47 protein-coding genes and 1 pseudogene (2 of these 48 cut by a window edge) are annotated in these 57,671 nt (G+C 65.4%); 23 read left to right on the top strand and 25 right to left on the bottom strand.

Annotation, left to right across the window (positions count from 1 at the left end; genetic code table 11):
• From NCR39_RS28170 to NCR39_RS28150, 5 genes are all read left to right on the top strand, one after another.
• Positions 1–689, top strand: the 3' portion of a protein-coding gene (locus NCR39_RS28170) for an alpha/beta hydrolase (RefSeq protein WP_250456235.1). It extends 178 nt beyond the left edge of the window; 689 of the gene's 867 nt are visible here — the last part of the coding sequence; the start codon falls outside the window, past its left edge; it ends in the stop codon at positions 687–689.
• The gene (locus tag NCR39_RS28165) at positions 686–1,462 is read left to right on the top strand and encodes a MipA/OmpV family protein (RefSeq protein WP_250456076.1); all 777 of its coding nucleotides are present in this window, start codon (positions 686–688) and stop codon (positions 1,460–1,462) included. Before NCR39_RS28170 ends, NCR39_RS28165 begins: the two co-directional genes overlap by 4 nt.
• 30 nt (positions 1,463–1,492) lie before the next feature.
• A complete protein-coding gene (locus tag NCR39_RS28160) occupies positions 1,493–2,920 on the top strand; it encodes a coniferyl aldehyde dehydrogenase (protein ID WP_250456075.1) in 1,428 nt (475 codons plus the stop codon).
• Positions 2,921–3,095: 175 nt separating this feature from the next.
• Positions 3,096–3,935, top strand: coding sequence for a universal stress protein (locus tag NCR39_RS28155; protein ID WP_250456074.1), 840 nt, complete (start codon positions 3,096–3,098; stop codon positions 3,933–3,935).
• A 28-nt stretch (positions 3,936–3,963) separates the two neighbouring features.
• Complete coding sequence (locus tag NCR39_RS28150) at positions 3,964–4,791, top strand: universal stress protein (protein ID WP_250456073.1); 828 nt, start codon at positions 3,964–3,966, stop codon at positions 4,789–4,791.
• A gap of 24 nt (positions 4,792–4,815) precedes the next feature.
• Here NCR39_RS28150 and NCR39_RS28145 read toward each other — a convergent pair whose 3' ends face one another.
• Both NCR39_RS28145 and NCR39_RS28140 read right to left on the bottom strand, forming a co-directional pair.
• Positions 4,816–5,931 (bottom strand): acyltransferase family protein, encoded by a 1,116-nt coding sequence (locus NCR39_RS28145; RefSeq protein WP_250456072.1) that lies wholly within the window; start codon positions 5,929–5,931, stop codon positions 4,816–4,818.
• Between the two features lie 207 nt (positions 5,932–6,138).
• Positions 6,139–6,486, bottom strand: a complete 348-nt coding sequence (locus tag NCR39_RS28140; RefSeq protein WP_250456071.1) for a hypothetical protein — start codon at positions 6,484–6,486, stop codon at positions 6,139–6,141.
• 102 nt (positions 6,487–6,588) lie between these two features.
• Between NCR39_RS28140 and NCR39_RS28135 the strand changes: the two genes are divergently transcribed.
• Positions 6,589–7,959 carry a 3-deoxy-D-arabino-heptulosonate 7-phosphate synthase gene (locus NCR39_RS28135; protein WP_250456070.1) on the top strand — a complete coding sequence of 457 codons (1,371 nt, stop codon included), beginning with the start codon at positions 6,589–6,591 and terminating at the stop codon, positions 7,957–7,959.
• A gap of 3 nt (positions 7,960–7,962) precedes the next feature.
• Here the strand turns inward: NCR39_RS28135 and NCR39_RS28130 are convergent, their stop codons facing one another.
• Positions 7,963–8,316, bottom strand: a complete 354-nt coding sequence (locus NCR39_RS28130; RefSeq protein ID WP_250456069.1) for a response regulator — start codon at positions 8,314–8,316, stop codon at positions 7,963–7,965.
• Between the two features lie 87 nt (positions 8,317–8,403).
• Positions 8,404–9,660 (bottom strand): PAS domain-containing protein, encoded by a 1,257-nt coding sequence (locus tag NCR39_RS28125; protein WP_250456068.1) that lies wholly within the window; start codon positions 9,658–9,660, stop codon positions 8,404–8,406.
• Between the two features lie 314 nt (positions 9,661–9,974).
• On the opposite strand from NCR39_RS28125, the gene NCR39_RS28120 reads away from it, so the two are divergent.
• Both NCR39_RS28120 and NCR39_RS28115 read left to right on the top strand, forming a co-directional pair.
• Positions 9,975–11,549 (top strand): methyl-accepting chemotaxis protein, encoded by a 1,575-nt coding sequence (locus NCR39_RS28120; RefSeq protein ID WP_250456067.1) that lies wholly within the window; start codon positions 9,975–9,977, stop codon positions 11,547–11,549.
• A gap of 425 nt (positions 11,550–11,974) precedes the next feature.
• Positions 11,975–14,266 carry a two-partner secretion domain-containing protein gene (locus tag NCR39_RS28115; protein WP_250456066.1) on the top strand — a complete coding sequence of 764 codons (2,292 nt, stop codon included), beginning with the start codon at positions 11,975–11,977 and terminating at the stop codon, positions 14,264–14,266.
• A 57-nt stretch (positions 14,267–14,323) separates the two neighbouring features.
• On the opposite strand, the gene NCR39_RS28110 is transcribed toward NCR39_RS28115, so the two are convergent.
• Positions 14,324–15,895, bottom strand: a complete 1,572-nt coding sequence (locus NCR39_RS28110) for an FAD-dependent oxidoreductase (protein ID WP_250456065.1) — start codon at positions 15,893–15,895, stop codon at positions 14,324–14,326.
• Between the two features lie 165 nt (positions 15,896–16,060).
• Between NCR39_RS28110 and NCR39_RS28105 the strand changes: the two genes are divergently transcribed.
• From NCR39_RS28105 to NCR39_RS28095, 3 genes are all read left to right on the top strand, one after another.
• Positions 16,061–17,167, top strand: coding sequence for an acyl-CoA dehydrogenase family protein (locus NCR39_RS28105; protein WP_250456234.1), 1,107 nt, complete (start codon positions 16,061–16,063; stop codon positions 17,165–17,167).
• Between the two features lie 79 nt (positions 17,168–17,246).
• Positions 17,247–17,849 (top strand): SAM-dependent methyltransferase, encoded by a 603-nt coding sequence (locus NCR39_RS28100; protein WP_250456064.1) that lies wholly within the window; start codon positions 17,247–17,249, stop codon positions 17,847–17,849.
• Positions 17,846–18,559, top strand: coding sequence for a glycosyltransferase family 2 protein (locus NCR39_RS28095; protein ID WP_250456062.1), 714 nt, complete (start codon positions 17,846–17,848; stop codon positions 18,557–18,559). The genes NCR39_RS28100 and NCR39_RS28095 overlap by 4 nt, the downstream gene beginning before the upstream one ends.
• Positions 18,560–18,594: 35 nt before the next feature.
• Here NCR39_RS28095 and NCR39_RS28090 read toward each other — a convergent pair whose 3' ends face one another.
• From NCR39_RS28090 to bcsB, 12 genes are all read right to left on the bottom strand, one after another.
• Positions 18,595–20,151, bottom strand: coding sequence for an efflux transporter outer membrane subunit (locus NCR39_RS28090; RefSeq protein WP_250456060.1), 1,557 nt, complete (start codon positions 20,149–20,151; stop codon positions 18,595–18,597).
• A gap of 1 nt (position 20,152) precedes the next feature.
• Positions 20,153–21,739, bottom strand: coding sequence for a DHA2 family efflux MFS transporter permease subunit (locus NCR39_RS28085; RefSeq protein WP_250456058.1), 1,587 nt, complete (start codon positions 21,737–21,739; stop codon positions 20,153–20,155).
• A 4-nt stretch (positions 21,740–21,743) separates the two neighbouring features.
• The gene (locus tag NCR39_RS28080) at positions 21,744–22,919 is read right to left on the bottom strand and encodes an HlyD family secretion protein (protein WP_250456056.1); all 1,176 of its coding nucleotides are present in this window, start codon (positions 22,917–22,919) and stop codon (positions 21,744–21,746) included.
• Between the two features lie 238 nt (positions 22,920–23,157).
• On the bottom strand, positions 23,158–23,394 hold the full coding sequence (gene bcsR / locus NCR39_RS28075; protein ID WP_250456054.1) for a BcsR/BcsP family cellulose biosynthesis protein: 237 nt from the start codon (positions 23,392–23,394) through the stop codon (positions 23,158–23,160).
• Positions 23,391–24,953 (bottom strand): cellulose biosynthesis protein BcsG, encoded by a 1,563-nt coding sequence (gene bcsG, locus NCR39_RS28070; protein WP_250456052.1) that lies wholly within the window; start codon positions 24,951–24,953, stop codon positions 23,391–23,393. The genes bcsR and bcsG overlap by 4 nt, the downstream gene beginning before the upstream one ends.
• Before the next feature lie 56 nt (positions 24,954–25,009).
• Complete coding sequence (gene bcsA, locus NCR39_RS28065; RefSeq protein WP_250456050.1) at positions 25,010–27,529, bottom strand: UDP-forming cellulose synthase catalytic subunit; 2,520 nt, start codon at positions 27,527–27,529, stop codon at positions 25,010–25,012.
• Positions 27,526–28,293 (bottom strand): cellulose biosynthesis protein BcsQ, encoded by a 768-nt coding sequence (bcsQ, locus tag NCR39_RS28060; RefSeq protein WP_250456048.1) that lies wholly within the window; start codon positions 28,291–28,293, stop codon positions 27,526–27,528. Before bcsQ ends, bcsA begins: the two co-directional genes overlap by 4 nt.
• The gene (locus NCR39_RS28055; protein ID WP_250456046.1) at positions 28,290–28,496 is read right to left on the bottom strand and encodes a hypothetical protein; all 207 of its coding nucleotides are present in this window, start codon (positions 28,494–28,496) and stop codon (positions 28,290–28,292) included. The genes bcsQ and NCR39_RS28055 overlap by 4 nt, the downstream gene beginning before the upstream one ends.
• Before the next feature lie 2 nt (positions 28,497–28,498).
• Positions 28,499–30,388, bottom strand: a complete 1,890-nt coding sequence (gene bcsE / locus NCR39_RS28050) for a cellulose biosynthesis protein BcsE (protein WP_250456044.1) — start codon at positions 30,386–30,388, stop codon at positions 28,499–28,501.
• Between the two features lie 18 nt (positions 30,389–30,406).
• A complete protein-coding gene (locus NCR39_RS28045; protein WP_250456041.1) occupies positions 30,407–34,411 on the bottom strand; it encodes a cellulose synthase subunit BcsC-related outer membrane protein in 4,005 nt (1,334 codons plus the stop codon).
• Positions 34,408–35,547, bottom strand: a complete 1,140-nt coding sequence (gene bcsZ, locus NCR39_RS28040; RefSeq protein WP_502800293.1) for a cellulose synthase complex periplasmic endoglucanase BcsZ — start codon at positions 35,545–35,547, stop codon at positions 34,408–34,410. Before bcsZ ends, NCR39_RS28045 begins: the two co-directional genes overlap by 4 nt.
• A gap of 42 nt (positions 35,548–35,589) precedes the next feature.
• Positions 35,590–37,845, bottom strand: a complete 2,256-nt coding sequence (gene bcsB / locus NCR39_RS28035; RefSeq protein ID WP_250456037.1) for a cellulose biosynthesis cyclic di-GMP-binding regulatory protein BcsB — start codon at positions 37,843–37,845, stop codon at positions 35,590–35,592.
• Positions 37,846–38,025: 180 nt separating this feature from the next.
• On the opposite strand from bcsB, the gene NCR39_RS28030 reads away from it, so the two are divergent.
• Both NCR39_RS28030 and NCR39_RS28025 read left to right on the top strand, forming a co-directional pair.
• Complete coding sequence (locus NCR39_RS28030; protein ID WP_250456035.1) at positions 38,026–38,466, top strand: diacylglycerol kinase; 441 nt, start codon at positions 38,026–38,028, stop codon at positions 38,464–38,466.
• A 383-nt stretch (positions 38,467–38,849) separates the two neighbouring features.
• On the top strand, positions 38,850–39,080 hold the full coding sequence (locus NCR39_RS28025; RefSeq protein ID WP_350029704.1) for a SymE family type I addiction module toxin: 231 nt from the start codon (positions 38,850–38,852) through the stop codon (positions 39,078–39,080).
• A gap of 615 nt (positions 39,081–39,695) precedes the next feature.
• Here NCR39_RS28025 and NCR39_RS29945 read toward each other — a convergent pair.
• Positions 39,696–39,815, bottom strand: a pseudogene (locus tag NCR39_RS29945) (RHS repeat-associated core domain-containing protein); the annotation flags it as partial.
• On the opposite strand from NCR39_RS29945, the gene NCR39_RS28015 reads away from it, so the two are divergent.
• A complete protein-coding gene (locus NCR39_RS28015) occupies positions 39,795–39,992 on the top strand; it encodes a hypothetical protein (RefSeq protein WP_250456245.1) in 198 nt (65 codons plus the stop codon). The pseudogene NCR39_RS29945 and the gene NCR39_RS28015 sit on opposite strands and share 21 nt — an antisense overlap.
• An 80-nt stretch (positions 39,993–40,072) precedes the next feature.
• Positions 40,073–40,315: a SymE family type I addiction module toxin gene (locus NCR39_RS28010; protein ID WP_250456032.1), complete on the top strand. Its 243-nt coding sequence runs from the start codon at positions 40,073–40,075 to the stop codon at positions 40,313–40,315.
• Positions 40,316–40,354: 39 nt separating this feature from the next.
• On the opposite strand, the gene NCR39_RS28005 is transcribed toward NCR39_RS28010, so the two are convergent.
• The 3 genes from NCR39_RS28005 to NCR39_RS27995 are packed head-to-tail and all read right to left on the bottom strand — an operon-like array spanning position 40,355 to position 43,268.
• Positions 40,355–40,537, bottom strand: coding sequence for a hypothetical protein (locus NCR39_RS28005; protein ID WP_250456030.1), 183 nt, complete (start codon positions 40,535–40,537; stop codon positions 40,355–40,357).
• A 2-nt stretch (positions 40,538–40,539) separates the two neighbouring features.
• Positions 40,540–42,414: an RHS repeat-associated core domain-containing protein gene (locus NCR39_RS28000; protein WP_350029703.1), complete on the bottom strand. Its 1,875-nt coding sequence runs from the start codon at positions 42,412–42,414 to the stop codon at positions 40,540–40,542.
• The gene (locus tag NCR39_RS27995; RefSeq protein WP_250456027.1) at positions 42,351–43,268 is read right to left on the bottom strand and encodes a phage late control D family protein; all 918 of its coding nucleotides are present in this window, start codon (positions 43,266–43,268) and stop codon (positions 42,351–42,353) included. The genes NCR39_RS28000 and NCR39_RS27995 overlap by 64 nt, the downstream gene beginning before the upstream one ends.
• Positions 43,269–43,876: 608 nt before the next feature.
• On the opposite strand from NCR39_RS27995, the gene NCR39_RS27990 reads away from it, so the two are divergent.
• A complete protein-coding gene (locus tag NCR39_RS27990) occupies positions 43,877–44,053 on the top strand; it encodes a hypothetical protein (protein ID WP_250456025.1) in 177 nt (58 codons plus the stop codon).
• Between the two features lie 25 nt (positions 44,054–44,078).
• Here NCR39_RS27990 and NCR39_RS27985 read toward each other — a convergent pair whose 3' ends face one another.
• From NCR39_RS27985 to NCR39_RS27975, 3 genes are all read right to left on the bottom strand, one after another.
• Positions 44,079–45,053: a Dyp-type peroxidase gene (locus NCR39_RS27985; protein WP_350029702.1), complete on the bottom strand. Its 975-nt coding sequence runs from the start codon at positions 45,051–45,053 to the stop codon at positions 44,079–44,081.
• Positions 45,054–45,253: 200 nt separating this feature from the next.
• Positions 45,254–47,605 (bottom strand): type VI secretion system Vgr family protein, encoded by a 2,352-nt coding sequence (locus NCR39_RS27980; RefSeq protein WP_250456022.1) that lies wholly within the window; start codon positions 47,603–47,605, stop codon positions 45,254–45,256.
• 13 nt (positions 47,606–47,618) lie between these two features.
• Positions 47,619–48,101, bottom strand: coding sequence for an Hcp family type VI secretion system effector (locus NCR39_RS27975; protein ID WP_250456020.1), 483 nt, complete (start codon positions 48,099–48,101; stop codon positions 47,619–47,621).
• 135 nt (positions 48,102–48,236) lie between these two features.
• Between NCR39_RS27975 and NCR39_RS27970 the strand changes: the two genes are divergently transcribed.
• From NCR39_RS27970 to NCR39_RS27940, 7 genes are all read left to right on the top strand, one after another.
• A complete protein-coding gene (locus NCR39_RS27970; RefSeq protein WP_250456019.1) occupies positions 48,237–48,839 on the top strand; it encodes a type VI secretion system tube protein Hcp in 603 nt (200 codons plus the stop codon).
• A gap of 14 nt (positions 48,840–48,853) precedes the next feature.
• On the top strand, positions 48,854–49,330 hold the full coding sequence (gene tssE / locus NCR39_RS27965) for a type VI secretion system baseplate subunit TssE (protein WP_250456016.1): 477 nt from the start codon (positions 48,854–48,856) through the stop codon (positions 49,328–49,330).
• Position 49,331: 1 nt separating this feature from the next.
• Positions 49,332–51,215 carry a type VI secretion system baseplate subunit TssF gene (gene tssF, locus NCR39_RS27960; RefSeq protein ID WP_250456014.1) on the top strand — a complete coding sequence of 628 codons (1,884 nt, stop codon included), beginning with the start codon at positions 49,332–49,334 and terminating at the stop codon, positions 51,213–51,215.
• Positions 51,191–52,261: a type VI secretion system baseplate subunit TssG gene (tssG, locus tag NCR39_RS27955; protein ID WP_250456012.1), complete on the top strand. Its 1,071-nt coding sequence runs from the start codon at positions 51,191–51,193 to the stop codon at positions 52,259–52,261. The genes tssF and tssG overlap by 25 nt, the downstream gene beginning before the upstream one ends.
• A gap of 73 nt (positions 52,262–52,334) precedes the next feature.
• Entirely contained in the window at positions 52,335–54,983 is a 2,649-nt protein-coding gene (tssH, locus tag NCR39_RS27950; protein ID WP_250456010.1) for a type VI secretion system ATPase TssH, read from the top strand.
• 12 nt (positions 54,984–54,995) lie between these two features.
• The gene (tagH, locus tag NCR39_RS27945; RefSeq protein WP_250456009.1) at positions 54,996–56,324 is read left to right on the top strand and encodes a type VI secretion system-associated FHA domain protein TagH; all 1,329 of its coding nucleotides are present in this window, start codon (positions 54,996–54,998) and stop codon (positions 56,322–56,324) included.
• Between the two features lie 13 nt (positions 56,325–56,337).
• Positions 56,338–57,123: a PP2C family protein-serine/threonine phosphatase gene (locus NCR39_RS27940; protein ID WP_250456006.1), complete on the top strand. Its 786-nt coding sequence runs from the start codon at positions 56,338–56,340 to the stop codon at positions 57,121–57,123.
• A gap of 40 nt (positions 57,124–57,163) precedes the next feature.
• Here the strand turns inward: NCR39_RS27940 and tssC are convergent, their stop codons facing one another.
• Positions 57,164–57,671, bottom strand: the final stretch of a protein-coding gene (gene tssC, locus NCR39_RS27935) for a type VI secretion system contractile sheath large subunit (protein ID WP_250456003.1). The gene runs 1,010 nt beyond the window's last position; the window shows 508 of its 1,518 coding nt (coding positions 1,011–1,518); its start codon lies off the right edge, out of view; it ends in the stop codon at positions 57,164–57,166.

The raw sequence follows: 57,671 nt of genomic DNA, 5'->3' as shown, positions 1-57,671 counted from the left end.
ACGCGGCCGTCGCCGAATTCGACGCGCTCGCCGCACGATACCGCCACGTGTCCGTATGCGGCCTTTCGATGGGCGCGACCCTCGCCGCCGCAGTGGCGCACGAGCGGCCCGCCGCGCGCGCGATGCTGCTGCTGTCGATCACGCTCAACTACGACGGCTGGGCCATCCCCTGGTACCGCTTCTTGCTCGACTACGCGTACTACACGCCGTTGCGCTCGCGTTACCGGTATCGGGAGCGCGAACCCTTTGGCCTGCGCAATGAAGCATTGCGCCTGAAGATCGCGCGCGCCATGCAAAAGAATCAGATCAGCGAAGTCGGGCCCGCATCCATCTCGCTGCCCGCGCTGCACGAAGCCAGCCGCCTCACGCGCTCCGTGCGCAAGAAGCTCAAGAACATCGGCGCGGACTGCCTTCTCATTCACGCCATCGACGACGAAACGTCGAGCCCGCATAACGCGCGCTTCGTCGCGGCGAATGTCGGTGCGTCGTTCATGCGCACGATCTGGCTCGACGATTCATATCACATGATCACATCCGACAACGAACGCGAAGCCGTTGCGCGGGAATGTGCGCTCTTTCTGCGCGAAAGCGCGGCGGCATCGGACTCGAGCAACCATCCGACGCCGGTGGTGTCGCGCGCGCTTGCGCGTCGCTTGAGGCAACTCGCGACCGTGGCGGAGAAGGCATGAAGCGCAAGCTCATATCGGCAGCCGTCATGGTCTTTGCGATGTCCGGCCTCGTGGGCGCCGCGCATGCAGATGAAGCGCAAGCCCCGAGCGACTGGAAGGTATCGATCGGACCGGGCCTGTATGTGTTTCCGAAGTTCCCCGGTTCATCGCAGCTTCAGCTTCTGCCGTTTCCTGCGCAGGACATCTCGTGGAAGGACCGCGTGTTCTCGCAAGGTCCGGACGTGCTCGGCGTGAATGCGCTGCGCGGCGAGAATTACCACGTGGGTGCGTCGCTGAGTTTCGACTTCCAGTCGCGACGCGCATCCGACGATGCACGTCTGAAGGGTCTTCCCGATGTCCACTACGGACCGAAGCTGCGGCTCTTTGCCGATTACACCTGGTGGGCCTTCACCGGCGCGGCGGCCGTCTATCAGGACATCGCCGGCACTGGACAAGGTCTGACCGCAACGGTCGATGCATTCGCGTCGGCACCGCTCGGCAAGCTGCTCATTTCCGTGGGGCCGGGCGTAACTTGGGCGAACGCGACCTATACGAGGACTTTCTTCGGCGTGAACTCGCAGGAAAGCGCGGCGTCGGGTCTGCCTCAATATGCAACGAGTTCCGGCTTGCGCGATGTTCACATGAACGTGAACGCCACTTATCAATTCGACTCGCACTGGTCAGCAAACGTCACGGCGGTGATCGGACGCCTCGAACATTCGGCAGCGAACAGCCCTATTACGGAGCGCCGTCTCGATCTCAACGGCATGGCGTCTGTGCTGTATCGGTTCTAGGCCCGCGCGATAAAAGCGGCATCCTCTTACATGATCTCGTCCGAATCCATTGACGCACTACTCGCGCGCCGACTGCAAACGCAACGTGAAGCGTTTCTGCGCGATGGCCCTCCTTCCGCGAATCGACGACGCAACGACCTGACAAAGCTCAAGCGTGCGCTCATCGCTCGCAGGAGCGACATCGAGCGCGCGATACAAGCGGACTTCGGTCATCGCGCGACGCACGAGACCGCGATCATGGAGTTGCTCACGCTCGTGAATGGAATCGACTATTTGCGGCGGCGTCTACACCGCTGGATGCGTCCGGAGCGGCGACCTACGCCATGGCAACTGCAGCCCGCTCGCAGCTACGTGCTGTATCAGCCCGTCGGAGTCGTCGGCATTGTGGCGCCGTGGAACTATCCGTTGTCGTTGGCGCTGATGCCTTTGGCCACTGCGCTGGCAGCCGGCAATCGCGCGATGATCAAGCCATCCGAATCGACGCCTGCCACGAGCGCGCTGCTCGAAGCCATCTTGAGCGAGCTATTCGACAAGGAACAGGTCGCTGTGGTCACTGGCGATGCGATCGTGGGCGCCGCGTTTTCCGCGCTGCCATTCGATCATCTGTTATTCACCGGCAGTACCGAAGTCGGCCGCAAGGTCATGCAAGCGGCCGCGGCCAATCTCGTTCCTGTGACGCTGGAACTGGGCGGCAAGTCGCCCGTGGTCATCGAACCGGGCCACGGCGAAGCGGCGGCCGAGAGCATCGCTTATGGCAAGCTCGCCAACGCGGGACAAACGTGCATCGCACCGGACTATGTGCTGTTGCCCCAGCAAGAGATGGATACGTTCGTCGATGCCTACGATCGCGCCGTCAGGCGGCTGTACCCCGAAGGGCCGGATAGCGTGGATTACACATCGATCATCGACGAGCGGCATCATCGGCGTCTCTTGACGCTCCTGGACGATGCGCGGAAGAAGGGTGCGCGAATCATCGAAGTCGGCAATCGGCAACGCAATGCACGCAATGCACGCGATGCCATGCGCAAATTAGCGCCTGTGCTCGTTACCGGCGCGACCGATGACATGCTCATCATGCAGCAGGAAATCTTCGGGCCGCTGCTGCCCGTGCTCACATATGAAGATATCGACGAAGCGATCGATTTCATCAACGCGCGTCCGCGTCCGCTTGCGCTCTATTCTTTCGGCGCGCAAGGCGCGAGCCGCGAGAAACTGCTGACGCGGACCACCGCCGGCAATGTCACCATCAACAACACGTTGATGCACTACGCACAAGATGCTCTGCCCTTCGGCGGAATCGGCCTTAGCGGAATGGGCGCTTACCACGGCGTAGAAGGCTTTCGTGCGTTGAGTCACGCCAAGGGCATTCTGGTGCAGTCGCGCTGGCAGCTCGGCAAATTACTTCGTCCACCTTACGGTTTCATCGCGAATGCCATCATCAAGGCGATGCTCCGTTAGCGCAACGCATCGGTGTTTCAATTGATCTGAATCAAGAGCCGATTCCGACGCCGCGCCGGAACGGATGAATCGCTCGCGCCGTCGCCCTGCCATTGACCTGAATCAACGCGATCCACGATCGGCGTCTCTAGACTGATGCCAACGTGAATCACGATCCGACTCAAGGAGCCACGCGATGAGCTACAAGACTGTTCTCGTGCACCTCGACACCAGCGCGCGCGCTCACCCGAGGCTCGAAAGCGCGTTGCAACTGGCGAAGCGTTTCGACGCACATGTTATCGGGCTCTTTGCCGTGTACGAACCGGAAACGCGCGCGTTCGCCATCATGGCCGGCACGGCCTCGTATTACGAGCAGCACGCGGCCACGCGGCTCGAGCAGCGCGGCGCGATCGAACGCCTCTTTCACGCCGAAGTGAAGCGTGCGGGCGTGACGGGCGAATGGATCGAAGCCCACGAACCGGCGACCCATGCGGCACCGCATTTCGCGCGATGCGCCGATCTCGTCGTCGCCAGTCAGGACGATCCGGACGATCCCGAGTCGTATGTCGGCGATCACTTTCAGGAGACGCTCGTCCTGTCATCCGGGCGCCCGGTCCTGCTGCTGCCTTACACGGGCTTCTTCCCTTCCATGGCCAATCATCCGATGATCGCGTGGGACGGCAGCCGCGAGGCAACGCGAGCCGTCCACGATGCACTTCCTTTGCTCAAGACGGCCGAGCGCGTGAGCATCGTCACCATCGACACGACGCAAGGCGAAGCGCGCGACGAACGCATTGCGGGCGCGGATATCGCCGCGTGCATCGCGCGGCACGGCGTGAAGGCCGAAGTGTCGTCGAGCGCAATCGCGGATGAAACATCGGTCGGCGAATTGCTGCTCTCGCGCGCCACGGATCTCGGCGCCGATCTCGTCGTCATGGGCGGCTATGGACACGCACGCTGGCAGGAACTCGTGCTCGGCGGCGCCACGCGAACCTTCCTCGCATCGATGACGGTTCCCGTGCTCATGTCTCATTGAGGCGATGCGCTCATCAAGGAGGCCGATCATGAACTGGAAGACCATCCTCGTTCACTTGGACAACAGCCGGCGCTGCGATGCGCGCACGCAGCTTGCGTTCGATCTCGCGCGTCGCTTCGACGCTCATGTCATCGGGCTGTATCTCGTCTGTCAGGACCTGGCTCATCATCTGTTCGGTCCGGCGCAACGTGTCGAACGAAGCAACTATGAGAGGCAACAGCGCGCGGCGCTCGATCACGCGCACGAGGCGTTCGAGCATGCGGCGCAACTGGCCGGCGTCACCGCTGAATGGCGCGCGCCGACGGGCTCCGTCATCGACGCAGCGGTGCTGCATGGCCGTCATGCGGACGTGATCGTGCTCGGTCAGGACGATCCGCAAGACCCGGCTGCGTTCATTGCGCGCCACTTCGTCGAAGATACGGTGATGAGCGCGGGACGGCCCGTGCTGATCGTTCCACGCGCGGGCGACATCGAGACCATCGGCGAGAACGTGGTCCTCGCCTGGGACGACAGCCGTGAAGCCGCACGCGCCGTGGCCGATGCGCTACCCATCCTGCGACGCGCGCGCGTGGTCGAGGTGGTGACGGTGGAACGGCACAAGAACGAGAATGCGCCCGCGGGCATCGACATCGCAGCGTGGCTGGACAGGCAAGGCGTGCGCGCAGGCTTCTCTTCCACGCCGCGCATTCGCGGAGGCGGCACGGGATTCACGCTCCTCGACAGGGCAAGCAGCGTGCATGCGGACATGCTCGTCGCCGGCGCTTATGCGCACTCGCGCGGACTCGAACGCGTGCTTGGCGGCGTGTCGCGGACCCTGCTCGAAGGGTCCGCGCTGCCCGTGCTGCTTTCGCACTGAGTCGCGGCGTATCGGCGCGAAAGATCAGGCCGGCACCGAACCGAGCGCGCGCGAACGACGCTGACAGTGAACGAGCCGCAGCATCGGCTTCTCGATTGCAACATACGTCAGCGACGATGCCGCCACGGTAGCGATCGTGCCGGCGATGCATAACACGTCCGCATTGACGCTGTGCCCCAAGCCGCGCTTGAGTGCGCTGCCTGCGAGCATCGAGAGGAAGCCGTGCGTCAGGTAGATCGAATACGACGCGTTGCCGACGAACAAGAGCACCTTCGATGCAACGGGACGCACCATGTCATAGACCACCACGCCGAGAATGATCGCGAAGGCCGGCACGCCATAGATCAGCACGCGGTACTTGTCGAGCCTCACTTCGTAGTAGGCGGAAGTCACCATCGCCACGAACGCGATGAAGGCAACGCCGATAGCCGCATAAGCGATCCGCGACTTGAAGATCGACCGCGCCAATGCCTTCGCAATCTGCGCTGCAATCATGCCGAAGATGAATTCGCAGATCAGCGGCGAGCCGGTCAGATGCAGCACCGACGGCTCATGCGAAAACGCACGCGCCAACAGATAGAGCGCCGCATACACCGCGCACAGAAACGGCGCCATGACGCGATTCGGCACGCGCGCCAGTATGGCCACGGCAAAAAACACGTAGAAATAGGCTTCGAAAGACAGCGTCCAACCTTGCGAGAGAATCGGCTGATACGGTTCGATCACGTTCTTCATCGGCCATAGCAGAAGCGATCCGATGATCGTCGTCGAATCGGGAAACGCCACGGATTTGTGGACGAACCCGAAGTACCAGAGTGCGATGAAGATCGCCGTCCAGAACCAGTAAAGCGGCATCACGCGCTGGAAGCGATGCTTCAAAAAGGTCGTCGCCCCTTTGAAACCATTGGCGCTGTCCTTGCGCGTATAGAACATGATGAAGCCGCTGATGACGAAGAAGATATCGACGCCCGCCTGCCCGACCTGGTAAGTCGATAAGAACAACGACGTTGCGCCGCCGCCGTGATACGTGAAAACCGCCGTGGCAATGTGGAAATAAACGACGAGGGCTACTGCGAATGCACGAAGTGCCTGTAACCCGCCCAGCTTGGTCCCGTTCGATCGTTGAGGCGATGGCGGCATCGTTTCCCCTTTCGATAAGATTGACGTGGCCTATACGGTAGGACACCTGTGCAATTCGCTTATGTGGGGTTCCGCACGTTGAAGCGGCACTCAACGATTATTTATCGCTATCCGATCAAAAGATCCGAACGTGCAGGCCGAAACTCGCCGTTCGCGTGCGCTTCTTCATATGAAAGGAGTGCATATCTTCTGAAGAAGCGATATGCGTTACTTGCCCGCACCGGTCGACGGCACACATGTCAGCACGAGAATGCCTTCGTTGTTCACAGCGGCGCTGACTTCGGCACGATGAAATTCGCCGCGTCCGCAAGACCATTCGGCGACGAAATCGGCCCGGCACGCACGTGGCTTGTGAAAGTCCGCGGGCAAGGCAACGGGATAGCGGCATGTTTCCACTGAGTCGCATCGCTGTGCCAGTTCATGCGTCGCGTTGCCTTGATACGCGCCGCAGTTCGCACCGTAGGTTCCCGATTCGATGTGGATGGCATCGGCTGACGCGTCACTCGCCGTGCAGCAGAGAATGAGCGCAAGCAACGTCGAAGTCGTTCGCAACATGATCGGCTCCCATGCGAAAGTCAACGCGCTGCATGAAGTTACTATAGGCCCGATTCAGCGCATTCGGCTATGCTGCGTGGATGCATGCACTTCCTTCATTCAATGCCAGCATCCTCTTCTCTTCTTGATCGAACATTGAGCGCTATCGCGCGACGTTATCGCCTGCCGCGATACGAACTCGACGCATCGCGAACGCACGAACTCAGTCCCGAAACGGCGCTTGCGCTCATCATCGAACAGGCGCGCATCGCGAAGACGTGCGACACCACAACGATCGCCGCGCTACAACAGCGCTTCATCGATTCGCTCGCACGCCTGATCGCTTCCGCGATGCATCCGCAAACCGGCGACGCCGTCTTTCAGGCCACGCTGCTTCGATACCGCGAACCGACGGTCAGCGAATACGCATCGCTTTCATCGCAGGCGGAACGCGATCGGCGCTCGATTCACGCTGCCGTCAACGCAATGGCGCATCCGGCGAGGCATCAGCGTATGCCGCCCGGGGCGCAACGCGATTGGCTGGGCCGGTTGTACGAGGCGGCAGCGGTATCGTCGTGGTCGCGAGCCGAAGAGAGCGCGCAACGTCTGCTCGATCTCGCTGACACCGATATCGAAGCGTCCGTGAAGCGCCGCGCGCAACTGCTGCTCGACAGCGGAGCGCTTGCGCGTCTTCAACGTCTGCAAGCATTGGACGACGATGAACTCGTACGGCGGTATCGATCGTTATGGGACCGGCATGGCCCTCGCTCGGGAAGCGCAGCCGCCGCTGCGCAAGGTGTCGCGTCGAAGCGGCGCGGCGCTGAAGTCGAAGCGCTGGCCACGCGTGCGCTCGAAGCATTCGCGGAGCGTCTCGACAAGGAAGAGGCTCACGCGTCCTATCGCGTGGTCACGTCCATGCGCGTGCCTGCATCCATTCCTTCGAGCCACGAGCACGCCAAGACCGAATGGGACGTCGTGCTGTTGCGGCATGCCGGAACATCCGGCGACACCGTCGTGTGGGACATCAGCCTGCTGATCGAAGCGAAGGCTTCCGTCGATGCCGCATCGACCGACTTGCCGAGACTCTTGCGCGGCTTGCGTCTGCTCGCGCACGCGGATGCGAACGCGCACTATGCGTTCGAAACGCAACAGGGCGTGGTTCATGTGCGCGGTGCATCGCTGACGTCGCTGCCAACGGAAGGCGATCGTCTTGCGAACACGGTGCTCTATTGCTGCGACGCTCCCGCCGATGCTTCCCCGCGTCTGCTGAACGCAGCAAGCAGAATGCAGCTCTTAAGCGCGCCGGAGAGCCTCGCCTATGCAGGCATGTTGACTGAGCACCAACACGCCGACGCCCGCACGCTAGAACCCGTATGGCACGCGCTGCTCGAATCGCCGCGATGGCGCGTGGTGCTGGATCAATACGCGATACTGCGCCAGGCACGCGACCTGATGGTTCATACCGACGACCTGCTCGCCGCAATGCGAAGCTGAAAATCAGGACTCGACTTTCAGCATGTCCGCGAGGCTCTCGCGAAGTTTGTCGAGCGCGACGGGCTTGCGCATCACGGTGGTATGCACATTCGTCAGGTCCTCGGCCCCCGCCCATCCGGTAATGACGATGGTAGGAATATCGCGCCGGCGCGCGGCGAGCTGCTCGATCAATTCCCTGCCGCTCATGCGCGGCATGGTCAAGTCGGTCACGACGGCATCGGCCGGGTCTTGTTCGTCGACCTCCAGCGCTTCCATGCCGTCGTGCGCCACGCTGACCCGAAAGCCCTCCCACTCCAGGAACAGTTTCATGACCTGGGTGATGGAGCTTTCGTCATCGACAACAAGAATGTGCTTCATCGGTATTCGTTTCGAAGCGGTCCGGGACGCATCCCATGACGTCCAGGACGAGCGGGTTGATCATGTTGGTACTCGTTGAACGGTCAGTCAGCCCGCAGCCAGAGGAAAGATCATCTTGACGATACTGCCCTTGCCAACGACGCTCTCTATCTCAAGCCGGCCATTCGACTGCTGCACGAATCCGTGGACCATCGCAAGGCCCAGGCCCGTGCCCGGTCCCTTCGTCGTGAAGAACGGCTCGGCCGCGCGCCGCATGGTATCGGCATCCATGCCCACGCCTTCGTCGTGAACGCACAGAATCACATACTGACCGGGCGAGAGATGTCTTTCGGGCGCGCCCGTCGCGAGGTTCAGTATCGACGTCGCAACGGTCGCCCTGCCGCCGTGGGGCATCGCGTCGCGTGCGTTGATCAGTATGTTCAGCAGCGCCATCTCCAGATGCTCCGCATCGAGCATGCATGACGGCAGGCCGGGCTTCAGGTCCAGACGAAGGTCGATGTGCTTGCCCAGCGTGCTCGCGAGCATGTCGCTGAATTCGAGCACGAGCTGGTTCAGGCTCACGTTCCTCGGCGTGAGCTGCTGCTTGCGGGCGAAGGTCAGAAGCTGTTGCGTCAGCCTGCCGCCGCGTTCGGCCGCGCCCTTTGCGTTGTCGATGAGCGTATCGAGCAGCGCATCGCCGTATGCGGCTGTTTTTCTCTTGGCAAGTTCGAGGTTGCCCGTCACGACCTGAAGCAGGTTGTTGAAGTCGTGCGCGAGCCCGGCGGTCAGTTGCCCGATCGACTCCATCTTCTGGGCCTGCCTGAACGCCTGTTCCGATACGCGCCTGCGCGTGATGTCCATTTGCGACGCGAAGAAATTGACGAGATTATTGTCCTTGTCGAATATCGGCCCGAGAAAGAGCGCATTCCAGAAAGGCGTGCCGTCTGCTTTGTAGTTCAGTATCTCGACGGCCACCGCGCGCTTCTCGCTGATTCCGGCGCGCACTTCCGCGATCGTCTCGGGATCGGTCTCCGGACCTTGCAGGATGCGGCAGTTGCGGCCGATGACATCGTCCTCAGCGTATTGCGTGAGGTCCAGAAACGCGCCGTTGACGAACACGATCGGATTGTCCGGCAGCCGGGGATCGGTGACGACCATCGGCATGCGCGTCATTTCAACCGCTGCGAAGAAGACGCTGCTGCGATCGTCGAGGCCGGGGCGCGATATATAGCCCGCCTGCCAGTGCCGCCGGTCCGATGTGCCTGTCGGCGTGAACGAATGGTTGTCGAGTTCGCCGGCAGCGGGAATGCCCACGCTTTGTCCGCCGCCTCGTATATCGAGTGTTTTTTCTTCTCTTCCTGACATGGGGACCTGATGTTCCTTGCGATCTTCGCCTGCATGACGGGCACGCGAAGATGAGCGATGTCTTGCGGTTCTGAGGTTGTCACCCTGAGAGCAATCACGGTGCCACGTCCCCATCACGAAGCGTCGCGCGAAAATATTCGCGGCGTTGAACGTTTGCGTTTCATCGTCCACATTCTGTTCATCTTCAGCCTTCCGAACAGATGTCGCTATACATCGGTCGCCGCTCAAAGGCGGCTGCATCGACGTACATCGAAAGCGCAGCGCATAAGCGAAACCTAAGCGAACCCGTAGCGAACCATCGGAGAAGAACAAGAATGAAAAGCAGGCGCATGTCGGTCAGAACGAAGTTGGCCATCGGCTTTGGATTACTCACTGGCGCGGTGTTGCTCGTCGCCGCGCTGTCCATCGAAGCGCTCAGCGATGCGAATCGGCGCTTCACGACCTTCGTGTCGGAGATCAACGCGCGCGCGAACCTCGCGGAACAGGTGCGCACGGCGGTGGACCGGCGCGCGATCGCGGCGCGCAATCTCGTGCTCGTCACGAAACAGTCCGACCTGGACCTCGAGAAAGCCGCCGTCACGAAGGCGCATGAAGACGTGCTGCGCAGCCTCACCAGGCTCAGGCAGATGACCGACGCCGCCACGGATCTCGACGTCACCGCGCGCGCCGATGTCGATGAAATCGCCCGCGTCGAATCGCTTTATGGGCCGGTTGCGCTCGGTATCGTCGATCTGGCGTTGAAGGGCCAGCACGAAGCGGCGATTGCGAAGATGAACGACGAATGCCGTCCGCTGCTTGCCGCGCTCGTGCAGGCGACGCAGCGCTACGCCGATGTCACCGATGCCCAAGGCGCGCGTCTCGTGGCGGAATCCGCGCAGCGATACGCGAGCTGGCGCGCGTGGCTCATCGGCCTGTGCGCGCTGGCGGTCGTCGCGGCGGCGTCGGCGGGACTCGTCATCACGCGCGGCATTCTGCGTGCGCTCGGCGCGGAACCGGACGAACTCAGCGACGTAGCCGGGCGCGTGGCGAGCGGCGATCTCGCGTTCGTCGCGCATATCGACGATGCACGCCACGGCAGCGTGCTCGCCTCCATGAACGCGATGCAGGCGAACCTCGTCAGGCTGATCGGCAACGTGCGCACGTGCGCGGACAGCATCGCGACGGGATCGAGCCAGATCGCGGTCGGCAACGTGGATCTGTCGACGCGCACCGAGCAGCAGGCGGCATCGCTCGAAGAAACAGCATCGAGCGTCGAGGAACTGACCGCGACCGTCAGGCAGAACGCCGATCACGCGCAACAGGCCAACACGCTTTCGGCGGATGCGTCCACGGTGGCGCAACAGGGCAACGCAGTCATCACGCGCATGGTCCAAACGATGTCCGACATCAGCGCGCGCTCGACGAAGATCGCGGACATCACCGGCATCATCGAAGGCATTGCGTTCCAGACCAATATCCTCGCGCTGAACGCGGCCGTCGAAGCGGCGCGCGCCGGCGAAGAAGGACGCGGCTTCGCGGTGGTCGCAGCGGAAGTGCGCAATCTCGCGCAGCGCTCGTCGAGCGCGGCGAAGGAAATCAAGGAGCTGATCGGCGCGTCGGTCGAGCGCGTGGCGCAAGGCTCGTCGCTCGCGCTGGAAGCCGGCGAGACGATGGCCGGCGTGCTCGGCGCGGTCTCGAAGGTGAGCGGGATCATGAGCGAGATCGCGGCGGCATCGGACGAACAGAGCCGCGGCATCGAGCAACTGAGTCGGGCGATCGCGCAGATGGATCAGGTGACGCAGCAGAACGCGGCGCTCGTCGAGGAAGCGGCGGCGGCTTCGCAATCGCTCGATGAACAAGGGCGGCATCTGACGCAGGCTGTATCGTTCTTCCGGCTCGCGGCTGTATAAGCGATAAGCGGCGATGCGGCGATGAGCGGTGATGCGGCGATGAGCGGCGATGCGGCGCCGCCACGCGCGACGAATGATGGACACGCCGTTTCGAGCATCAGCTTTGCGTTTCCGGGAAGCTGCGGAAAACCCTAGCAAGCCCTTCATCCCGCACGCTTAGCGTGCTCTGCTAACGAATCAAGCACACAAATAAGACTCGCGCAACATACGCATGTTGCCTCGCTCGGGAATACATCGCCCCTTTCTTTAGCGCTGCTACACTGCCCTGCCACTAGAGCGCTCAAAGCAAAAAAACACGGGGAATGTCACAGCCCAAAGGGGGGCATATGCGTCATTCAGTGAATCTTCTCGCGAGCGCCTTCCAGACCGGTCACCATGCCGGCACCGCAAGCACTTTTCCAAACACGTACGCGCCCGGCTTCAGGATGCGCGCCCTCTCCGTGCTCGTCGCCATTGCTTCGGGTTCGTTCGCACTCACGGCAATGGCCGCTCCGCCGTTGCCGCAAGGCGGGCACTTCGTCGCGGGCAGCGGAAGCATCGCGCAGAGCGGTGCGAACTTGAACATCACGCAGTCGGGCTCGCGCGGCATCATCGACTGGAACAGCTTTTCCATTGGCTCGGGCCACACCGTGTCGATTAACAACGGTACCGGCGCAACGCTCAACCGCGTCACCGGTAACGATGTCTCCGCCATCTTCGGAACGCTGCGCGGCACCGGTACGGTCTACCTGATCAATCCGCATGGCGTGGTGATCGGACCGCAGGGCGTGGTCTCGACGGGCGGCCACTTCGTCGCCTCGACGCTCGATATCAACAACGACGATTTCGCCGCCAGTTACCAGACCACGTTCACGGGCAACTCGAATGCGGACGTGATCAACCTGGGCAAGATCAGTTCGACGGGCGGCAACGTGTTCCTCATCGGCGCGAACAAGGTGGTGAACGCGGGACGCATCGACGCGCCGCAGGGTTCCGCCGGGCTCGTCGCGGGCCGCTCGGTTTCTCTCGTGGATACCGGCTACGACCAGCAGATCGGCGTGGCGGTGGGAAGCCACGGCACGGCGGCGAACGCGGGCCAGATTCAGGCGGCGGTCATCAGCCTGCAGGCGGCGGACGGCAATATCTTCGCGCTGGCGGGCCACACGGCGGCGTTGCGCGCAACCGGCACCGCGACGCGCGACGGTCACGTCTGGCTCGTCGCGGAGAGCGGCACCGTCGATGCGCGCGGCGCGGAGATCAGCGCGCGCAATGTCGACGGCAGTGCGGCCAGCGTCGACATGAACGGCAAGGACGTGAAGATCAGCGGCGCGACCATCAGTGCGGACAAGCTCAATATCACCACGGGCGAATTCACCGCCGATGCCGCGACCGCCAACACGCTCGCATCGAACCTGAATCGCGGCACGTCGATCACCGTGAACGCGGACGGCACCGACGGCACGTCCGGCGCGAACGGCAAGGGCGACATCGCGGTGCAATCGAACGTGCGCTGGAACGGCGCTTCGTCGCTGACGCTCAATGCCGCGCACTCCGTCACCATCGCGCCGCAAGTGACCATCGCGAACGCGGGATCGGGATCGCTCAAGCTGTACGCCGACGCGCACGCGTTCGACAACGGCGGCAGCGTGACCAATCGCGGCACGATCGACTGGTCGCGCAGCACGGGCGCGGTGGCGGTGCTTTTCGACATGAACGGATCGAACACGCCGGGGACCGTGCGCGTCAATCCGTCGTGGAGCGCCGCGCCGTACAGCGGGCTCGTCACGCAGTACACGGCGTATCGGCTCGTCAACTCGGTCGCGGACCTGCGCGCGGTCAAGAGCGATCTCGCGGGCACCTATGCGCTCGGTTCGAGCTTCGCGCTCGACGGCGCCACGGACGTGGGCGACATCGGCACGGCGGCGAAGCCGTTCACCGGCCAGTTCGACGGCATGGGCCACGTGCCCGTCGGCCTCGACCTGACGGGCAACGCGTCCGGTTTGTTCGGCGCGGTCGGCGCGGGCGGCGTGCTGCGCAACTTCGTGCTGGCGGACACCACGGCGACGTCGTCGAGCGCGGCGGTCGGCCTGCTCGTCGGCGTCAACTCGGGCTATCTCGTGAACGTCGGCGCAACGGGCGTCGTCCGGTCGACGGGCAACGCGACATCCGTGGCCGGCGGGCTGGTCGGGGAAAACCACGGGCGCATCGAGCAATCGTGGGCCGGCGCGAACATCAGCGGCGCGAACGAGACCGGCGGACTCGTCGGCCGTAACGATGGCCGCATCACCACGTCGTACGCGCTCGGCTCCGCGACGGGCGGCGCGCAAGGCGCGGTCGGCGGGCTCGTCGGCGTGAACAACGGCGCGATCGTGCAGTCGTATGCGCAGGCGTGGCTGAGCGGCGGCGCGGCGATGGGCGGCCTCGTCGGCAGCAACACGGGCGGCATCGGCCAGTCTTATGCGAACTCGACGCTCTCGGTCGGCGCGGGAAAGGCGGGCGGAATCGCGGGATCGAACCGGGGCAGCATCGACACGAACGTGTTCTGGAACAAGCAGTCGTCCGGCGCGCTGGCGGCGGTCGGCGCGGGCACGGCGGTCGCGCCGTCGACCGGGCTCACCGATGCGCAAATGGGCAATCCCGCGAGCTACGGCCCGACGTGGGACTTCAGCACGCGGGGCGCGTGGTCGATGCCGGATGGATCGTTGACGCCCGCGTTGCGGTGGGCGTCGGGGTCTTGAGGGTTTTGCATGAAAGGCCCGCCAGAAATGGCGGGCTTTTTCATGCGCCTTCGCCGCTCACTGCGCCTCCACAATCTCCTTCGCCTCGTCCACCGACAACGTGCGCCGCATCGCTTCGGCGAGCGCGCTCATCTGCGTGCTCCGCTCGCATGCCACGGCCGCGACGAGCTTGCCCTTCTCGCCGAACAGCGCGACGAACTCCAACTTCTCCGGCGATCCCGTGATCACGGTCTGATCCCACGAACGCGCATGCCCGAGATACTCGAAGTTCTTGCCGAAGTGATACGTCCAGAAGAACGGCACGAACGGCTCTTTCGGCGATGACCCGAGCATCGCGTGCGCCGCGATGCGCGCGTGCTGCTGCGCGAGCCGCCAGTGCTCGACGCGTATGCGCCCGCCCGGCTCGATCGGCAAATCGAAGCGCGCGATGTCGCCCGCCGCGAAGAGACCATCGGCGACGCGCATCGATGCATCGACGTTCAGGCTGCCGTCGTCGTTGCGATCCACGCCCGCGATAAAGTCCGTCGCCAGCCGAATGCCCAGCCCCGCGACGATGAAATCGCATTCCACGATCGCGCCGTCGTCGAGCGTCACGCGCAAGCGCCGTTCGCCGCCGGCCTCGTTGCGCGCGACCGCCACCGCATGCCGCCCCATGCGGAACGTGACGCCGTGCGATTCATGCAGCCCTTGCACGAGCCGCGCGACTTCCGGCCCGAACTGCTTTTCGAACGGCACGTTGCCGGGCGATACCACCGTCACCGCGACATCGCGATTGCGCAGCGCAGCGGCCACTTCCAGTCCGATGAAGCTCGCGCCCAGCACGAGCGCGTGACTTCGCTCGACGGCGCTTTCGACGAGACGCCGCGCATCGTCGCGCCCGCGCAGCAAGCGGATGTGCTCCGCGACGCCCTGCGCATCGCCGCCCTGCAACGATGGCCGCTTCGGCACGCCGCCCGTCGCGACGAGCGCGGCATCGTAATGAATCGACGGCGCGCTGCCGATATCGATGCGTTTCGCCCGCGCATCGAGCGTCTGGACCTCGGCCTGAATCACGTCGATGGACTCGCTCGCGAAGAAATCGTCCGGCAGCAGCGCGGGCACGTCGTCCGGCGACATCTCGCCCGATGGCACGAATTTGCTCAACGCGGTGCGATCGTACGGCGTGCGCGGCTCGCGATCGATCACCACGATGCGCCCCGCGAAGCCGCCCTGACGCAGCGCCGAGCACGCGGCAGCGCCCGCCGCGCCCAGCCCGACGACAGCGAAGGTCCGAGCGTCGCCGGGCTTCGATTCGGCCGGTTCTTCCATCGGCACGGCGCTCGCGAGAATGTCGTCGCCCTCCACGCGCACCGGATAGCGCTTGAGCGGCAGCAACGGCGGCGGTTCGACGAGCGCGCCGCTTTCGATATCGAACGTGCCTTTGTGCCACGGACAAATCAGCCGGCCGCTGCATAGCGCGCCCTCTTCCAGCGGTGCGCCCGCGTGCGGGCAATCCGCCTCGTAGCCGAGCACGCGCTCGCCCGAACGAATCAGAAGAATGGGCGTCTCGCCGATTTCCACGCGCTTCATCGCGCGCGCGTCGAGGTCGGAGAAAACCGCGACTTTCTGCATGGGGGAATCGTGGGTCATGGTCGTGCTCGTCGCTCGCTTCGATGCCCGCACTCATGCAACGCACATGCCAAGCGCGGCATCGAGTCGTGCAAAACACGGGCACGCTCCTTGCCCCATTGCTCATGAACGACGTACTGCACGAGCGCGAGCGCCGCGCCATCCACGGAGAAATGCGTGAACGATATGACCCAAGGGCTGCGAAAACGCGCGATCCCCGACTGGTGGCGCGTGGAAGAACGCGACGCGCACAACGCACGTGCCGCACGCGACGACCATCGCATCGCCCTCCTCGACGATCACCTCGCGGCGATCCATTTCACCGACGAAACCTGCGCGAGCCGCGCGGAAGTTCTCCGTCAACTGATCGGCACGGAAGGACTGCTCACGGCCGATTTGCCGCTGCCAGGCCGGGGAAATACTGCAACGCGCTGGCGCGCGCTGGGCGCGGTCGCCGCTTGCGATCTCTCGCTTGCGAAGCTCTACGAAAGTCATGCCGATGCGCTCGCCATCCTCGCCGAACTGCATCGCGCAGAACTGGGACAGCGCGGCACATGGGCCGTGTGGGCCGCCGAGCCGCCGAACGCGCGGCTCGCGGCGAGCGCGGGCGATGGACAAACGCTCGTCCTCGAAGGCACGAAAGCATGGTGCTCGGGCGCGCGCCATATCACGCATGCGCTCGTCACCGCTTGGCGCGACGACGTTCCCGTGCTGGCGGCCGTCGAGTTGTCGCAGGCGTGCATCGGGATCGACGAAAGCGGCTGGCAGGCCGTCGGCATGCGCGCGACGGGCACGGCGAGCGTGCGTTTCGACGGCGCGCACGCGGTTCAGATCGGCGATGCCGGCGCGTACGTGAATCGTCCCGGCTTCTGGCAAGGCGGCGCGGGCATTGCCGCGTGCTGGCTCGGCAGCGCGGCGGCCATCGCGACGACGCTCCTCGACAGCAGCGCGCGCCGCGCCGAACCGCACGCGCGCGCGCATCTCGGCGCGGCCGATGCGGCGCTCGCCTCCGCCGCCGCGTTGCTGCGCGAATCGGCGGCATGGATCGACGCGCATCCCGACGCCAACGCGCAGCAATGGGCGTTGCGCGCGCGGCTCACCGTGGATCGCGTGGCGAGCGACGTCATGCAGCACGTGTCCCGCGCCATGGGCCCCGCGCCCTTCTGCACCGACGCGTGGTTCGCGCGCGCGCTCGCGGATCTTCCCGTCTTCCTGCGACAAAGCCACGCGGAACGCGATGAAGCCGCGCTCGCGCAAGCGATATTGGACGACCACGCGGGAGGCGCGCGATGACCGGCGGCGGCGTCGTTGGATAAGAGCCGCGCGACAGCGGCAACGAAGAGCCAATAACGAGGCAACAACAAGGATGCCCATGTCCACACCGCGACGGTATTTCGACGATCTTTATCGCCACGACGACGATCCCTGGCGTTATCGCACGAGCTGGTACGAGCGTCGCAAGCGCGATCTCGTGCTCGCGAGCCTTTCGCGCGAGCGCTACGAATCCGCCTTCGAGCCGGCATGCTCGAACGGCGAACTCTCCGCGATGATCGCCCGCCGATGCACGCGCCTGCGCGCCTGCGACGTGAGCGAAGCCGCCGTGCGCGGCGCGCGCGAACGCCTCGGTGACGCGCCCAACGTCACGCTCGAACAGCGCGCCGTGCCCGACGAATGGCCGGACGATGCGCGCTTCGATCTCATCGTCGTCAGCGAGCTTGCGTACTATCTGTCGCCGGAAGCCACGGCCAGGCTCGCGCAACGCGCATGGCACTCGCTTGCGGACGACGGCGAATTCGTCGCGTGCCACTGGCGTCATCCGTTCGAAGGCAAATTGCAGCGCGCGGAAGACATCCACGCCGCATTCGACGCCGCGTTCGACGGCACGCGTACCGTCCAGCACGCGGAAGCCGATTTTCTCCTCGATGTGTGGTCGAAAGATGGCCGCTCGATTGCACGGCGCGAGGGGATCGCATGATAGGCATCGTGATTCCGGCGCATAACGAAGAAGCCTTCCTCGCCGATTGCCTCGAGGCCGCGCGGCTCGCCGCGACGCATCCCGCGCTGCTCGGGGAAGCGGTCGAAATCGTCGTCGTGCTCGACAGTTGCACCGACGATTCCCTGTCTATCGCGCAGTGTTTCGGCGTGCATCTGCTGACGCTCGATGCGCGCAACGTGGGCCGGGCGCGCGCGGCCGGCGCGGACTTCATGCTGGAACGCGGCGCGCGATGGCTCGCATTCACGGATGCGGACAGCCGCGTCGCGCCCGACTGGATCGTCGAGCAGCTCGGGCTGGAGGCGGACGCGGTGTGCGGCTGCGTGACCGTCGACGACTGGAGCATGCACGCGTCCGCGACGCGCGAGGCGTTTTATCGCAAGTACACGCACGCGGACGCGCATCGGCATGTGCATGGCGCGAACCTCGGCGTGTCGGCGAGTGCGTATCGTCGCGCGGGCGGATTCATGCCGCTCGCGTGCAGCGAGGACGTCGCGCTTACCGTGCAACTGGCCGAGAGCGGCGCGCGCATCGCGTGGAGCGCGGCGCCGTGCGTGGTGACGAGCGCGCGGACCGCATCGAAGGCGCGGGGCGGTTTCGGCGATACCCTCGCCGCGATCGCCGAACGCGAAGCGCGTGAAGCGCTCGCGGACGCGGCGGCGCTGCCCGATGCGCAACGCGAGGAAGCGTAGCGGGTCGCTTCGTCGTGCAAGGCGGCGCGCCATGACTACCGTTGCGCGGCCGCCTGCTCGTCGTCCTCCCATCCGCCGCCGAGCGCCTTGTACACGGCGATGAGATTCGTCGTCACGTTCACCGTCGATTGCGCGAGCTGCGTGCGCGTTTCCGCGAGCTGACGCTCGGCGTCGAGCACGGTGACGAACGGCGTAATGCCCTTGCGATAACTGTCCGTCGCGAGTTGCAGGCTGATGCGGCCCGCCTCGACGGTGCGCATCAGCGCCGCGCGCCGGTCCTGCTCGGTCCGGTAGCTGACGAGCGCGTTATCGACGTCCTGCAATGCGCCGAGCACCGTCTGCCGATATTGCAGCGCCGCCTGCCCCGCCTCCGCCTTCGCGACGCGCACGTTCGCGCGCAGCGCGCCGCCCTCGAAGATCGGCAGCGACACGCTCGGCCCGACCGACCAGAAGAGACTCGACCAGTGCGCGAGATAGCTCGCCTTCGTCGCGCGCATGCCGACCTGCCCGGTGAGCGACATGTCCGGATACAACTGCGCGACCGCGACGCCCACTTCGGCCGTCGCCGCGTGCAGTTGCGCTTCCGCGCGGCGGATGTCCGGACGGCGGCGCGCGAGCGTCGACGGCAAGCCGACCGGCACCGTCGGCGGCACGGGCGGCACGGCGGCGCTGCCGTCGGCATCGGCGAGTTCGGCGTCGAGCGTGCCGGGCGCGCTGCCGGTGAGCACCGCGAGGCCGTTCATCGCCTGCGCGATCTGCGCATCGAGCGTCGGCACTTGCGCCTGCAGGCTGCCGACCTGCGCGCTCGCGCTCTGCACGTCCTGCTGGCTCGTCAGGCCGACGCGCGCCTGCTCCTGCGTCAGCGCGAGAATCTGCTGCTCGGCCTCGATTTCCGCGAGCGTGATGCGCTTGATCGACTGCGCGCCGCGCAACTGCGCATACGCGCGCGCGACTTCGGATTCGAGCGACACGAGCGCGTCGTTGCGGCTCTCCCTCTGCGCCTGCGTCTGCGCGTTCGCGGACTCCACGGAACGCCGCACGCGGCCGAAGAGATCGAGTTCCCACGACGCATCGAAGCCGTCCTGATACAGCGTGACGGGACCGGTGGCGGCATCGATTCCCTGCCGCAGTTGCGCGCCGTTCGCGCCCAGTCCGTTTATCCGGTCGTAGACGCCTTGCGATTGCAGCAGGCCTTTCAGCCCGAGCTGCTCGCGCATGACGCTCGCGTTCGCGCCGATCTGCGGCAAGCCCTGCGCCGCCGCCGACGCGCTTTGCTCGCGCGCCGCTTCGATGCGCAACACGGCCGCCTGCAAATCGAGATTGCCCGCGACGGCGCGCGCGATCAGCGAATCGAGCGTCGCATCGTGGAACTGATGCCACCAGCGCGGATCGGGATCGGCGGACGTTTCGGCGACGGACGGCGCCTGCGCGTGCGGCGCGCGCGGATCGTCGGGCGCGGCCTGCGTGCGCTCGGCATGCTGCATGTCGTTCCAGTTGCCGGGAACGTCTGCCGTCGGCGGCTTGAAGTCGGGACCGACCGTGCATGCGCTCGCGATGAGCGCGAGCATCAGAATGGAAAGACGCGGCTTCATCTCAATGCCCTCCCGCCTTGCCGGACGCCTTGACCGGCGAGAAGAAAAGCGCGAGCGGAATGAACATGAACGAGAACACCGCGCACGCGAGAAAGACGTCGAGATAGGCGAGGATCGTCGCCTGCGAGACGAACGTCTTGTACATCTGTCCGGTCGCGGCGGTCATGGCTTGCGACATCGTTTGTCCTGTGTCCATCAGCGTTCGCGCCATGCGCTGCACCGTATCGTTATAAGGCTGATTCAGCGGCGTGAGATGCTCGACCATATGCGCCATGTTGGCCTGCGTGCGCTCGCGGATCGCCGCCGTCGCGAGCGAAATGCCGATGGAACCCGCCACGTTGCGGAACATGGTGAAGAGCGCGGATGCGTCGTTGTTGAGCGCCTTCGGCAGCGAGAGATACGCGAGCGTCGTCACCGGCACGAACAGAAAGCCGATGCCGATGGACTGCGCGCTGCGCATTTTCGTCAGCGTGACGTAGTCGATATTCGGCACGAGATGATGCGAATACAGCAGCGCGCATCCCATGAGAAAGAAGCCGAACGCCACGAGAAAGCGCGTCTGGATGTAGTTCATCAGCTTGCTGACGACGGGAATCAGGAACACGATGCATATCGCGCCCGGCGAGAGCACGAGGCCCGCGAGCGTCGCCGTGTAGCCGAGCTGCTGTTGCGCGAGCTGCGGGATCAGCACCGCGCTTCCGTAGAGCACCGACGCGAAGCCGAAGATGGCCGCCGAGCCGAGCGCGAAGTTGCGGTCCGCGAGCACGCGAAGATTCACCACGGGCCGTTTCGCGTACAGCAGCCACGTCGTCGCGCCGACGATGCCCACCGCCGAGAGCACCGCGAACGTCGTGATGAAGCCCGATGAGAACCAGTCGTCGTCCTCGCCGCGATCGAGGAACACTTGCAGACAGCCGAGCCCCAGCGCGATCAGCCCGATGCCGATCACGTCGATGCCGATCTTCTTCGCGTCCTGGCGCTTCTCCCACGGCGGATCCTCGACGAACTGCATCACCGCGATGGTCGTCAGCACGCCGACCGGCACGTTGATGAGAAACACCCAGCGCCATGTGAAGTTGTCGGTGATCCAGCCGCCGAGCGTCGGGCCGAGCACCGGCGCGACGACGATCGCGACCGCCGAAATGGAGAACGCGCGGCCGCGCTGCTCGGGCGGAAAGGTATCGAGAATGATGGATTGCTGGCTCGGTTGCAGGCCGCCGCCGAAGAAGCCCTGAAGAATGCGAAAGACGATCAGTTCTCCGAGATTCGACGATATGCCGCACATGAACGAGCACACCGTGAACGCGCCGATGCAGATGAGAAAGTAGCGCTTGCGCCCGAGAATCTTCGAGAAATACGCGGAGAGCGGCAGCACGATGCCGTTCGCGACCAGATAAGACGTGAGCGTCCACGTGGCCTCGTCGTAGCTCGCGGACATGGTGCCGGAAATGTGCGGCAGCGCGACGTTCACGATGGTCGTGTCGAGCACTTCCATGAACGCGGCAAGCGTGACGACCACGGCGATCAGCCACGGATTCGAGCGTGGCTTCCAGCCGCTGTGGTCGTGTTCTTCGGTGGTATCGCTCATGACGTCAATGACGCAGCATCACGGTCGGCACGACCGACAAGCCGAGCGGCAACGACGTGCCCGGCTTCAATCCATCGTCGATGACGATCTTCACCGGCACGCGCTGCACGATCTTCACGAAATTGCCCGTCGCGTTCTCGGCGGGAAACGCGGAGAAGCGCGATCCGCTGCCGAGCTGCACGCTGTCCACGTGGCCGTGCAGCTTCATGTTCGGATACGCGTCCACGTCGATATCCACCTTGTCGCCCGGCTGCATGCGATCGAGCTGCGATTCCTTGAAGTTCGCCGTCACCCAGACGCGCGTCGTGACGAGCGTGAGAATGGACGTGCCCGCTTGCAGGAACGTTCCGTTCTGCACGTTGCGCCGCGTGATCCAGCCATCGGCGGGCGCGCGCAGTTCCGTGTAGCCCAGATTGAGTTGCGCCGTTTCGACTTGCGCCTCGGCCTGCCGAACCTGCTGACGCCTTTCCTCGACATTCGCGACGACGGTCGCGATCTGCTGCGGCACGAGACTCGCGGTGCGGACCTGCGCGTGCGCCTGCGCGACATTCGCCTGCGCGCTCTTTTGCTGCGCCGTCGCCGTGTCGATATTTTGTTGCGATGTCGCGCGAATATCGACGCTCTTCTGCCGCTCATACGCCGCGCTCGCCTGCGCGAGATTCGCGCGCGCGGTCTGCTCCTGCGCCTGAGCCTGCGCGAGCTGCGCCGGATATTGCACGCGCGCCACTTCCAGTTGCGCCTGCGCGGATTGCAACTGCGCCCGCGCGAGCCCGAGCTGCGCATTGGCCTGATCGACTTGCGCCTGATAGTCGCGCGGATCGATCCGGATGAGCAGATCGCCTTTATGCACGAAGCGGTTGTCGTCGATATTCATCTGCACGACATAGCCCGATACCTTCGGCGCGATGGTGACGGCGTCGCCGTCGGTGTAGGCGTCGTCGGTGCTGACCTGATTGCGCGTCAGGAACCACCAGATGAACGCGCCGATGGCCAGCACCACCACCACGATGCCGAGAATGATCAGCGGCTTCTTGCCGGGCTTCTTGCGGCCGTTGTCCTTTTCGTCGCCTTTGTCTTTACCGTTTTCCTTGCCGTTGGCATTGGCTTTCGCCTTGACCTTGGGCTTCGGTTGCGCGTCGTCGCCGCGCGATGGGTCGTGGTTATCCTGTGGATCTGACATTGCCGCTCACTTTGAATCCCGGACGAACGCCGGGTGGAACCGCTGATCGAACCAGCGCCTGCAAGCGCGGAGATTGACGCCGGCGCCCTTTCAGCATGAAAGCGCATCGACGCGTGCATGGAAGCTGGATCGGACAGCAAGTAACGTTCCTCGCGCTATTTGAAACGCGATTCGAATGCTGCGAGCGTGAGTGGGAATGTGGGAATGGGGGAATGGGCAAAGGCGTGCGTGTCGCGGCTCAGAGCGAGCGCGCAGGCTCGTGCACTTCCTCGACGCCTTCATGCACGGAAAGCGGCGCACACGGCGCGAGCTTCATCAAACGCGCGAGCACCGGCCAGCGCGTGAGCGCGGCGCGATATTCCTCGTCGGCCTGAAAGTCGAAGTAACGCGCGGCATCGAGACCGGGCAGTTTTTGCGCGAGCGCGGCCACGTCGTGCACGGCGCGCGCTTCCTTTCGGGTTGGCGTATCGCTCATTTCTGATCCACCCATACGCCGTCCGGCGTTTTCACGACATAGCCCGTGGCCGTCTTCATCGTCACGGTGCCTTCGTTTTCGCCGACCATCGGCGTCTGCGGCAAATCGGCCGCGTATTGGGACAGCGTGACGCCCGGCTTGAACGGACTGTTCGACACGAGATTCGACAGCAGTTGCGCCACCGCGAGGTGTCCCGCCGGCTGGTCGATGACCGTGGTCGGACCATGACTGCCGCTGAAGCCGACGAGCCGCACGCCCACCGGACCGTGGATCACGCTCGGCGTCGGAATTTCGCGCAGGCCCGCGATCTGGTTGCTGTCGCCGCGCAGCGCCGCGCCGTGCTCGGGCACGAACACGATGACCGCGCGCCGTCCCGATTGCGCGATGAGATCCGCGAACTTGTCGAAGTCGCTCATGAGCTTGTTGACGCGCATCGGATACGAATCGAGGCTCGAGAGCCTGCTGTCGGGCAGGCGGTTGCCGTCGTGCAGGCTGATCGTGTTGTAGTACAGCGCGACCGGCCCCGGCGTCTGCGCGCGCTGTGCGTACCAGTTCGCGAGCGTGCCGTAGTCGTCCATGATCGCGGAGCCGTCGAACGCGTGCATCGCGACGGGCGCGGCGGCGTTCGAGACGAACGGCACGTTCGGCACGCCGATGTTCTCCTTCACCAGTTGCGTGAAGTTGTCGAAGTGGCCGTCGTGATTGAACGTCACTTGCGGCGTGTAGCCCGCCTCCGCGAGATCGGCCATCAGATGACATTGCGCGGGCGCGTCCTTGTAAAGATCGGCGTGCGCTTCCTGTCCGCACGACGCGCGCAGCACGCGGATCGCCGCCGGGCCGCTGTAGCTCGCGGCGGTGCTGAAGTTCGTGAACAGATAGTCGAAGTGCGCGAGGAACGGATGATTGCGCGCCTTCGATACATCGAGGTCGTCCCACGACAGCGAGCACACGTGCAGCACGATCACGTCGAACTGTTCGCTCGCATTGCCCGACAGATGCCCGAAACTCACCTGCCGCTGCGATTCCTTCGTCCGGAATGCGGCGAGCGTCGCGTTGTAATCCAGCGGGCCGGAAGGCTGGCCCTGAGCGCCCGCGTTCGCGCTCGCGCTGACCTGCGGCGCGGCCTGGATGTGCGCGAGCACGGCGTTCGCGCCCTGCCACATCGGCAGCACGAAGAGCGCGAGCATCACGAAGGTCGCGACGCGCAGCCATCGGTTGACGATCAGATACACGGCCAGCCCGCACAACGCGATGCCGATCAGCATCGGCGGGAGAAAGCGCGGCAGCAGTTCGAGCCAGTAGCCGAAGCTGAAGGTGCCGAGATTGCCGAATTCCTCGACGATGCGCGCAAACGGCGGCACGTTCGCCTCGCGATACATGAGCGGCAACCCGACTGCAAGCCCCGCGGCGAGCCGCACCGCGCGCCAGAGACGCGAGCGCAGCGGCGCGCTCATCGCGAGCGCCAGCGCGAACGCAATGTTCGCGAACCAGAGCGGTTGCAGATGCCCGGTCGAAAACAGCGCCAGCTTGATGATGAAATACAGGTTCCAGAAGGTCATCGTGATTCGTTTTTTTGCGATCGTCGCCCGTAGAACGGCACGAAAGCGCTTGGGCTTTAGCGGCGTTGCGGCGAAAGTCCCGCGATGAGCGCGCGGCGCGCGCCGTCGAAAAGGCGCGCGTAGCCTTCCACGCCCATCAGCAGCACTTCTTTCAGGCCCTTGAGCGGCGAGTCCTTCTCGGTGCGCTCGTCCCATTCGATCCACGCATCCGCGCGCCCGAACGTGCATTGCACGAGACGCCGCTCCTCTTCGAGCGTCAGCGAATCGAAGCGCACGCCGAGATGCGCGCCCGCGAGCCGCGTCACGCGCACCGGAAAATGGAACTGCCGCTCGCCCCGGCTCACGACGACGCCGAGCGTGTCGTCGGCGTTCAGCGCGAGCGCGCCCGGCTCCACGGTCAGGCCGAGGCCGCCCGTCGAATAGTCGCTCGTGGTGCAGGCGAGCGTGCTGCCGTCGTTGAGCACGAGCGTCGCGGGCATCGTCATGGCGATGCGATGCGTCACGCGCACCTGCTTCGCCTCGCGCGCCACGCTCACCGCCGCGCCGAGCATCACGAGGTTGTAGAGCGTCCAGAACACGTTCATGAGGATGGTCGAGGCTTCGTCGCCCGCGCCGGACACGAGCCGCGCGACGCCCACGGACATCGCCACGGCGTTCAGGCCGAGCAGGATCAGATACGGCTTGCTCATCGCCCAGTCGATATACGTCTCGTCGATGCGCCCGCCCTTGTCCGTCACGTTGAACTTGCCGTGCTTCGGGCTGATGAACGCGATGGTCGTCGGCAGCGCGATATACCACGCGAGCACGGACTCATAGACTTCGGCCCAGAACGAATGCCGGAACTTGCCCTGCATGCGCGAATTCGCGATATTCGCGATCACGATGTACGGCAGCACGAAACTCGCGATGGTCGAAGCCGCCGCGTTGATGAAGTACATCTGGAAGAAGAGGTACCACATCGGCATGGTGAGAAAGACGAGACGCGGAATGCCGTAGAAGAAATGCAGCATCGCGTTGCCGTAGCACAGGCGCTGGAAGAAATTCAGCCCGCGCCCGAGAAACGGATTGTCGATCCGGAAAATCTGCGCCATGCCGCGCGCCCAGCGCGTGCGCTGCTTGATGTGGCTCGCGAGGCTTTCGGTGGCGAGACCGGCGGCCTGCACCGTCGGCAGATACGCCGTCGTATAGCCGCGCCGATGCAGCTTGAGCGCCGTGTGCGCGTCCTCGGTCACGGTTTCCACCGCGATGCCGCCCACTTCTTCGAGCGGCGCGCGCTTGATGACCGCGCACGATCCGCAGAAGAACGTGGCGTTCCACAGGTCGTTGCCGGCCTGCACGAGGCCGTAGAACAGGTTGCCTTCGTTCGGCACGCGGCGGAACGTGCCGAGATTGCGCTCGAACGGATCGGGCGAGAAGAAGTGATGCGGCGTCTGCACCATCGCGCATTTCGGATCGGCGAAGAAGGTGCCCATCGTCGCTTGCAGGAACGAGCGCGTGGGAACGTGATCGCAATCGAAAATGGCGATGTACTCGCCCGTGGTCTTCGCGAGCGCGCGGTTGATGTTGCCCGCCTTCGCGTGCCGGTTGTCGTCGCGCGTGATGTAGCCGATGCCCGCCTCGCGCGCGAGCGCCTCGAATTCCGGGCGATGCCCGTCGTCGAGCAGATACACGCGCAGCTTGTCCGCCGGCCAGTCGATGCCTTGCGCCGCGAAGAGCGTCGGCTTCACGACGGCGAGCGGCTCGTTGTAGGTCGGAACGTAGATGTCGACGCTCGGCCAGTGCGCGGGATCGTCGGGCAGCTTGGACGCCGGGCGCTCCAGCGGCCACGCGGTCTGCACGAAGCCGAAGAGCAGGATGATCCACGTGTACGCTTCCGCGCCGTAGAGCGCATAACCGATGATGCCTTCCATCGGCGTGCGGAAGTCGAGCGTCTGCGTGGTGCGCCACCAGATATAGCGCACGGTCACGAGCATGGCGAGCGCGGCGAGAATCAGCACCGGCATGCGCCCCGGCACGCGGCGGATCACGAGCGCGACGCCCGCGAGCACCGCGAAGAACGCGAACTGCCCGCCCGCGCCGAGCGGCGACGTGCCGACCACGAGCCACGCGATCCCGCCGATCACCGTGAGCGCGGGCAGCGCCCAGCGCACGCGGGCGATGCGGTTCGCGCCGCCTTCCAGCCGCGCGCCGAAACGCGCCCACGGCAGGCGTTCGATGCGCGCGTCGATCACGCGCCGCACCGCGACGACCGCGACGGCGAGCGGCGTCAGCATGCGTTCGATGAAGTCGAGCGCGATCGTGGCGCGCGCGATCATCGACCGTCCGCCTTGGCGCGGCGCGCGCACGAACGCGCGCAAGAGCCACGCCGACGGTTTGCGCACATCGGCGACGCCCCATTCGCGCGCCCACGCCAGCAGCAAGGCGCGCAGCATGTCGCGCGCGATGTCGCGCCGGCCTTCGCGCGGCGGCTTGAAGAAGAGGCGCACGCACCAGTCGAGCGCGGTGCGCGAAGCCGGCAGGCCGAGTCCTTGCGCGATCCAGTCGATGACGCGCGCGCGCCGTGGGTTCGTGTTCATGCGGCGAGACTCGCTTCGAGCGCGGGCAGCCAGGCATCGACGTGTTCGGCGAGACCGTGCAGATCGTGCGACGCCTGCGATTGCGGCGCTTCATCGACGATCCATCCGCCGCGCGCGAACGCCTCGGGCAACGCCGCTTCCATGTGGATGCGCTGCGCGACGGGCAAGCCGGCCGCCGCCGCGCGCAGCATGGCGAGGACATCGCGCTGCATCTCGCGCGCCGGATTCAGCCGGTTCACGACGATGCGCACGTCGGCGCACGCTTCGCGCAACGCGGGCAGATGCGCGACGAAGCCCGCGCACGCAGCGGGCTCGGGCGGACACACGCAGAGCACGAGATCGGCGGCGCGCGCGGCCTGTTGCGCCTGACGCGACGGAAAGCGCGGCGTGTCGATCAGCACGACGCCGGACTCCGGCAGCGCGATCTCGCCGATCGCGCGTTCGAGCCACTGCGGATGCGCGGCGAGACGGGCGTCGCAGGCGGCGGCTTCGTCGAGCGTGACGTTGCCGTGCGGCACGAACAGCACGCCTTCGTCGCTGCGCCACGTATGCGCGTGCCATGTTTCCGATGCGTCCGTCAGCGCGTTGGCGATGCCGCGCGGCGCGAGCGTATCGAGGCCGAGCCACGCGCCGAGCATGTTCTGCGGATCGAAGTCGAGCGCGACGACTTCGCGGCCGCGGCGCGCGAGCAGCACCGCGAGCGTCGCGGCGAGCGTGGTGCGGCCCGCGCCGCCGGCCATCGAAATGACAGCGATGGTTTTCATCGGCGCGCCTCCGCATCCACATTCGCATCCGGCAGCAGCCGTCCGTTGAGCGCGACCGCTTCGATGCGGCACGGCGTAGCCTTGCGCGGATCGAAATGCCTCGCGGCGATCAGCCCGCCGCGCGCGCCGCGCCGCTGCCATGCGAACCAGACCGGCACGCCCGCGAGCGCGCCCAGCATGGCAAAAATCAGCAGGGTTTCCATGTTCAGTTCCTCGGTTCGGCGAGCGGCATGCGGGCAGGCACGGCGCGGCGCACGTGGCGGGCGCGAGGCGCGGCTTCACGCGCGATGGGCGCATCCGCGCCCTGCTTGCGGGCTTCGCTGTCCAGCGCGGCCTGAAGCGCATCGAGTTCGGCGCGCGCGCGTCGCACGGACTCGGGCTCTTGCGCCGCTTCGGCGGGTTTCGCGGCGGGGCGCGCGGCGTGGGCGAAGAGATCGCTGTAATCGGCGGCGGGCGCGCGACGGTTCGCGGCATCGAGCGCGTCGAGCTGCGCGGCGATGCCGTCGTTCGACAGATACGTGACGTCCATCGCCACGCGATCCACCGGCTCGGTGAAGATGCGCCCGAGCGCGGCCTCGGCGTCGGCGAGCCGGCAGCCGAAGAGGAACACGTAGAGATGCGTCGCGTCGGCGGTGAACACGTCGCCCGCGCGGCGCGGACGGCAGCAGCCGAGGGCATCGACGTGGGCGAGCGTCGGCGGCAGCGTGAGCCTGGCCAGCACGTGCGGCAGACGCAGCACCGCGCCGCGCGCGAGCGCGCCTTGTGCCTGCGCGCAGAACGCGCCGACGTTGAGATAACCGAGCGCGGCATCCGCGAGCGACGCGGCGAGCGCCGTGCGGTAATCCGGCACCAGCGGCCGCGTGTAAAGCTGGCCCTGCACCGATTGCAGCAGCGATTCGAGCCGAGAGAACGGCACGTCGCGCCCGATCACGAGGTTCGCGCCGAGGCTCAACATCAGCAATTCGTATTGATGACGCAGCACTTCGCCGCGTTCGACCACCGCGATCTTCAGCGCGCGACCGCAGCGGCGCCGCAGCGCATGGACCGCTTCGCACAGCGGTTCGAGCTGCGCGCCGTCGTGATGCGCGAGCACGACCGTCGCGCCGCGCGCGTCACGGCACGCGGCGACCACGGCGTCGCGGTCGTCGAGCAGTTCCCAGTTGCGCGGCACCCACGGCTCGTCGCCGGTCACGGCCCGGCACACGACCACGCGATCTTCATCGGGCGCAATCCGCATCGCGCGATGCGCCGCGTCATGCGCGCCGTTTTCCGCTCCCAACGATGCGACGCTCAAGCGGCCATCGACGGTGAAACGCAGCGCGCGCACGTCGCCGGTGACGAGCGTGTTGCCCGTGCGCCAGAAATCGACTTGCCACAGCAGTTCGCCGTGCGAACGCTTCACGCGCGCCACGCCCGCGCACGCGCCGTTCAGTTCGCGTCCGCCGGGCGTGTCGCCGGCTTCGTCGAAATCGGGCGAGAGGCCGGATTCGGGCGCGGCGGCATCGTCGCCGAGGAGGAGGATCATCGTGATGCGGCGCGCCGCGCACCAGTCCGACAGCAGACGGCCTTCGCGCGCGAGCGCCGCCGTGTCGCTCCAGGTGAACCAGCGTTGCGCGCCTTCGACGATGAAGAGCGCATGACGGCGCAAGCCGAAGCGCTTGAGCGCGCGCAAGCCGCCGTAAAGGCGGGCGAGCGCGAGCGGCGGTTCGGCGCAAGGCGCATCGTCGGGCATCGCGAGCACATTCATGCGATGCGGCCAGCGCGCCGCCGATGCCCCCGCGAAGCCCACTTCACGCAGCCGCGCGGCGGCCTGCGCCCGTTCGCGCGCGAGCACGACGGTCACCGGCCGGCCGCCCGCCGCGCGCGCCGTTTCCCAGATCAGCGCATCGCATTCGGGCGATCGCGGCGCGACCTGCACCGCGTACAGCGCGCCGGGCGCGAGCGTGGCGAGATCGGCGGGCAGCGCATCGATGCCGAGTCGGCCGGTCACGTCGTCATCGCGCGAAAAACGCGTGCGCGCGAACTGCGCGAGCGCGGACAGCACGCCCGGCGTGCGGACGGCGGCGCGTGGCGAAGGGTTCAATTCAGTGCTCATTCGTTCTCTCGCCGCCGGTCAATAACTCGAATACAGCCGCACCGGCTGCGGGCTGATGCGGTAATCGTCCTTGCGCGCCGAGAAAGCAAAGCGCGCGTAAACCATGCCGGAACTCGGCGCGTAGTCGTGCGAATGATCGATGCTCACGCGCGCGCCCACGGCCAGTTGCGCGTTCATCCGATACTCGACCGTCGCCGCGAGTCCATAGGAAAAGCTGACGCCGCGCGTCGAACTGCCGCTGAACTTCAACTGGCTGAGATCGGCGGGCGAAAGCCCCGCGACCGCCGGCAGTCCGTTCGGAAAATACGGCGAATCCTTTTCATACGAATTCGAGACGCCCGCCGTCGCCGTGACGTCCCACATGAAGCCGTTGCGCTTGCCCATGAACTCCAGCGGCACGCCGAGCGACAGATAGCGCTGCGGGCTGTAATAACCGCCCTGCCCGAACGTGTAGTACCGCAAATTCTCGGTGTAATGCCACGCATTGCCGACGAGACCGGTCAACACGCGCATCGTCGCGCGCTCGTACACGGGCACGTTGAAGCCGGTGCGCAGCGTGAATTCCTGATTGCCCGCGACATTGCGCCCGCTCAGTTCGGCCACGCCGATATCCGCGAAGGTTTCGATCCTGCCGATATCCGCGCCCGCGTGAACGTCGATGCCGTCGCGCCGCACGCCGCCCCAGACCGTGTGCGTGAGCGGATCGGCGAGTCCCGCGTAGGAGAGTTCGCTGCTCGTCACCGCGCGCCGCGACGCCGACACGGAGAAGCTCGCCGGACCGGCATCGAACCGGTAGCGCGCGCCGCCGACGAGGTAATGCACCGGAAAGCCGATGGGCGTCGAGCCGAGGTCGAATCGCCATGCATCCGATACATAGCCGAATCCGCCGCCGAGTCCGTTCGCGTGCTGATGCAGGTCGCCCGGCGTCACGGGCGCCGACGCGAGATGGTTTTGCAGCGCCGCGGTGTTCGCGCTGTCGTAGAAGCCGGCGGTCGTGCCGAACTGGCTCACGACGCTCGACGGCGTCTGCCCCGCTGCGATGTTCGTCGGGTTGAAGAAACCGTTGTCGTCGAGCGTGCCGGCGTCGAGATGAACCGCGTCCGCATGGATGAAGAAGTGGCCGTCGTAGCGATACGGAATCTGCACGTAGATCGGCACCTGCTGCGCGTGATACTCGGACACGCCCGCATCGCCGGACTTGTACGCCGGAATCCACGCCGTCTCGACTTCCGGATTGCGGCGCTGGTTCAGATCGTCGAAAGCGGACTGCGCGGGCGTCGGCCGGATGCCGCCCGCAGGCGCGCTGAACGCGGGCGCGACGCCGGCCGCGCGCTCCTGATCCATCGACTGCCGATACAGCGACGCGGCATCCGCGTAATCGCCCAGATCCTCGGCGACGCGCCCGGCCTGCAAGGTCACGTCCGGCCGCGCCGGATACGCGACGCGCAGCGGCCCGGTGATGTCCTGCGCATCGCGCGGGCGGCGCAGCGCCGAAAGACGGCGCGCGGCGGACAGGCGCGTGTCGATGTCGTCGGGCGGCGCGGCATCGACCACGCGCTGCACGATGGCGAGCGCGTCGCGGCGCTTGCCGCTGTCGCCGAGCACGCGCGCGAGCGTGAGCTGCGTCTCGAAATCGTCCGGCGATGCGGCCAGCACCGGCGCGAGCGCCGCGCGCGCGGCGTCGTAATCGCCCTGCACGCGCGCGAGATCCGCGACCTCGAACGCATAACGCTTGTCGCGGCGGCCCGCTTCGCTGACCGTGGCGAGCAGCGCGCGGGCGCGCGCGTAGTCGGCGGCGGCGATGGCGTCGTCGGCCTGGCGCAGCACGCCGCGCAGCGATTGATCTTCGAGCCGCTCGCGCTGGCGCGGCGTCAGTGCGTCATCGACGCGAAGCTGCGCGAGCACGCCCGCGAGTTCCGTTTCGCGCCGCGCCGCGCCGAGCAGATCGCCGTAGCGCAGGCGCACGTCGGCGTCGGTCTTCTCGGGATGCGCGGCCATCCAGTCGCGCAGCAGCGCGAGACCGCGCGCCGTATCGCCATGATCGATATACAGCGAGCCGATCGACGCGAGCATGTCCGGATCGTCCGTCGCGTCCGATTGCGCGCGATCCAATGCCGCTTGCGCGGCGGCGGCGTCGTTTCGCGCATACGCGGCGCGGGCATCGAGCAGCGCCTGCTGCGCGTTCAGATTGCGGGCGAGCGCGCGCATCGCGTCGGTGCGCTCGGCGTCGGGAACAGAACCGAGCGCGGCTTGCGCGCCCGCGAGATCGTCCGTCGAACTGCGATACAGCGCGCTCGCGTAACGCATCTGCGCGGTTGGCGCGCGCGCGAGGCCGTCGTCCATCACGGCGCGGCCCAGTTGCGGCAGGCCGAGATTCTGATAAAGGCGCGCGAGCGCGAAGCGCGTCCACGGCTGATTCGGATCGATCCGCAGCGACGCTTCGTACGCCTGCGCCGCCGGACCGTTGCGGCCGCTATCGGCAAGTTGCTGCGCCCTCGCGGCGACGAGATCCGCGCGCATCGCGACGAGGCTTTCGCGATCGTCGGCAGCGGTGAAGCGGCTTTGCAGCGCCTCGATGAGCGGTTCGACTTCGTTCGCGCGTCCGGTGTTTTCGAGCAGCGTGCGCGTGCTGCGCAACGCCGACAGGCTCGGCGCGGGACCGGCGAGCTGCGCGCGCAGCATCGGTTCGGCGGCGCGCCAGTCGCGTTGCGCGAGGAGCGCATCGGCGAGCAGGAGCTGGGCGTCGGCGTTGCCCGGCTGCATCGCGAGCGCCTCGCGGGCGAAGCGCTCGGCATCGGCCGGCTTGCCTGCATTGGCGGCGTCGCGGGCGTGCGCGAGCGTGCCCCAGAACTGCGCGGTGCGCGCGAGGCCCTGCCACTTCGCGCGGTTATCGGGCGCGAGCGCGGCGGCGCGCTCGAACAGCGCGCGCGCCTCGTCGCGCTGGCCTTCGCGCATGCGGGCCATGCCGAGTCCGCCTACCGCTTCGGCATCGGTCGGACGAGCGGCGGCGGCGCGCGCGAGCAACGGCGACGCCGTCGCGACATCGCCGCGCGCGAGCGCCGCCAGGCCGCGTTGCTGCGCGATGTAATCGGGATCGCGCGCGAGCTTCTTCTGCGCCTCGACGCGCGCGTCGAGCAGCGCGACGCGATCGCTGAATTCGCTGTCGTCGGAAACGAGCGCGAGATACGCGCGCAACGCGGGCAAATACGCCGTGTCCTCGCCCGCCGCTTGCAGCACGTGACGCCAGAGGTCGAGCGCGGCGCTGCGGTCGGCGTCGGTGCGCGTAGCCAGATTCCACGCGATGCGGTTCGCTTCCGCGCGCGTCGCGTCGCTGGCGTTCAGGAGGCGCGCGAGCGTGAGCGCGGCGTCGATGTCGTCGGGATCGGCGGCGACACGGCGATGCAGCGCATCGAGCGCCTCGTGCCGGCGCGCGGGCGTCGCGGCGACGATCTGGTAATACTCCGCACCCAGCGCGCCCGACGGCGCGCCATGCGGGAAAAGCGCCGACACGCGGCGCGCGGCTTCTTCCGACTGGCCGCTTCGGAACAGCAGACGCACGGCCGCCATTTCCTGACGGCCGCTGACGGCGACGCGGTATTCGTCATCGACCTGGCGCGTGAGGAGCGCATCGGGCGCGGCGGCTTTCATGCGCGCGAGCGTCGCCGCTGCCTGCTGTGCCTGGCCGAGCCGCAACTGGATGCGCACACGTTCCGCGAGCAGACGCGGCTCGTCGGGCGCGATCAGCAAAGCCTTGTCGATGGCCTGCAACGCGAGATCGTCGCGATGCTTGTTCGCCCACGCGCGCGCGGTGGCGTAAAGGCGCGCGGGTATCGGTTGAAGCGGTTGAAGCGGTTGAAGCGGCGGCAACGGCGCGACTTCGCTTTGAGCGATGTTCGATGCCCGCACGTTCGCCGCATGCGCGGGCAGCGCCGGCCATTGCGATGCGCAGACGATGCTCGCCGAGATCAGCGCGGCGCGCAGCGGTCCGGGCGCCGCGCGTCTTGCACGAAGCGCGCGCGTCATCGGACACCTCCGCATTGCGATGCCGCCGTCTCCAGCGTGCCGTTCGCCGCGAAGCGATAGCGCCCCTCGCGAAAGCCGAGGCCGAAGAGCGTCAGCACGCTCGTGTAGTAGCCCGGCGCGCGTTCAGCTTCGGCGCGCGCGGCCTGCGCATCGGCGAGAGCGGATTCGCCGCGCGCCGCGAGAAACGGCACGGCGGCGGCGGAAAAGCCCGCGTTGCCGTCGTTCGGTCCGGGGCGTCCGGTGCGCGTATCGACGCGCTCGGGCGGCGCGCCATGCTCCGCGACGAACGCGGCGAACGGCGCGAAACGTTGCAGCAGACCGGCGCGCGCGGCGTCGGACGATGCCAGCATGCCCGCCCACAAATAGACGCGGATTGCGTTGTAGGCGCTTTCGGCCCCTGTGTCGGTATCCGGCTCGAAGCCGCGATTCGCGCGATACAGCGCCCAGTCCGGCGAGAATCCGCGCGGCGCGGTATCGGCCAGCATGCGCGCCGACGACGCGGCGAGACGCGGCCAGCGGGCATCGTCGGGAAGACTTGCGCCGATGCCGCGAATGACCTGCAGCGGCGCGTAGCTCGGGTTCACGCGCCATACATCGGCGGCCGGATGGAAACCCGCCGGGCCGGGCAAAAGCGTGAGGCCGAGACCGGGCACCGTCGCCGATTCCTCGTCGAGCACGCGCCGCGCGAGCGATGCGCCGCGCGCCGTGTAGCTGCGCTCGCCCCACGCGCGGCCCGCCTCGATCAGCGAATACGCGATCCACAAATCCGCGTCCGATGCGGCGTTCGCATCCAGCACGCGCAACGCGCCGGACGCGTCGCGGGCCCAGAGCCACGCGGGCAGGCGCGCGGTCAGGTCGCCCGCCGCGAGATTGTTTTCGGTCCAGCGGAGAATCGTGTCGAAGCTCGCGCGGTCGTTCGCGACGAGCGCGAAGAAAAGCGCGTAGGACTGGCCTTCCGAGACCGTGCGCTCATCGGCCGAACCGGCGTCGATCACGCGGCCTTCCTTCGACACGAAATCGCGCTTGAACGCGTCCCAGCGCGGCCACGACGAGCGGCACGCGAGCGGCGCGGCGGCGGCGTTGTCGGCGTCGGCATCGGCGGCGCTCGCCGGGAACGATGCGAAGAGCGCCGCCATCGCCATGACGCAAGCCACGCGGCGGAGAACCGGAGTCATCGCTCAGATACCCTTGCGGCGCGCGGCCAGTTCCTGAAGCCCCGCGAATGCGCCGACGGCGAGCAGCAGGCCCGCGATCGCGCCGATCAAGCCGAGCAGCACCGGATGCGCCACCGCGTGACTCCACAGCTTCGCGTACCACGGCACGTAGCCGACGACATACGTATCCCCGACGCGCATGCTGTCCACGCCGCCGCGCCGCACGAGCGCGACATCGCCCTGCACTTGCGTCACGCGGTCGGACCGTTCGAGCACGTCGAGCAGGTCGTCGAGATGGCCTTCTTCGGTCGCGGCCAGCGCGATCACGCTGCGTCCCTTCGTGCCGGGCGACTGGAAGCCCATCAGCGCGGCGAGCGGGCCGTTCTGATCGAGCGACGCACCGCCGCGCGTGACGAGCTTGCCGTCGCGCCACTGTTCGTGGACCGAGAACGACGCACGCGCGATGCCCGCCTGCGCCGCCGGATTCGCGATGGAAAGCGGCAACGCATCGCGCCAGCGCGCGAACACGGGCGACGACGGCGCGCCGCCGATCACGAGGAGATCTTTTTGCGCGAGGCCGGCGACATCGCCGGGACGCGCGATGGTCACGCGCAGGCTCGGCAGGCCGGTCCACTGGCCCATGTGACCGAGCATCGTGAGCGCGGCTTCGAGCTCGGCGGGCGCCGGACGGTCCGGAATGACGATGGCCGTCTGCGCGAGATCGGCGTATCGCGTGAACGGGAAGCCGCTGTTGGCGAAGTACGCCAGATTCGGCATGCGCGCGTAGTGCACGAAGCTCGAGAAGTCGATGGTCGAATCCGGGTCCACCGCCGCGCGCGCCGTGTTGGTCGCCACGCCCGCGCACAGGCCGGTCTTCTGCGAATCGATGTTGAAGCGCAACTGCAACTGGTTCGAACTGCCGACGCGAAACGCCGGAATGTCGAGCGTGTTCGCCGCGCCGCTGTTCGTGCCGGACAAAAGCGGCAACTGGATGCGGCCTTCGCTGTCGTCGGCTTTGGCGGCCGGCAGATGAAACGACTTCACCAGCTGGTCGTTGATATCGACGGCGAGCGCCGAGTTGTTCTGCACCGTCGGCGCGGTGTAGCGGTATTTCAGATTGAGCGGCACGCCCGCCGCGTTCCACGAGAACAGATCGGCGGGCACGCGCAGGTTCAGGCGGATGGCGTCGGGCGCGCTGCCGGACACTTGCAGGCGCGACGGATCGTCGACGAGTTCCTTGAAGCTCACCGGGCGGTTCGTCGGCATCCAGCGCGGCGCGTCGTAGGGTTCGCGCGGCTTGCCGATGTCCACGTGCGCGACCTTCGCGAACGCGCCCGACATGGCCGTGCGGCCGAGCACGAGCGCGTAGACGGCGTCGTCGAGTTCGGCGGCGTCGCGCCCCGTCACGACGAGCAGCTTGCGATCGGCGGACGCGGGATTGTCCGCGACGAGAATCGTCGGCCCGTCGATGCGCGGCAGGTCGATGCCCGCGGGCAATTGCGCCCGCGTGCCGACGATGACCGCGTGTTCGTTCGCGGGCAGCGCGGACAGCGCCGTCGCCACCGGAAAACGCGCGCCGCGATAATCGGCGAGCGCGCCGAACCACGACGCGAGCACGCCGGCGCTTCTGAGCGTCGCGCTGTCGGGCGATGCGGGCAGCAGGAACGGCAGCGTGAGCCGGTTGACGTCGCGGGCATCGAAGAACGGCGCGGGCAAGAGCGCGAGATCGCTCGGCAGCTTGATGGGCGCGGTATCGAGGATGAATTCGCTCGCCGGACTGACGTCGGCCCAGAGCGCCGTGTTCGCCGGGTCTTCGCAATGGTCGAGCGTGTAATGGCCGATGAAGCGCAGCCCGAACTGGTTGTAGTCGGTGAAGAGGCGCGGGTCGAGCGGGATGTCCTGCGTGACCGTCGATCCGGCGTGCTCCTTGTCGAACGGCACGGTGGCGATGACTTCGTTGTTGATCGACACCTTCACGTGCGACATGGCGAACACGAGCGCCGGGGAATACGTGTAACGCAGACGCAGCCGCGCGCCGGTCACGACGCGGTCGAGCCGCACGCCGAGCGACACCGAGCGGGCGTCTTCCAGACCGCGCAATTGCAGCGGCTGCCACGCGCCGAGCGCGGAAAACGGAATGTGGGTGGTCGTGGCGTTGGCGGATGCCGCAGGCGCTTCCGGGACGGACACGGCAGCGGGAACGGCGGCGGGCAACGCAGCGGCGTAGAGTGCGCTGGCGGCCATTGCCAGCGACAGGCAGAAGGAGACGGCGGGTTTCATCGGCAATTCCGGGAGGCGGTGCGTGGCATGGCGGCGATGGCCGTCGTCCCGCATGCATTCATGTGGAGATTTACGGACGCGCGCTGTCGACACTGTCGAGAAGCGGCCGGAACAAACGCATAATGTCGGGCAGATCGGTTCAACTCAGCATCCTTCAAACAAAAACCGCCACGTCGCGTCATGGTCCGGCCAACTTCGTCATCGAATTCGTCTTCTTCCGCCGGCACGCCCGCCGCCGTCAAACGGCGCGGGCTGCTGCGCGGCCTCTTTGCGCTGCGTCACTCGTGGGACGGCATTGCCGTCACCTGGCGCGAGGAAAGCGCGTTCCGTCAGGAGGCGTGCGTGGCGGCGGTGCTGCTGCCGATCGCGTTTCTCGTGCCGGTGAGCGCGGCGGAGCGCGTGCTGCTGGCGGCGTCCGTGTTGCTCGTGCTGCTCGTCGAGTTGATTAATTCGAGCATCGAGGCGGCCATCGACCGCATTTCCCTCGACCGGCACGAGCTGTCAGGCCGCGCGAAAGACTGCGCGAGCGCCGCGGTCACGGTGTCGATTCTCATCACCGCGATGACCTGGGGCGTGATCTGCGGCCCGGTCGCGTGGCGCTGGCTGAGCACGCATCTGTGACACGCGCGTGACAAGCGCCTGATGGGTATGTCGGCGGGGAATGGGAAATCTTGAGGGAGTGGGTGGGGAAGTGGCGGGTTGAGCCGCGGCGCGGACGGATGGTGACCTTTGACGATGGAATCGACCCATCGAGAGTTTCGCGTCAACGCGGTCCCGACTATCTGTCAGATCGAGTTCCGGCTGATACCGCTGAAGCGCCTTGCACTGGCGGAACGAAAGCGCCGCTGTTGTGCTCCTGTCTGGTCGTGGCTGCGATCGTCGAGCCTTTGTTCGGCATTCCGCGTCCGGGAGCAGCAAGACGGCGATGTCGTCCGCGACGGGCTAGGTCTGCGCTCGCTTGATCCGATCACGCTTCCACCGCCGCCTCAACCAGGGAATCGACGTTGGCTGATGTCGATTGCTTAGGGGCTCCGCCTGTACAGAACCATCTCTTGACAGTTCAGCAGTCGCGCCAAAACCGCAACTCGCATCTGCTGCTTTATCGACACGTCGATCCGCCGCTTCATCCATGGCTCAAACTCGCCGGGCGATGGATCGAACGCGCAGGCTTCGAAGCAGGGCAGCGCGTCAGGGTCAATGTTGAACATGGACGACTCACGATTACCGCCGAGTAGACGAACAAAGGGCCGCGTCAGCGGCCCTCTTCATTAAATGCGCTTAACTCCCTCCAGCTCATCCCACAACTGAGACAGCCCGATCGATTCCATGTAGGTTCCATAATCTTGGAACTTGCCGGAACTGATTTCAGTATTGGACAACCATGTTGCGTCACACTCGGAACAGATATAAATCAAGCGCCCATTCGCTTTGATTCTTGCCTCGACAACATAATCCTGCTCACACCGTGGGCAAATCATCCTTCATTCCTTCAATGCACTGGATAAGCCGTAATAACCTCATTCGTCCCTGGGCGAGTGATGATCTTGATGCTTGTTTCCCCAGCAGTACCTACAGCCCTGCACATAGGAACGATATAAGCGCCCGGATCATCGGCTAGGGGCTGGCCGCGATTCTTCCAAACTTCATCCACCAAATCTAATGAGCTGCCGCGCTTGCACGTACAGAACACTGAGTGTTGGCTTGTCTGAGTTTGGAGACTCATCTTCCAAGACATGCTTAATTCGATTACCTTGCTTGGAGCCTTGTCCATAGCTTAAACCGTTCGGCGCGCCCCAGGTTATTGAGCTCTTGTCGTAACTCAGCTTCAATAAGCCAAGCGGATCAATCTACTGCACCGGGTTCGGCGCATATTGATATGCGTTCAACCCACCGGCCAGCTCAATCGGATCCTTGCTGATGAACCGACCCGTGCTTGGATCATAATACCGATGCCGATTGTACTGCAAACCAGCGGGGATTCGCTCGTTGGACTTGAGCCACCCGCTGAACCGCGTATTCACAACCCGCGCCTGCATGAGCTTTACGAACAGATGGATTTACTTTCGGACGAGGATCAGGAAGCGCTGATCGTTTTGATGGACAGTCTCGTCAAACGCTCACAAATGACGAGGCTTATGGCGAGATAGCAAGGCAGTAAAAGCGCGAGCCGCAAGGGCGGCAACCCATGCGGCTCGCTCACCACCACCAACTCATGAGGGAGTTGATCATGGCTGACGCCAATCTTAAAACACGCCCACCCGTTACGGAACGCTTCGTGACCATTCAAGAGTCACGCCGCGAGAACCGCAGCACCGCATGGTGGGGCAAGCCCCATGTCAAACGCACCGATCCGCCGCTTTATCCGTGGCTCAAGCTCGCCGGTCGATGGATCGAGAACGCAGGCTTCGAAGCAGGCCAGCGCGTCAAGATCAACGTTGAACACGGACGGCTCACCATTACCGCCGAGTAGACGAACATAGGGCCGCGTCAGCGGCCCTATGTGCTTATGTTAGACCCGACTTGCAAAGTTCTTCAGAATCTCAGCTAACTCCAACGCTTCCGATTCAGACAGTTCAACAGGGTCACCGCGCGGCGTTACTGCCTTAATTTGGATAGACGATTCTTGTTCGATCCAAACCCGAACAGCTCCATCGTTCGATTCAAAATAGTCTTTCTCTCTTCCTTCTTGCATTGCTATTCACCTGTAGTTGGAAAGTGAGGATTGCCATCAACGGGAGATTTCACCTTCACTTTCCCCGTTGAATCGTATGCGTGTACATGGTCAACGGCAGCCTTGGGATCGTTATAGGGCAATCCTGTTGTTTGATCTATATGGCCGCGGTCTAATCTGAGACGCTCTTTCCCAGTACACGGGCATTTCCATTTGATTGGCAAGCCGGCAGCGTCTTGCTTCGCGACTTCGAGACCTTTCTGGCGCGCAAGGCCTCGAATCTCTGTTCGCGTTTTGTTAGTTATATCTGCAGCAGAGATTGTCGGCGGCGTCTTACCGCTCAACCCCAGAGGATCAATCCACTGCACCGGATTAGGCGCGTACTGGAACGCGTTCAGCCCACCGGCCAGCCCAATCGGATCCTTGCTGATGAATCTGCCCGTGCTCGGATCATAATACCGATGCCGGTTGTAATGCAGCCCCGTCTCGTCATCCGCGTACTGCCCCTGGAACCGAATCGCGTTGTCCGTCTCGACCGCATCTATCTTGCCATAGGGCGCTCGCTTGCGGGCCCCCCACGCCTTGTACCGCGCCAGCCACACCACCTTCCCCGACTCATCCAGCAATTCCTGCGGCGTGCCCAAGTGATCATTCTGATAGAACACCGTCGCATGGCGGCTCTTCGCCGGCACCTGCACGAACCCGCCATCCGTTCCCGTCGCCAGAAACGCCGGCTCGATGAGCCGCTCATCCAGACGCGCCAGCGGCACGAACGTCCCCGGCTCATGCAGATACAACGACGCCCGCATCCACCGATAGTCTGAATCCAGCGTGTGCATCCGCTGCGCCACCGGCAGCGAGTATTCGTCCTGCCCGTTCTCGCGAACCGTTTCATACCGGGCGTTCTCCGACCTGCGCTCGCCTTCGTGCTCGCACGGCAGTGCCTCGAAGCGCTCCTCCATCAGCAGCACGTCGCCGTCCCAGGTGAACACGGTCAGCTCCGTCGCGCCGCTCGCGCGCTTCACTTCCTTGGACGTGCGTCGCCCGAACGCGTCATAGTCGAAGCTCGCAACCAGATCGACAGGCGCCGTGCCCGGAATCGAGCGAATCCCGCCCGCAGGCGTCTTCTCCCTGCGATCGATCTCATCAGCCGCCGGCGGCTTCGCATAGCGCTTCGCTTGCTTGAGCCGGTTCTGCTGATCGTACGCGTAAATCCACGTCACGCCGTTCGGCCCGGTCTTGCGGCTCAGGTTGCCGCGCTCGTCGTATGCATAGTGCGTGTGGTTCAACTCCTTCAGCACGTTGCCGATGCACTTGGGCAACGATGCTTTCCACGCCCGCAATCTCGCCGAGTCCTCCGAGCCGCGCTGATTCCACCGCAACGGCGGCAATTCGCCCGGATGCGAGCGCGTCCACGCCTCGTCTTCGGCGCTTTCCCTCGCATGACGGGCCACCTGTTCCTCCGCGCTCTCGATCACCGGCCGCGGCGGTACCTTCTCCGCATCCACCGGATTGCCCGCCGGATCGAACGCAAAAAGCTCCGTCAAGTCGGGCGTCACCGATTTCAGCAACCGCCCGAGCGGGTCGTACGTGTAATCCGTCGCGCCGCGCGTGTCATCCTCGATACGCGTCAGATGCCCCGCCGCGCTGTAGCGGTACGTGCGCCGCGCCAGCACGTCCAGCACATTCGCCGATCTCGCATGCCGCACCGACATCTGCGCGAGCCGTCCCACGCGGTCATACTCGCGCGTCTGCGTGAAGCTGCGATGCGCGCGCTTCACTTCCCGATGCAGCCTGTCGCGCTCGAAGTCCACCAGCGGCTTGCCATCGACCATCACGCCGTGAACGTGCCCCGAGCCGTAGCGCAGCCAGTCGATCGTGCGCGTGTTCGGCAGCACCGTCTTCGTCCGATTGCCCAGCACATCGTATTCGTGGCGCGTGACGGTCGAATAGCGGCCCCGCAAGCACGGATGACTTGCGCTTCGAACGGTTCCCATGACTTCGCGGGGTTGTAGTTTCTGACGCGCACCGACTGAGCGACGGCGACGCTATGCGTCTGCAATGAGAGGATCGCCTCGTTGCCGGTCTCGAGACCCGACGTTTCGCGCACCCGGACGGGCGTGCTCAAGTGGTAGTCGTAGCCGTCTATGTCGTCCGCGAAGATCACCTGATCACCGAAATCGCCGGGTCGCGTATAGCAGAAGAGGCCTGCCTGGCGCATCAAAAGATGGATGAACGCCCAGTCCGACATTTGATGCTGCATGTGGAAGGCGAGCGTCGGGAACTCGCGACGCAGCCTGAACGCGAACTGATGCGTAAGAAAACCGTGCGACAACAGGATCGCCTGGATCATGTCGGGCACGGTCTTGTTCTGATAGACGCGGGAGCGTTTGGTGATGCGCAATCGCGCAAGCGGCGATTCCACCACGATCCGATACGCGCAAAAATCACGCGTCTTGCGGGTACGTATAAAGCGGGTGACGACGCCGTTGAATTCGCGCGGCGTACCCTCGTCGGGCGCGGGCTCGATGCTGAACGTCGCGCTGCGTCCGAGGTAGTCAGCGAGCGCCAACTCGGCGTTGGCCGTCAGTTCGAGCGTGATGTGATACGGCTCGCCCAGGCGTTCAATGGCCTTGACCGAAACAATCGAAAGGCCATCGGTCGGGGCCGCGCCTCGAACCTTGAGGAAATAGGATTGGCGCCCCGTGATCCAGCGTGCGAGCACACTGGTGCGCGTAGTTTGTACGTCCATCGAGAATTCTCATGCATGAAGGAGGATTTCAGGTTGCACACCTGACGATCACCCCGTGAATGAAAACAGCGTTATCGCTTTTAATGAGGATTGCTGCTCGGCGCAATTGGGAAATCTCTGAAAACACCATGTAGTGTGAAAAACAAAGCGGAGACGACGCAGCACTCAAGTCCTCGCGCGACTTGGATACGCGACCTCCAGCACGGCGCTCGGGTCCTCCCTGCCCGCCTGCATCGGAAATTGCGTCGCCTTGACTCCGAGCACTTCGGGATCGTTGGCATGACGCGCGCGACGCCACGAACAGACGGGGCGGATGTCGAGAACACTTGAAAAGCCGCACGCCGTATCGTCCTCTGGAAAAGGCGTACGCCGTACGGCAGCACAATCGTGAAGGTTCGTCACCGTCCGACGATATGCAGACTGTTCCTTGTCCGATCTATCGCGTGTGCTTGCGATTCAAAGTCGCCGCAAATCACCGACCGTTAGTCGCGTATTGCTTCGGACCACACGGCCCGCATCCATGCGCGGCGGCGCGGCGCGTTCAATGCGCTGTACGCGCTAATGCGCGGGATCGGTGGCGTGCATCGTGATGAACTTGGGGCGGACTCGTGACTATCGAGCTGAACGCGCAGCCGACGCTGACCGTGGCGTCGGTGGCAGCGCTTCTCGGGGCGATGGCGGGGGCTGTCGTCGGCAGGCCGGCGTCCGTGCTTCGAAGCGGCGTTATTGTGGCGCTCGGGATCGTGGTCATTGCAGGCTGGATCAAGTCGATTATCGACATCTGAATGCGCACGCCGCGCCGCCTGTCATTCAGTCGCCGAGACCCATCAAAAACTCCCGGCTCGGTGCAAAGAAAGTCACACCCGTGATCGCTTTGGAAAAGTCCAGTATGCGGTCATGGTACGGCGCGGGATCGCCGATAAACATGCGCTCCAACATCTTCTCGATGACCCACAAATGGCGTGAGTAGCCAATGAAGTAAGTTCCGTACTGGCCCATTCCAGGCACGGCGAACGGCATGTTGTCTCGAAGAATGTCGTGCTCGCCTTCTTCATCGACAATCGTGCATAACGTCTTGTGAGATTTCTGCTCGGTATTCGAATCCGGAAGCTCGATATTGTCGAACTTCGTTCGGCCGACAATTTGCTGTTGTGTCTCGACGGTTTGCGATCGCCACGCTTCGAGATCGTGCAAATACTTCTGAACGACGATATAGCTCCCGCCTGCATTTGCGGGGTCTTCATCGCCGACGAGCGTCGATTCAGGCAAAGTCAGCCCGTCGGGATTACCGGTTCCGTCGACGAATTCAAGAAGGTCACGGCCATCGAAATAACGAAAGCCCGCGACATCGTCGACGGCGGTCACGGACGACCCGAATGCTTCGAGAAGGAGCTTTTCGAATTCGACGATCAAATCCATCGATTCCGCGCGAATGTGATAAAGCAAATCCCCGGGCGTCGCCACCGCCGTGTGCCTGTCTCCTCGAATCTCCCTGAACGGCCGCAACTCTTTCGGCGCAGGCTTGTTCGTCATGCGATCCCAAATGCGATGCGACAAGCCGACATTACATGTGAAAAGCCCAGTATTGGATCGAAGCCGAACGCCTTTGACAAGGTCATCCGTATTGTGCGAGAGGACGCTGCGTGCCTGCTCGATGGACGCGTTGTCGTCATTGACATTGAGAATAAGAAACGCTGCTGCTGTAGATAACGGTGCATCCATGCATTGCCAGCCGGAGAACGGACAGCTCGAGCCATTTGCGGCCAGCGATTTCTGTGGATTCACTCATCTCTCCAGTACTGTATCGGCGTGTTTGCCGGGGCCAGTCTTTCACGGTCGAAAGTCGCAATGCGTTGTCGCTCGCGGTAAGTATGTTCTCACAGTAAGTTGCCTGGCGGCGATGTGAATGCATGCCGCATACGCGCAAATGTCTGAGGAAATCTCTCGATCTTCCTTACAAATATCAAGTGAGTTTTTCGAGCAACTCAATTCTGCAAGATCTTCGCCCCTTTCATCACGATATCCCCATCCGCTTTCGCATTGATCTTGCCACTGGCATCGATCGAAATGTCTTTGCCTTTAATGCGAATGGTCCCGTCTTTCTTCATCGTGATGCTTGCATCGCCGGTCACGAGCGTGATCGAATCGCCCGCGCTGATCTTGATGTTCTTCCCCACCGTCAACGTATCGTCCTCGGTCACCGAAGTCGTGCGCGCCTTTTTCACCGTGCTCGATTGCGCCCCGCTGATCGTCTCGCCCATGTCCTTGCCGACCGTGACCGTCTGCGCGCCCGTGACATCGAGCGTCTGATCGCCGCCCACCGTCGTTTTCTGACTGCCATCCACATTGACCGTCTGATCCGCGCCCACGCTCACCTTCTGATACGCGACGATCTTGATCGTCTGATACGCGCCGATCGCCACCTCCTGCGCCGCGCCCACCGTAATCGTCTCGTTGATGCCGACAAAATGCGTGCGCTGCAACAGCACGCTGGCCGTCTCCATCATCTTGACGAGAATGGTCCTGTTCTGATCGATGGTGATCGTCTCGTTGCCGCCCACCGTCTCCGTGCGGTTCTGAACAATCGCGATGGTCTCGTTCTGCCCGACCTTCTCATCGCGATTCGCCACGACTTCGATCTTCTCGTTGTTGCCCACGGTTTCGGTCCGATCATGCTTCACGACCGTCGTTTCATCATGGTCGATATTCTTCTTGCGGTCGCGTCCGACCCAATGCGTCTCGTCGTTCTCTACTTCGATATCCTGATTTTTTTCCGCATGCAACAGCACCTGTTCCGCGCCCTTCTTGTCCTCGAAGCGCAGCTCGTTGCAGTTCGCCGCGCTGCCGCCCTTGCTCGACCGGCTCTTGATGCCCGACTGCGTCATGTTCGCGGGCAAGTCATACGGCGGCATCTGTTCGGCGTTATAGACGCGGCCCGTGATGATCGGCCGGTCGGGATCGCCTTCCAGAAAATCGACGATCACCTCCTGCCCCATGCGCGGAATCGCGACCGCGCCGAAGCCCTTGCCCGCCCACGGCTGCGAAACGCGCATCCAGCACGAACTGTTCTCGTCGCGCTTGCCTTGCCGATCCCAGAAGAACTGCACCTTCACGCGGCCATATTGATCCGTGTAGATCTCGTCGCCGCCCGGCCCCACGACGACCGCCGTTTGCGGCCCCTGCACGAAGGGCTTGCGCGCGCTGCGGGCCGGCGCGAACGGCTGTTTTGCATCGATGGCCGAGAACCAGCATTCGCAACGATTCGACCGCGCGCCGTCGAAGGCTTCGTAATCGGCGATATCGATTTCATAGCGCGTGCGCGTCACGAGATACTGCGTGTTCTGATCCGCGCGCGGATGCCGCGTCAGTTTCAAGAGCGCGCCGCAACGCACGCTGCGGCAATTGCTGCGCGCCTCGGCCTGTTGCCAGTTGATGTCGGGATCGTCGGGCACGCTGCCTTCCACGCGCCATTCGTCCGCACGCGACTTCGCGCGGCTCTCGCCGTGATCCGCTTCGACATAGCCGCCTGGGTAATCGAAATGTTCGAGGCCCGAAAAGGCATCGAAGCCTTCCATGTGCTTGACCGCCTGCTTCTGCAAGGGCCGCGACGGATGCTTGAAGTCGTAATCGGTGAGCAGCCAGTTGCGCGTTTCGATGGCATGCTGCATGCGCCATTCGCTCACGTAGTCGGCATCGGGCGCAGCGGACATCACCGCGCCATAGGGCAGCGACTCGCAGCCCGCGACGCTTTCGTGCGCGGCGAGCGTATCGGTCAGAATCAGCGATTCCTTGCCGTCCTTGTCCTGAAACCAGTAGTAGATGCCCTCGTCTTCCAGCAGCCGGCTCACGAAGTTGAAATCCGACTCGCGATACTGCACGCAATACTCGCGCGGCGGATGCTTGCGCGTGTTCGCCTTCCATTTGATCTCGCCGAATTCGAGTCCCTTGTAGACGGGATCGGCGAACACGGCCTTCACGATCTCTTCGACCGTCTTGTTCTGAAAGATGCGACAGTTGCTGCGCCGCGAAAGCAACCACAGCCACGGGCGCACGGTGGCTTCATAAACGTAAAGCCGTCCGCGCATGCCGGTTTGCCGAAAGCCGACGACATAGCCGCCGAACACGCGCGGCTTCGACTTCGGCACGCCGAGCGACACGCTCACGCGCTTGCCCAGAATGCGGCCGAAGTCGATATCCGCGCGCTTCGCGACGAGCGTCAACTCGCAGCGCGGCATGCGCCCGAGTTCCGCGCTCGCGCGCAGGCTCAGAAAGCGCACGTCGTCGCCCAAGGGCGTATCGACGCTCGCGAGCGGCTTCTGCGCGACGGCATCGTTCATGGCTTTCGGTCACTTAGCGCACTTCCGTGCTGCGCACGTCCCAGCCGAACTTCACCGCGCCGCCGAGCGCGCCCTTGTCGTCCTGCGGCTTGTATTCGAACTCGATATCCGCGAACGACAATTCCACCGTGTTCTCCGGATAGCCGCGTTCGTCGCACTTCATGTCGACCTTCGAGACCGTGACCTGCTTCATCGTGACGGTCAGGAATTCCTTCTGGCCGTCGCCGGACTTGCTCATCGTGAACTTCACGCTCGCAAGGTGCTTGCCCGTCGCGCAACTCTTCTGGATGGTCGGCGCGGCCTTGTCGTAGAGATGCTTGAACATGAACGCGCCCGGCGTCGCCTTGCCGATGCCGCTGCCGCCGCCCGTCGTCGGATTGCTCGCATTCGAGACCTGCCACTCGAATCCCTGTACCTCGATCTGCCCTTCGGCCCCCTTGTGCTTGCTCTCGCCTTCGATTCCGTCAATCTTCACATAGCAGTCGATCGTACTCATGCGGTCCTCCGTCGTGGTCCAGCGCATCAACGCGCAATCCATCCGTTAAACGAAACACGCGCCGCGCTTTTCAACTTCAAAATCACGCGGCGCGCGCCGTCTTATCTTCGGAACCTCGTCACCCGGATGCGCACGATGCCAAGCAACGACCCGCGCGAATCGCCGCGCTTCGAGACGAGCCTCACGCTCGACGCGCTGCGTCAGTTCGATCTCCTCGCCATCACGCCATCCGACGACATGTTTCTGCAAGTCGTGCCCAAGCGCAGCAACACGCCGGTGAAGGGCGAAGCGAAGAAGCGCGCCGACTGGGACACGCCCATGCAGATTCACGGCTGGCGCTGGGCGCAAGGCTACGACGCCGCGCCGCACGCAGCCGCGCTCAACGCGAACGACATGCGCGTGACGACGCTCGGCGTCATCAAGACGGTGGATTCGGCGTCGCCCGTTCTGGCCAAGCTCTGCGCGCAGGCGGAACTGCTCGCGCTCGCGCATATCCGCTGCTTCAAGGCGGCGGGCGCGGACAACGGCGTGCAGATCGAATATCTGTCGATGAAGCTGGAGCAGGCGTATATCCGCAACTATCACATCTACACGAGCGCGCGCCTGTCGCGCCCGTGCGAAGTGTTCGAGTTCTCCGCGCAACAGTTGACGATGACCTGCGCGCCGCAAACCGAAACCGGTAGCCGCGGCGCGGAAGTGACGTTCGCGCTGGACGTATCGGCGCGGCGCATCACCTGACGTGACGTGACGAGATGGAAACCGACCGCCTGCAGCCGTCGCTGCTGGACCGCCTGATCGACGACGATCCCGCCAGCGAGCGCTTCATGACGCATCGCAGCTTGCGGGCCGCCGTGCTGCGCGACGTCTCGTGGCTCTTCAACACGACCAATCTCGGCGGCGCGATTGCCGAAGAGCACTTTCCGCAAGCGTTCGCGTCGGTGCTGAATTACGGCTTGCCGTGCCTGTCTGGGCGCTTCGCATCGACCATCGACACGGTGTTGCTCGAACAGGCCATCCGTCAGGCGATCGAGCGCTTCGAGCCGCGCATCGATCCATCGACGCTCGACATCGAACCCGTGCTCGACCGCTCCGTGCTCGACATGCACAACCAGATCGCGCTCGTCATTCGCGGCCTCTTGTGGGCGCAGCCGGTGCCGCTCGAATTCGCGCTGCGCACGCAGATCGATCTGGAAGAAGGCGGCATCACCGTCATGGAACTGCCGCGCTGACATGGACCCGCGCCTGCTGCGTCACTACAACACCGAGCTTGCGCATCTGCGCGAGATGGGCGCGGAGTTCGCGCAGCAGTTTCCGAAGATCGCGGCGCGGCTCGGCATGATCGGCATCGACGTGGCCGATCCCTATGTCGAACGCCTGCTCGAAGGCACGGCGTTTCTCGCGGCGCGCGTGCAGTTGAAGATCGAAGAGGAATTCCCGCGCTTCACGCAGCAGCTCACGCATGTGGTGCTGCCGCAGGCCGCCTGTCCGACGCCTTCCATGCTCATCGCGCGTCTTTCGCCCGATCTCGCGAGCCCGAATCTCGCCGAAGGATTCGTCGTGCCGCGCGGCGCGGCGCTGATCGTTGCGATGCCGCCGCCGCACACGACATCCTGCGAGTTCCGCACCGCCGCCGATCTCACGCTGTGGCCCGTCGAGCTGACCGAAGCGCGTTATATCGCGCAGTTGCAGGACTTGCCGCTCGCCGCGCTGCGCGAAACGCAGCCGCTCGCGCCACGCGTGAAGGGCGCGCTGCGCATCCGGCTTTCGGCGGCGGAAGGCGTCTCGTTCGATGCGCTCTGTCTCGACGCGCTCAGCCTCTATTTCGCGGGCAGCGACGAAACGGCGTATCGGCTGTACGAAGCGGTGATGGCCGGCACGCTCGCGATCGTCGTATCGACGCCCGAGCGGCCGAGCCGCGCGCTCGCCGTCCTTCCCGCCGATGCCCTCGCGCCCGCCGGTTTCAGCGACGCCGAAGCGCTCCTGCCCGTCACGCCCAACGCGTTCCAGGGCTATCGACTGCTGCACGAGTACTTCGCGCTGCCCGAGCGCTTCCGCTTCGCGCGCATCGACGGTCTCGCGCGCGTGCTGCCGTCGTTCGCCGCGCGCGAGATCGAGCTGACGTTTCTCCTCGCCACCGCCGATGCCGCGCTGGAACGCATCGTCACGAAAGACAACGTGCTGCTCGACTGCGTGCCCGCCATCAACCTCTTCGCGAAGCAGGCCGACCGCGCGCTCGTGACCGAAGCCGCCGCGCGCTTTCATGTGGTGCCGGACCGCACGCATCCGCTCGACTTCGAAGTGCATTCGGTCACCGGCGTGTCCGGCTACGGCGCGAGCGACGACACCGAGCAGACGTTTCATCCGTTCTACGGCGACTTCCTCGCGGACCGCCCCGGCGACGCCGCGTACTTCACGACCGAGCGCGAGCCGCGCATCGTGCCCGCGGCGCGGCAAAAGAGCGGCGCGCGCACCGAATACGTCGGCAGCGAGACGTTCGTGTCCATCGTCGATCCGAACGCCGCGCCGTATCGCGGATCGCTGCGGCAGCTTTCGTTCGCGACGCTCTGCACGAATCGCGACCTGCCGCTTTCGATGCCGCGCGGCGGCGCGGGCGGCGGCTTCTCGCTCGACATCGCCGCGCCCGTCGCCGCCGTGCGATGCGTGAGCGGCCCGTCGCGGCCCGCGCCCGCGAATGTGGACGCCGCGCGAAGCTGGCGTCTGATCGATCAACTGTCGCTGCACTATCTGTCGATCGGCCACGGCGCGCGCGAGGCCGCCGCCGCATTGCGCGCGCTGCTCGCGCTGCACGTCCCGGACGCCGATCAGGCGGGCCGCGCGCAAGTGGCGGGCGTCGTTTCCGTCGATGCGAAGCCCGTCGTGCGCCGCCTGCCGATGCCCGGTCCCATTGCGTTCGGACGCGGCCTGACGATCGAAGTAACAGTCGACGATCTCGCGTTTCAGGGCGGCAGCGCGTGGCTCTTCGGCTGCGTGCTCGACCGCTTCTTCGCGCGCTACGTGTCGATCAATTCGTTCGTGCAGACGGCGCTGCGCACGAGCGCGCGCGGCGACATTCTTCGGCTGCCTCCGCGATGCGGCACGAGAGCCATCTTCTGAGCGAGGCGGCGCGCGACGAGCCGCTGCGCGACTTGCTCGAATTATTCGATGCCGTCGCCGCCGCGCCGCATCGGCACGATTTTTATCGCGTGATGCGGCACGTCGAGGCCGCGACGCCGCACTTGCCGCGCTTAGGCTGCGGCGCGCGTCCCGCCGACGAACCCGTGCGGCTCGCGCAGGACGTGTCGCTCGCGTTCGCGCCCGCGCCGCTCGCGCGTCTGGAGCACGAACACGGCGCGCGCGCGCCGCGTCTGGAGCAGCGCTTCTTCGGCTATCTCGGCCCGAACGGTCCGCTGCCGCTGCATCTCACGGACTTCATCCGCGAGCGCGCGCTGCATCACGGCGACAAGGCGTTCGCGCGCCTGCTCGATGCGCTGCTGCATCGCTTCCTGCTGCTGTTTTATCGGGCGTGGGCGCAAGGGCGGCCGGTCAACGCGCTGGACCGGCCGGGCGGCGACCGGTTCGCGTTCTACGTCGGCGCGCTGACCGGTTTCGCCGATGAAGCGAGCCGTCATCGCGATGCCGTCTCGGATCACGCGAAGCTGCATTTCGCGGGCCTCCGGAACATGCAGACGCGCCCCGCCGATGCGCTCGAAGCCATCGCGAGCGCGTTGCTGCGCGTGCCGGTGCGCGTGGAGCCGTACCGCGGGCACTGGATGAGCCTGCATCCCGACGAGCGCACGTCGCTGCGGCCTCGCGCGGCGCCGCTCGGGCGCGGGGCCGTGCTGGGCCGCGCCGTGTGGGATCGTCAGCACGCGATTCGCCTCGTGATCGGGCCGCTGTCGCTCGCGCAGTTCGAATCGCTGTTGCCGGGCGGCGCCGCGCTGCCGACGCTCGTCGCGGTCGTTCGCCAGCATCTGAACGACGAACTCGCGTGGGACGCGCAACTCGTGCTCGCCGCCGACGAGGTTCCGACCGCGCAGCCGGGCCGCTACGGGCGGCTCGGCTATTCGGCATGGCTCGGCCTGCGGCAACGACACGCCGATTGCGCCGATCTCGCGCTGGACGCCGAACGCGCAATGACGCATCGCGCGAAAACGCCTTGAAAATCGCCGCCGCCGCGCCGTCTTATCGGATGAGGCGCGCGCGGTGAGCGTGCATCCACGAAGGAGTCGGACGATGGCGGAAATCAGTCGCGTCGCGCTGTTCGGCAAGCTGAACAAGCTCGGCTATAAGACCGTGGAAAGCGCGCGGGTCTATTGCAAGATGCGCGGCAACCCGTATGTCGAGCTTGCGCACTGGATCGCGCAGATGATCGAGACGCCCAACTCGGACTGGCAGCGGATCGTCGCGCATTACGGCATCGACGCCGCCGTGCTTTCGCGCGAGATGACCGCGACGCTCGACCGCCTGCCGCGCGGCGCGACCGCCATCTCCGATATCTCCGAGCACGTCACCGACGCCATCGAGCGCGGCTGGGTCTACGGCACGCTGCTCTTCGGCGCGACGAAAGTGCGCACGGGGCATCTGCTCGTCGGCATGTTGAAGACGCAGCGCCTGCGCAGCGTGCTGTTCGGCGTGTCGCGGCAGTTCGAGCGCATCAAGCCCGACGATCTTTCCGACAACTTCGCGCGCATCGTCGCCGGTTCGGTCGAAGATCGCGAAGAGGAGCCGCGCGCGCCTGCATCCGCGCCCGAAAGCGACGCGACACAAGGCGGCGACGCCCGCCAGGAAGCACTGCGCAAGTACACGACCGATCTCACCGGGCGCGCGCGCCGCGGCGAACTCGATCCCGTCACCGGCCGCGACGACGAAATCCGCCAGCTCGTCGACGTTCTCATGCGGCGGCGGCAGAACAATCCGCTGCTCACGGGCGAAGCGGGCGTCGGCAAGACGGCCGTTGTGGAAGGCTTCGCGCAACGGCTCGTGCGCGGCGACGTGCCGCCGCCCTTGCGCGAAGTCGCGCTGCTCTCACTCGATCTCGGGCTGCTGCAGGCGGGCGCGAGCATGAAGGGCGAATTCGAGCAGCGTCTGCGCCAGGTCGTCGAGGAAGTGCAGGCGAGCCCGAAGCCGGTGATTCTTTTCATCGACGAAGTGCATACGCTCGTCGGCGCGGGCGGCGCGGCGGGCACGGGCGACGCGGCCAATCTGCTGAAGCCCGCGCTCGCGCGTGGCGATCTGCGCACCATCGGCGCGACGACGTGGGCCGAGTACAAGAAGCACATCGAGAAAGATCCCGCGCTCACGCGGCGCTTTCAGGTCGTGCAGGTTCACGAACCCGGCGAGAACAAGGCCGTGCGCATGCTGCGCGGCGTGGCGGCGGTGCTCGAAGGGCATCATCGCGTGCAGTTGCTCGACGAGGCGATCGAGGCGGCGGTGCGGCTTTCGCATCGCTATATTCCGGCGCGGCAGTTGCCGGACAAGGCCGTATCGCTCGTGGATACCGCGTGCGCGCGCGTCGCCGTCAGCCAGCACGCGACGCCGCCGCAAGTGGACGATTGCCGCCGCCGCATCGAGGCGCTCGAAGTGGAAGCGCAGATCGTGGAGCGCGAAGCGAACGCGGGCGTCGATACCGGCACGCGCGCCGCCGATGTCGCCGCGATGCTCGCCCGCGAACGCGACGCCTTGGGCGGGCTGGAACTGCGCTGGAACGAGGAGAAGCGCGTCGTCGATGAACTGCTGTCATTGCGCGCGGCGCTGCGCGAAGCAGGCAAGGCCGTGGATGCGCCATCCGGTTCGCGCGACGCGCTGCTATCGAAACTTGCCGCACTGAAAGCGCGCCTCGCCGAGCTTCAGGGCGATGCCCCGCTCATCCTGCCGAGCGTCGATGCGGGCGTGATCGCGGGCGTGGTCGCGGACTGGACCGGCATTCCCGTCGGCAAGATGCTGAAGAACGAACTGGCCGCCGTGCTCAATCTCGCCGATGCGCTGGACCGGCGCGTGATCGGCCAGCGTCACGCGCTCGACATGATCGCGAAGCGCATCCAGACATCGCGCGCGCGGCTCGACAATCCGGACAAGCCGGTCGGCGTGTTCCTGCTCGCGGGAACGTCGGGCGTCGGCAAGACGGAAACCGCGCTCGCGCTCGCGGAAACGCTTTATGGCGGCGAGCAGAACGTCATCACCATCAACATGAGCGAGTTCCAGGAAGCGCATACGGTTTCGACGCTCAAGGGCGCGCCGCCCGGTTACGTGGGCTACGGCGAAGGCGGCGTGCTGACCGAAGCGGTGCGCCGCCGGCCGTACAGCGTCGTGTTGCTGGACGAAGTGGAGAAGGCGCATCCGGACGTGCACGAAATTTTCTTCCAGGTCTTCGATAAGGGCTGGATGGAAGACGGCGAAGGCCGCGCGATCGACTTCAGGAACACGATCATCCTGCTCACGTCGAATGTCGGCTCGGACGTGATCATGTCGATGTGCCGCGATCCTGCGAATCTTCCCGCGCCGGAAACGCTCGCGCGCGCATTGCGCCCGCCGCTCCTCGACGTGTTTCCCGCCGCGCTGCTCGGGCGGCTCGTCGCGGTGCCGTATTACCCGCTCTCCGACGCGATGATGGCCGACATCGTGCGCCTGCAATTGGGGCGCATCCGCCGCCGCGTCGCGGAAAATCACGGCATTCCGTTCGATTACGACGACGACGCCGTGCGGCTGGTCGTTTCGCGCTGCACGGAAGCCGAATCGGGCGGGCGCGTGATCGATGCGCTGCTCACCAACACCGTGCTGCCGCGCATTTCGATGGAGTATCTGACGCGTCTCACGGAAGGCCGCGCGCTCGCGCATATCCGTCTTTCGGCGAGCGCGGACGACTTCGTCTACGCGTTCGAATGAATCGGCGGAACCATGCTCACGCTCACGGTGACGCTCCATAACGGCCAGCCGCCGCGCGTGCCGCTCGCGGCGAGCTTCGATGCCGAAGGCGGCACCATCGGCCGCGCGGTCACGAACCGCCTCGTGCTCGACGACGCCGAGCGCACCGTGTCGCGCCTGCACGTGCAGATCGTGTGGCGCGACGGGCGCTACCGGCTCATCGATCGCGGCAGCAATCCGGCGCTCGTGAACGGCGCGCCGCTCGATCCGGGGCAGGACGTGCCGCTCGCGCACGGTGACGAAGTGCAGATCGGCGGGTACCAGTTGCGCGCGGAGGTATCGGGCGAGGACGACACGGTGAGCGGCGGCGCGCCTTCCGGCGATCCTTTCGCCGGTCTCTTCGACGCCGCGCCTGACGGCGACGAATTGCTGCGCGCGCAGCCCGCGCCTTTGCCGCAAGCCGGCGGCGACTTCGACTTCTCTTTCGACGATCCCGCGTCGAAGCGCTCCATCGACGAACTGTTCGATCTGAAGCCGCTCGACGATCCGCTCGTCGATCCGCTTATTGAGCCCATTTCGCAACCGAACACCGCGCACGACGCCGATCCGTTCGCCAGCTTGACCGGATCGGCGCACCGCGTCGATCCGCCCGCGACGCAATCCGATGCGGGTTCCGAGCTGCACAGCGCGTTCACGCCGCCGCGCGCCCGCACGACGCCCACGCCAACGCCGATCCCGTCGCCCGCGCCCGCGCCCGCCGACCACCGCGCGCTCGCCGATGCCTTCCTGCGCGGCCTCGATGCACCCGGCGTGCACATCGACGCCCTTTCGCCCGCGCTGATGCAACTCGTCGGCGAACTGCTGCGCGAAGCGACGCGCGGCACGCTCGAACTGCTCGCCGCGCGCGCCGCGACGAAGCGCGAGATGCGCACCGGCGCGACGATGATCGCGGCATCGGACAATAATCCGCTCAAGTTCTCGCCGAACGTGGAAGCGGCGCTCGCGCATCTGCTCAATCCGCCGATGCGCGGCTTCATGCCGCCCGCCGACGCGCTCGACGACGCCTACGCCGACTTGCGCGCGCATCAGGTCGGCATGATCGCGGGCATGCGCGCCGCGCTCGACGGCGTGTTCGAACGCTTCGAACCGGGGCGCATCGAGGCGCGCATGTCGGGGCGTTCGATGCTCGACGGCCTGCTGCCCGGCCTCACGCGGCGCGCGCGCTGCTGGGACCTGTTCATCGAGATGTACGGCCAGCTTTCGCGCGAGGCCACCGAGGATTTCCATACGCTCTTCGGCCGCGCGTTCGTCGCGGCGTACGAAGCGCAGATCGACGAATTCCACCGGCGCGGCCGCCGATAACCCGAGACACGACATGCAACTGCAAACCGCGAGCGTGAGCGATGTAGGCGGCCGGTCGCGCAACGAGGACGCCTACGGCGAATGGCGGCACGGCGCGCTGTTCGCGAGCGTCGTCGCGGATGGCGCGGGCGGTCATGGCGGCGGCGATGCGGCCTCGCGCATCGCGGTCGAAACCGTGCTCGCGGAACTCACGCGCGTGGCCGCGACGGGGATCGCGCTTACCGGGCTCAATCTGTTGCGCGTGCTTTTGCGCGCCAACGACGCGATCATCGACGCGCAAGAGCACAATCGCGAACTCGCGCGGATGCGTTCGACGGCGGTGCTCCTCGGCATCGATCAGGCGGCGGGCATCGCGGCGTGGGCGCATTGCGGCGACACGCGCCTCTACTGTTTCCGGCGCGGCGCGACCGTCGTGCAGACGCAGGATCACAGCCTCGTGCAGAGCATGATCGACGCGAACCTGCTCGATACGCGCGACGTGCGCGGCCATCCGCGCCGCAACGTGCTGTTCTCGGCGCTCGGCACGGCGGACGATCTGTCGATCGCGGCGTCGGAAGAGCCGTTCAGCATCGTCGAAGGCGATGCCTTCCTGCTGTGCACCGACGGCTTCTGGGAATATCTCGACGAATCCGTGATGATCGATGCGATCGGCCGCGCCGCGACGCCCGCCGCATGGCTCGATCTGATGGTGGCGCATTTGCGCGAGGCCGCGCGCCCGAATCAGGACAACTTTACGGCGAGCGCGGTGTGGATCGGCGATGCGTCGCAGACCACGGTCATGCTGATGCCCGCGACGTGATGTATCGCGGGCATCGTGACATCGGAAAGAAGCCGGAAAATCAGGCCGCCTGCTTCGCCGACGGCAGCCGCGACACCAGCCGCAACGAGACCGTCAGCCCTTCGAGCTGATAATGCGGGCGCAGATAGAACGTCGATGTGTAATAGCCCGGCGCGCCCGCCACTTCCTGCACCTTCACTTCGGCGGCGGCGAGCGGCTTCTGCGCCTTCGTGTGCTCGGACGAATTGGCGGGATCGCCGTCCACGTATTGCGTGATCCACTTGTTGAGCCAGCTTTCCATGTCCGCGCGCTCCTTGAACGTGCCGATCTTGTCGCGCACGATGCACTTCAGGTAATGCGCGAAGCGGTTGCACGCGAAGAGATACGGCAGGCGCGCGGCGAGCGCGGCATTCGCGGTGGCGTCGGGGTCTTCGTATTCGAACGGCTTTTGCAGCGACTGCGCGCCGATGAACGCCGCGAAATCCGAGTTCTTGCGATGAATGAGCGGCATGAAGCCGTTCTTCGCCAGTTCCGCTTCGCGCCGGTCCGAAATGGCGATCTCGGTCGGG

The organism is Caballeronia sp. ATUFL_M2_KS44 (assembly GCF_023630965.1).
Taxonomy (GTDB): domain Bacteria; phylum Pseudomonadota; class Gammaproteobacteria; order Burkholderiales; family Burkholderiaceae; genus Caballeronia; species Caballeronia concitans.
The sequence above is the reverse complement of the archived record's forward strand: the minus strand, read 5'-3'. Positions and strand labels throughout refer to the sequence as shown.

What these genes read in the sequence shown, in the direction of transcription:
- NCR39_RS28165 (WP_250456076.1), top strand. Translation starts at nt 686, where the DNA reads ATGAAGCGCAAGCTCATATCGGCAGCCGTCATGGTCTTTGCGATGTCC.
- NCR39_RS28160 (WP_250456075.1), top strand. Translation starts at nt 1,493, where the DNA reads ATGATCTCGTCCGAATCCATTGACGCACTACTCGCGCGCCGACTGCAA.
- NCR39_RS28155 (WP_250456074.1), top strand. Translation starts at nt 3,096, where the DNA reads ATGAGCTACAAGACTGTTCTCGTGCACCTCGACACCAGCGCGCGCGCT.
- NCR39_RS28150 (WP_250456073.1), top strand. Translation starts at nt 3,964, where the DNA reads ATGAACTGGAAGACCATCCTCGTTCACTTGGACAACAGCCGGCGCTGC.
- NCR39_RS28145 (WP_250456072.1), bottom strand. Translation starts at nt 5,931, where the DNA reads ATGCCGCCATCGCCTCAACGATCGAACGGGACCAAGCTGGGCGGGTTA.
- NCR39_RS28140 (WP_250456071.1), bottom strand. Translation starts at nt 6,486, where the DNA reads ATGTTGCGAACGACTTCGACGTTGCTTGCGCTCATTCTCTGCTGCACG.
- NCR39_RS28135 (WP_250456070.1), top strand. Translation starts at nt 6,589, where the DNA reads ATGCCAGCATCCTCTTCTCTTCTTGATCGAACATTGAGCGCTATCGCG.
- NCR39_RS28130 (WP_250456069.1), bottom strand. Translation starts at nt 8,316, where the DNA reads ATGAAGCACATTCTTGTTGTCGATGACGAAAGCTCCATCACCCAGGTC.
- NCR39_RS28125 (WP_250456068.1), bottom strand. Translation starts at nt 9,660, where the DNA reads ATGTCAGGAAGAGAAGAAAAAACACTCGATATACGAGGCGGCGGACAA.
- NCR39_RS28120 (WP_250456067.1), top strand. Translation starts at nt 9,975, where the DNA reads ATGAAAAGCAGGCGCATGTCGGTCAGAACGAAGTTGGCCATCGGCTTT.
- NCR39_RS28115 (WP_250456066.1), top strand. Translation starts at nt 11,975, where the DNA reads ATGCGCGCCCTCTCCGTGCTCGTCGCCATTGCTTCGGGTTCGTTCGCA.
- NCR39_RS28110 (WP_250456065.1), bottom strand. Translation starts at nt 15,895, where the DNA reads ATGACCCACGATTCCCCCATGCAGAAAGTCGCGGTTTTCTCCGACCTC.
- NCR39_RS28105 (WP_250456234.1), top strand. Translation starts at nt 16,061, where the DNA reads ATGACCCAAGGGCTGCGAAAACGCGCGATCCCCGACTGGTGGCGCGTG.
- NCR39_RS28100 (WP_250456064.1), top strand. Translation starts at nt 17,247, where the DNA reads ATGTCCACACCGCGACGGTATTTCGACGATCTTTATCGCCACGACGAC.
- NCR39_RS28095 (WP_250456062.1), top strand. Translation starts at nt 17,846, where the DNA reads ATGATAGGCATCGTGATTCCGGCGCATAACGAAGAAGCCTTCCTCGCC.
- NCR39_RS28090 (WP_250456060.1), bottom strand. Translation starts at nt 20,151, where the DNA reads ATGAAGCCGCGTCTTTCCATTCTGATGCTCGCGCTCATCGCGAGCGCA.
- NCR39_RS28085 (WP_250456058.1), bottom strand. Translation starts at nt 21,739, where the DNA reads ATGAGCGATACCACCGAAGAACACGACCACAGCGGCTGGAAGCCACGC.
- NCR39_RS28080 (WP_250456056.1), bottom strand. Translation starts at nt 22,919, where the DNA reads ATGTCAGATCCACAGGATAACCACGACCCATCGCGCGGCGACGACGCG.
- bcsR (WP_250456054.1), bottom strand. Translation starts at nt 23,394, where the DNA reads ATGAGCGATACGCCAACCCGAAAGGAAGCGCGCGCCGTGCACGACGTG.
- bcsG (WP_250456052.1), bottom strand. Translation starts at nt 24,953, where the DNA reads ATGACCTTCTGGAACCTGTATTTCATCATCAAGCTGGCGCTGTTTTCG.
- bcsA (WP_250456050.1), bottom strand. Translation starts at nt 27,529, where the DNA reads ATGAACACGAACCCACGGCGCGCGCGCGTCATCGACTGGATCGCGCAA.
- bcsQ (WP_250456048.1), bottom strand. Translation starts at nt 28,293, where the DNA reads ATGAAAACCATCGCTGTCATTTCGATGGCCGGCGGCGCGGGCCGCACC.
- NCR39_RS28055 (WP_250456046.1), bottom strand. Translation starts at nt 28,496, where the DNA reads ATGGAAACCCTGCTGATTTTTGCCATGCTGGGCGCGCTCGCGGGCGTG.
- bcsE (WP_250456044.1), bottom strand. Translation starts at nt 30,388, where the DNA reads ATGAGCACTGAATTGAACCCTTCGCCACGCGCCGCCGTCCGCACGCCG.
- NCR39_RS28045 (WP_250456041.1), bottom strand. Translation starts at nt 34,411, where the DNA reads ATGACGCGCGCGCTTCGTGCAAGACGCGCGGCGCCCGGACCGCTGCGC.
- bcsZ (WP_502800293.1), bottom strand. Translation starts at nt 35,547, where the DNA reads ATGGCGGCGCTCTTCGCATCGTTCCCGGCGAGCGCCGCCGATGCCGAC.
- bcsB (WP_250456037.1), bottom strand. Translation starts at nt 37,845, where the DNA reads ATGAAACCCGCCGTCTCCTTCTGCCTGTCGCTGGCAATGGCCGCCAGC.
- NCR39_RS28030 (WP_250456035.1), top strand. Translation starts at nt 38,026, where the DNA reads ATGGTCCGGCCAACTTCGTCATCGAATTCGTCTTCTTCCGCCGGCACG.
- NCR39_RS28015 (WP_250456245.1), top strand. Translation starts at nt 39,795, where the DNA reads ATGCCGATTGTACTGCAAACCAGCGGGGATTCGCTCGTTGGACTTGAG.
- NCR39_RS28010 (WP_250456032.1), top strand. Translation starts at nt 40,073, where the DNA reads ATGGCTGACGCCAATCTTAAAACACGCCCACCCGTTACGGAACGCTTC.
- NCR39_RS28005 (WP_250456030.1), bottom strand. Translation starts at nt 40,537, where the DNA reads ATGCAAGAAGGAAGAGAGAAAGACTATTTTGAATCGAACGATGGAGCT.
- NCR39_RS27995 (WP_250456027.1), bottom strand. Translation starts at nt 43,268, where the DNA reads ATGGACGTACAAACTACGCGCACCAGTGTGCTCGCACGCTGGATCACG.
- NCR39_RS27980 (WP_250456022.1), bottom strand. Translation starts at nt 47,605, where the DNA reads ATGAACGATGCCGTCGCGCAGAAGCCGCTCGCGAGCGTCGATACGCCC.
- NCR39_RS27975 (WP_250456020.1), bottom strand. Translation starts at nt 48,101, where the DNA reads ATGAGTACGATCGACTGCTATGTGAAGATTGACGGAATCGAAGGCGAG.
- NCR39_RS27970 (WP_250456019.1), top strand. Translation starts at nt 48,237, where the DNA reads ATGCCAAGCAACGACCCGCGCGAATCGCCGCGCTTCGAGACGAGCCTC.
- tssE (WP_250456016.1), top strand. Translation starts at nt 48,854, where the DNA reads ATGGAAACCGACCGCCTGCAGCCGTCGCTGCTGGACCGCCTGATCGAC.
- tssF (WP_250456014.1), top strand. Translation starts at nt 49,332, where the DNA reads ATGGACCCGCGCCTGCTGCGTCACTACAACACCGAGCTTGCGCATCTG.
- tssG (WP_250456012.1), top strand. Translation starts at nt 51,191, where the DNA reads ATGCGGCACGAGAGCCATCTTCTGAGCGAGGCGGCGCGCGACGAGCCG.
- tssH (WP_250456010.1), top strand. Translation starts at nt 52,335, where the DNA reads ATGGCGGAAATCAGTCGCGTCGCGCTGTTCGGCAAGCTGAACAAGCTC.
- tagH (WP_250456009.1), top strand. Translation starts at nt 54,996, where the DNA reads ATGCTCACGCTCACGGTGACGCTCCATAACGGCCAGCCGCCGCGCGTG.
- NCR39_RS27940 (WP_250456006.1), top strand. Translation starts at nt 56,338, where the DNA reads ATGCAACTGCAAACCGCGAGCGTGAGCGATGTAGGCGGCCGGTCGCGC.